This is a genomic window from Sphingomonas sp. EU05-FHT14C10, from assembly GCF_058790595.1.
In genome coordinates, this window is sequence record NZ_JBYTEN010000025.1 from 1 (window position 1) to 53,797 (window position 53,797).

The 53,797-nt window shown below is 64.9% G+C and carries 50 protein-coding genes and 3 pseudogenes; 15 read left to right on the top strand and 38 right to left on the bottom strand.

What is annotated here, in order from left to right:
- Nucleotides 1-519 precede the first annotated feature (519 nt).
- Complete coding sequence (locus tag AC3WT0_RS17710; RefSeq protein WP_492754765.1) at nt 520-1,575, bottom strand: ribonucleotide-diphosphate reductase subunit beta; 1,056 nt, start codon at nt 1,573-1,575, stop codon at nt 520-522.
- A gap of 295 nt (nt 1,576-1,870) precedes the next feature.
- Entirely contained in the window at nt 1,871-2,518 is a 648-nt protein-coding gene (locus AC3WT0_RS17715) for a class I SAM-dependent methyltransferase (RefSeq protein WP_492754766.1), read from the bottom strand.
- 372 nt (nt 2,519-2,890) lie between these two features.
- On the opposite strand from AC3WT0_RS17715, the pseudogene AC3WT0_RS17720 reads away from it, so the two are divergent.
- Nucleotides 2,891-3,772, top strand: a pseudogene (locus AC3WT0_RS17720) (NF038122 family metalloprotease); the annotation flags it as partial.
- Between the two features lie 81 nt (nt 3,773-3,853).
- A pseudogene (locus AC3WT0_RS17725) lies at nt 3,854-3,955 on the top strand (PEPxxWA-CTERM sorting domain-containing protein); the annotation flags it as partial.
- Nucleotides 3,956-4,020: 65 nt separating this feature from the next.
- On the opposite strand, the gene katG reads toward AC3WT0_RS17725, so the two are convergent.
- Nucleotides 4,021-6,210 carry a catalase/peroxidase HPI gene (katG, locus tag AC3WT0_RS17730; protein WP_492754767.1) on the bottom strand — a complete coding sequence of 730 codons (2,190 nt, stop codon included), beginning with the start codon at nt 6,208-6,210 and terminating at the stop codon, nt 4,021-4,023.
- A 277-nt stretch (nt 6,211-6,487) separates the two neighbouring features.
- Between katG and AC3WT0_RS17735 the strand changes: the two genes are divergently transcribed.
- From AC3WT0_RS17735 to arsC, 4 genes are read left to right on the top strand one after another with little or no spacing between them, the layout of a single operon-like run.
- A complete protein-coding gene (locus AC3WT0_RS17735) occupies nt 6,488-6,925 on the top strand; it encodes an ArsI/CadI family heavy metal resistance metalloenzyme (protein WP_492754768.1) in 438 nt (145 codons plus the stop codon).
- Entirely contained in the window at nt 6,925-7,272 is a 348-nt protein-coding gene (locus AC3WT0_RS17740; RefSeq protein WP_492754800.1) for an ArsR/SmtB family transcription factor, read from the top strand. Before AC3WT0_RS17735 ends, AC3WT0_RS17740 begins: the two co-directional genes overlap by 1 nt.
- Nucleotides 7,269-8,327, top strand: a complete 1,059-nt coding sequence (gene arsB / locus AC3WT0_RS17745; protein ID WP_492754769.1) for an ACR3 family arsenite efflux transporter — start codon at nt 7,269-7,271, stop codon at nt 8,325-8,327. Before AC3WT0_RS17740 ends, arsB begins: the two co-directional genes overlap by 4 nt.
- Nucleotides 8,324-8,734 carry an arsenate reductase (glutaredoxin) gene (gene arsC / locus AC3WT0_RS17750; RefSeq protein WP_492754770.1) on the top strand — a complete coding sequence of 137 codons (411 nt, stop codon included), beginning with the start codon at nt 8,324-8,326 and terminating at the stop codon, nt 8,732-8,734. Before arsB ends, arsC begins: the two co-directional genes overlap by 4 nt.
- 48 nt (nt 8,735-8,782) lie before the next feature.
- On the opposite strand, the gene AC3WT0_RS17755 is transcribed toward arsC, so the two are convergent.
- Nucleotides 8,783-9,193, bottom strand: a complete 411-nt coding sequence (locus AC3WT0_RS17755; RefSeq protein ID WP_492754771.1) for a Ros/MucR family transcriptional regulator — start codon at nt 9,191-9,193, stop codon at nt 8,783-8,785.
- Nucleotides 9,194-9,648: 455 nt separating this feature from the next.
- Between AC3WT0_RS17755 and AC3WT0_RS17760 the strand changes: the two genes are divergently transcribed.
- Nucleotides 9,649-11,013, top strand: a complete 1,365-nt coding sequence (locus AC3WT0_RS17760; protein WP_492754772.1) for a tyrosine-type recombinase/integrase — start codon at nt 9,649-9,651, stop codon at nt 11,011-11,013.
- 56 nt (nt 11,014-11,069) lie between these two features.
- Here AC3WT0_RS17760 and AC3WT0_RS17765 read toward each other — a convergent pair whose 3' ends face one another.
- The 6 genes from AC3WT0_RS17765 to AC3WT0_RS17790 all read right to left on the bottom strand — a co-directional run bounded on the left by AC3WT0_RS17765 (nt 11,070) and on the right by AC3WT0_RS17790 (nt 18,875).
- Nucleotides 11,070-14,312 (bottom strand): error-prone DNA polymerase, encoded by a 3,243-nt coding sequence (locus AC3WT0_RS17765; RefSeq protein WP_492754773.1) that lies wholly within the window; start codon nt 14,310-14,312, stop codon nt 11,070-11,072.
- On the bottom strand, nt 14,309-15,832 hold the full coding sequence (locus tag AC3WT0_RS17770) for a Y-family DNA polymerase (protein ID WP_492754774.1): 1,524 nt from the start codon (nt 15,830-15,832) through the stop codon (nt 14,309-14,311). The genes AC3WT0_RS17765 and AC3WT0_RS17770 overlap by 4 nt, the downstream gene beginning before the upstream one ends.
- Nucleotides 15,747-16,505: an ImuA family protein gene (locus tag AC3WT0_RS17775; protein WP_492754775.1), complete on the bottom strand. Its 759-nt coding sequence runs from the start codon at nt 16,503-16,505 to the stop codon at nt 15,747-15,749. The genes AC3WT0_RS17770 and AC3WT0_RS17775 overlap by 86 nt, the downstream gene beginning before the upstream one ends.
- Before the next feature lie 281 nt (nt 16,506-16,786).
- Complete coding sequence (locus tag AC3WT0_RS17780) at nt 16,787-17,323, bottom strand: chromate transporter (RefSeq protein ID WP_492754776.1); 537 nt, start codon at nt 17,321-17,323, stop codon at nt 16,787-16,789.
- The gene (locus AC3WT0_RS17785) at nt 17,310-17,891 is read right to left on the bottom strand and encodes a chromate transporter (protein WP_492754777.1); all 582 of its coding nucleotides are present in this window, start codon (nt 17,889-17,891) and stop codon (nt 17,310-17,312) included. The genes AC3WT0_RS17780 and AC3WT0_RS17785 overlap by 14 nt, the downstream gene beginning before the upstream one ends.
- 18 nt (nt 17,892-17,909) lie before the next feature.
- Nucleotides 17,910-18,875 (bottom strand): LysR substrate-binding domain-containing protein, encoded by a 966-nt coding sequence (locus AC3WT0_RS17790; protein ID WP_492754778.1) that lies wholly within the window; start codon nt 18,873-18,875, stop codon nt 17,910-17,912.
- A 446-nt stretch (nt 18,876-19,321) separates the two neighbouring features.
- Here AC3WT0_RS17790 and AC3WT0_RS17795 point away from each other — a divergent pair, with 446 nt between their 5' ends.
- The 6 genes from AC3WT0_RS17795 to AC3WT0_RS17820 all read left to right on the top strand — a co-directional run bounded on the left by AC3WT0_RS17795 (nt 19,322) and on the right by AC3WT0_RS17820 (nt 27,131).
- Nucleotides 19,322-19,753, top strand: a complete 432-nt coding sequence (locus AC3WT0_RS17795; protein WP_492754779.1) for a cupin domain-containing protein — start codon at nt 19,322-19,324, stop codon at nt 19,751-19,753.
- 29 nt (nt 19,754-19,782) lie between these two features.
- Nucleotides 19,783-21,201, top strand: a complete 1,419-nt coding sequence (locus tag AC3WT0_RS17800; protein ID WP_327754138.1) for an efflux transporter outer membrane subunit — start codon at nt 19,783-19,785, stop codon at nt 21,199-21,201.
- A gap of 472 nt (nt 21,202-21,673) precedes the next feature.
- Nucleotides 21,674-22,708, top strand: coding sequence for an efflux RND transporter periplasmic adaptor subunit (locus AC3WT0_RS17805; RefSeq protein ID WP_352000018.1), 1,035 nt, complete (start codon nt 21,674-21,676; stop codon nt 22,706-22,708).
- Nucleotides 22,705-25,794, top strand: a complete 3,090-nt coding sequence (locus tag AC3WT0_RS17810; RefSeq protein WP_327754136.1) for an efflux RND transporter permease subunit — start codon at nt 22,705-22,707, stop codon at nt 25,792-25,794. The genes AC3WT0_RS17805 and AC3WT0_RS17810 overlap by 4 nt, the downstream gene beginning before the upstream one ends.
- 84 nt (nt 25,795-25,878) lie before the next feature.
- Entirely contained in the window at nt 25,879-26,826 is a 948-nt protein-coding gene (locus tag AC3WT0_RS17815) for a LysR family transcriptional regulator (RefSeq protein ID WP_327754135.1), read from the top strand.
- On the top strand, nt 26,823-27,131 hold the full coding sequence (locus AC3WT0_RS17820; RefSeq protein ID WP_327754134.1) for a hypothetical protein: 309 nt from the start codon (nt 26,823-26,825) through the stop codon (nt 27,129-27,131). Before AC3WT0_RS17815 ends, AC3WT0_RS17820 begins: the two co-directional genes overlap by 4 nt.
- A 13-nt stretch (nt 27,132-27,144) precedes the next feature.
- Here AC3WT0_RS17820 and AC3WT0_RS17825 read toward each other — a convergent pair whose 3' ends face one another.
- The 24 genes from AC3WT0_RS17825 to AC3WT0_RS17940 form a co-directional block, all read right to left on the bottom strand.
- On the bottom strand, nt 27,145-27,366 hold the full coding sequence (locus tag AC3WT0_RS17825) for a DUF2274 domain-containing protein (RefSeq protein WP_327754133.1): 222 nt from the start codon (nt 27,364-27,366) through the stop codon (nt 27,145-27,147).
- A complete protein-coding gene (locus AC3WT0_RS17830; protein ID WP_327754132.1) occupies nt 27,363-28,583 on the bottom strand; it encodes a TraB/TrbI/VirB10 family type IV secretion system protein in 1,221 nt (406 codons plus the stop codon). The genes AC3WT0_RS17825 and AC3WT0_RS17830 overlap by 4 nt, the downstream gene beginning before the upstream one ends.
- Nucleotides 28,580-29,596, bottom strand: a complete 1,017-nt coding sequence (gene trbG / locus AC3WT0_RS17835) for a P-type conjugative transfer protein TrbG (RefSeq protein WP_327754131.1) — start codon at nt 29,594-29,596, stop codon at nt 28,580-28,582. The genes AC3WT0_RS17830 and trbG overlap by 4 nt, the downstream gene beginning before the upstream one ends.
- Nucleotides 29,593-30,276 carry a conjugal transfer protein TrbF gene (gene trbF, locus AC3WT0_RS17840; RefSeq protein WP_208633296.1) on the bottom strand — a complete coding sequence of 228 codons (684 nt, stop codon included), beginning with the start codon at nt 30,274-30,276 and terminating at the stop codon, nt 29,593-29,595. Before trbF ends, trbG begins: the two co-directional genes overlap by 4 nt.
- A 4-nt stretch (nt 30,277-30,280) precedes the next feature.
- Complete coding sequence (gene trbL, locus AC3WT0_RS17845; protein WP_327754129.1) at nt 30,281-31,663, bottom strand: P-type conjugative transfer protein TrbL; 1,383 nt, start codon at nt 31,661-31,663, stop codon at nt 30,281-30,283.
- Entirely contained in the window at nt 31,660-31,965 is a 306-nt protein-coding gene (trbK-alt, locus tag AC3WT0_RS17850) for a putative entry exclusion protein TrbK-alt (protein WP_327754128.1), read from the bottom strand. Before trbK-alt ends, trbL begins: the two co-directional genes overlap by 4 nt.
- 9 nt (nt 31,966-31,974) lie before the next feature.
- Nucleotides 31,975-32,697: a P-type conjugative transfer protein TrbJ gene (gene trbJ / locus AC3WT0_RS17855; RefSeq protein WP_327754127.1), complete on the bottom strand. Its 723-nt coding sequence runs from the start codon at nt 32,695-32,697 to the stop codon at nt 31,975-31,977.
- Nucleotides 32,694-35,165, bottom strand: a complete 2,472-nt coding sequence (gene trbE / locus AC3WT0_RS17860; RefSeq protein ID WP_492754780.1) for a conjugal transfer protein TrbE — start codon at nt 35,163-35,165, stop codon at nt 32,694-32,696. The genes trbJ and trbE overlap by 4 nt, the downstream gene beginning before the upstream one ends.
- Complete coding sequence (locus tag AC3WT0_RS17865) at nt 35,162-35,431, bottom strand: VirB3 family type IV secretion system protein (RefSeq protein ID WP_492754781.1); 270 nt, start codon at nt 35,429-35,431, stop codon at nt 35,162-35,164. The genes trbE and AC3WT0_RS17865 overlap by 4 nt, the downstream gene beginning before the upstream one ends.
- Complete coding sequence (locus tag AC3WT0_RS17870; protein WP_492754782.1) at nt 35,431-35,763, bottom strand: TrbC/VirB2 family type IV secretion system protein; 333 nt, start codon at nt 35,761-35,763, stop codon at nt 35,431-35,433. Before AC3WT0_RS17870 ends, AC3WT0_RS17865 begins: the two co-directional genes overlap by 1 nt.
- Nucleotides 35,760-36,746, bottom strand: coding sequence for a P-type conjugative transfer ATPase TrbB (gene trbB / locus AC3WT0_RS17875; protein WP_492754783.1), 987 nt, complete (start codon nt 36,744-36,746; stop codon nt 35,760-35,762). Before trbB ends, AC3WT0_RS17870 begins: the two co-directional genes overlap by 4 nt.
- A 140-nt stretch (nt 36,747-36,886) precedes the next feature.
- Entirely contained in the window at nt 36,887-37,306 is a 420-nt protein-coding gene (locus AC3WT0_RS17880) for a CopG family ribbon-helix-helix protein (protein WP_492754784.1), read from the bottom strand.
- Nucleotides 37,303-39,330, bottom strand: a complete 2,028-nt coding sequence (locus AC3WT0_RS17885; protein ID WP_492754785.1) for a conjugal transfer protein TraG — start codon at nt 39,328-39,330, stop codon at nt 37,303-37,305. Before AC3WT0_RS17885 ends, AC3WT0_RS17880 begins: the two co-directional genes overlap by 4 nt.
- 14 nt (nt 39,331-39,344) lie before the next feature.
- Nucleotides 39,345-41,075 (bottom strand): relaxase/mobilization nuclease domain-containing protein, encoded by a 1,731-nt coding sequence (locus tag AC3WT0_RS17890; RefSeq protein ID WP_492754786.1) that lies wholly within the window; start codon nt 41,073-41,075, stop codon nt 39,345-39,347.
- 259 nt (nt 41,076-41,334) lie between these two features.
- Nucleotides 41,335-42,093 (bottom strand): lytic transglycosylase domain-containing protein, encoded by a 759-nt coding sequence (locus tag AC3WT0_RS17895; protein ID WP_492754787.1) that lies wholly within the window; start codon nt 42,091-42,093, stop codon nt 41,335-41,337.
- A complete protein-coding gene (locus AC3WT0_RS17900; RefSeq protein ID WP_492754788.1) occupies nt 42,093-42,425 on the bottom strand; it encodes a DUF736 domain-containing protein in 333 nt (110 codons plus the stop codon). Before AC3WT0_RS17900 ends, AC3WT0_RS17895 begins: the two co-directional genes overlap by 1 nt.
- 11 nt (nt 42,426-42,436) lie before the next feature.
- Nucleotides 42,437-42,985, bottom strand: coding sequence for a S26 family signal peptidase (locus AC3WT0_RS17905; protein ID WP_492754789.1), 549 nt, complete (start codon nt 42,983-42,985; stop codon nt 42,437-42,439).
- Nucleotides 42,982-43,503: a DUF2840 domain-containing protein gene (locus AC3WT0_RS17910; RefSeq protein WP_492754790.1), complete on the bottom strand. Its 522-nt coding sequence runs from the start codon at nt 43,501-43,503 to the stop codon at nt 42,982-42,984. Before AC3WT0_RS17910 ends, AC3WT0_RS17905 begins: the two co-directional genes overlap by 4 nt.
- Before the next feature lie 261 nt (nt 43,504-43,764).
- The gene (locus AC3WT0_RS17915) at nt 43,765-44,658 is read right to left on the bottom strand and encodes a replication initiator protein A (RefSeq protein WP_492754791.1); all 894 of its coding nucleotides are present in this window, start codon (nt 44,656-44,658) and stop codon (nt 43,765-43,767) included.
- A 7-nt stretch (nt 44,659-44,665) separates the two neighbouring features.
- A complete protein-coding gene (locus tag AC3WT0_RS17920; RefSeq protein WP_119036603.1) occupies nt 44,666-44,932 on the bottom strand; it encodes a helix-turn-helix transcriptional regulator in 267 nt (88 codons plus the stop codon).
- A gap of 120 nt (nt 44,933-45,052) precedes the next feature.
- Nucleotides 45,053-45,832, bottom strand: coding sequence for a DUF2285 domain-containing protein (locus AC3WT0_RS17925; protein ID WP_492754792.1), 780 nt, complete (start codon nt 45,830-45,832; stop codon nt 45,053-45,055).
- Between the two features lie 161 nt (nt 45,833-45,993).
- On the bottom strand, nt 45,994-46,257 hold the full coding sequence (locus AC3WT0_RS17930; RefSeq protein WP_492754793.1) for a DUF2285 domain-containing protein: 264 nt from the start codon (nt 46,255-46,257) through the stop codon (nt 45,994-45,996).
- Nucleotides 46,258-46,380: 123 nt separating this feature from the next.
- The gene (locus tag AC3WT0_RS17935) at nt 46,381-46,647 is read right to left on the bottom strand and encodes a helix-turn-helix domain-containing protein (RefSeq protein ID WP_492754794.1); all 267 of its coding nucleotides are present in this window, start codon (nt 46,645-46,647) and stop codon (nt 46,381-46,383) included.
- A gap of 140 nt (nt 46,648-46,787) precedes the next feature.
- Nucleotides 46,788-47,195, bottom strand: a complete 408-nt coding sequence (locus AC3WT0_RS17940; RefSeq protein ID WP_208633311.1) for a single-stranded DNA-binding protein — start codon at nt 47,193-47,195, stop codon at nt 46,788-46,790.
- 672 nt (nt 47,196-47,867) lie between these two features.
- Between AC3WT0_RS17940 and AC3WT0_RS17945 the strand changes: the two genes are divergently transcribed.
- Nucleotides 47,868-48,206 (top strand): hypothetical protein, encoded by a 339-nt coding sequence (locus AC3WT0_RS17945; protein ID WP_492754795.1) that lies wholly within the window; start codon nt 47,868-47,870, stop codon nt 48,204-48,206.
- Nucleotides 48,196-48,756 carry a type II toxin-antitoxin system VapC family toxin gene (locus AC3WT0_RS17950; RefSeq protein ID WP_492754796.1) on the top strand — a complete coding sequence of 187 codons (561 nt, stop codon included), beginning with the start codon at nt 48,196-48,198 and terminating at the stop codon, nt 48,754-48,756. Before AC3WT0_RS17945 ends, AC3WT0_RS17950 begins: the two co-directional genes overlap by 11 nt.
- Before the next feature lie 67 nt (nt 48,757-48,823).
- On the opposite strand, the gene AC3WT0_RS17955 is transcribed toward AC3WT0_RS17950, so the two are convergent.
- From AC3WT0_RS17955 to AC3WT0_RS17970, 4 genes and pseudogenes are all read right to left on the bottom strand, one after another.
- Nucleotides 48,824-48,988, bottom strand: coding sequence for a hypothetical protein (locus tag AC3WT0_RS17955; RefSeq protein ID WP_492754797.1), 165 nt, complete (start codon nt 48,986-48,988; stop codon nt 48,824-48,826).
- Nucleotides 48,989-49,284: 296 nt separating this feature from the next.
- Complete coding sequence (locus AC3WT0_RS17960) at nt 49,285-50,226, bottom strand: DUF2493 domain-containing protein (RefSeq protein ID WP_492754798.1); 942 nt, start codon at nt 50,224-50,226, stop codon at nt 49,285-49,287.
- Nucleotides 50,227-50,583: 357 nt separating this feature from the next.
- Entirely contained in the window at nt 50,584-51,660 is a 1,077-nt protein-coding gene (locus AC3WT0_RS17965) for a DUF7146 domain-containing protein (protein ID WP_492754799.1), read from the bottom strand.
- Nucleotides 51,660-53,768, bottom strand: a pseudogene (locus AC3WT0_RS17970) (strawberry notch C-terminal domain-containing protein); the annotation flags it as partial. The pseudogene AC3WT0_RS17970 and the gene AC3WT0_RS17965, both read right to left, overlap by 1 nt.
- Nucleotides 53,769-53,797: the final 29 nt, after the last annotated feature.

Genomic DNA, 53,797 nt, shown 5'->3' on the forward strand with positions numbered 1-53,797 from the left:
TGCTTCACCTGCGCTGATGCGCGACAACAATGATCGGTCTCTGGTTGCCGCTGGATGAAAGCCGGGGGTCACGTCACTGAAAAATCAGAGGCGGTCTTGGAAGCGGCTATGGCGCCGGATGTGTTTCAAGCTATTTATGGGCGCTTCGAGGGGAAATTTCCGACTGCAGACGAGCCGATCCGGGCTTTTTTGATTCGAGAAATGGGCTTTTCAAAAAGTGGCGCGGACGAGTGCATAGATTCTTTACGTAGAACTGCTGCTTATGTGGCTGAGTATCGAGAGACATTGGAGCCTTCGGAGACTCACAACGAGATACTTTCTAGCGGTAATCCGATGGAGCGAAATACTCCAATGCAGAGTCTGACTCCCGTCGCGCCTCTAGAAACCGAAACCATGAGGATAAGGCTTTCTAGAGACTGTCTTGTCGAATTAAGATTTGAGGGGCGCCCCGATTCCAAGGCCCTCTCAAATCTCATTCGCCACGTGGAACTTATACAAGAGGTTTGGTCGGAAGATTAATCACTCCGCCGCCACGCCCGCGCGCGTGAACATGTCGCCGCCTTCGCCATTATCCTCGTTGGCGGCGGCCTTTTCCTTGGCGGACTTGCGGCGGTCGAAGCTGTCCCACACTTCGCTCCAGTTGCCCTTGGTCGCGGCCTTCGAATATTCGGTGGCGCGCGTCTCGAAGAAGTTGGCGTGCTCGACGCCGTTGAGCAGCGGCGCCAGCCAGGGCAGGGGGTGCTCCTCGATCATGTAGATCGGCTTCAGGCCCAGCTGCCCCAGCCGCCAGTCGGCGATGTAGCGGACATATTTCTTGATGTCCTTGGGCGCCATGCCGTTCACCGGCCCCATCTCGAACACCAGATCGATGAAGGCGTCCTCGATGCGCACCGTCTTCTGGCACATGTCGAGAATGTCGTCGCGCACCGACGCGGTCATGCAGTCGCGTTCCTTGCAGAAGGCATGGAACAGGCGGATGATGCCTTCGCAGTGCAGGCTCTCGTCGCGCACCGACCAGCTCACGATCTGCCCCATGCCCTTCATCTTGTTGAAGCGCGGGAAGTTCATCAGCATCGCGAAGCTGGCGAAGAGCTGCAGCCCCTCGGTGAAGCCGCCGAACATGGCGAGCGTCTTGGCGATATCCTCATCGGTATCGACGCCGAAGGTGGCGAGATAGTCGTGCTTGTCCTTCATCTCCTTATACTGGAGGAAGGCCGAATATTCGCTCTCGGGCATGCCGATCGTGTCGAGCAGGTGCGAATAGGCCGCGATGTGCACCGTCTCCATGTTGCTGAACGCGGTCAGCATCATCTTGATCTCGGTCGGCTTGAACACGCGGCCATATTTCTCGTGGTAGCAATCCTGCACCTCGACGTCGGCCTGCGTGAAGAAGCGGAAGATCTGGGTCAGCAGGTTGCGCTCATGATCGGTCAGCTTCTGCGCCCAGTCGCGGCAATCCTCACCCAGCGGCACTTCCTCCGGCAGCCAGTGGAGCTGCTGCTGACGCTTCCAGAACTCGAAGGCCCACGGATATTCGAAGGGCTTGTAGGTCTTGGAGGCTTGGAGAAGCGGCATCGGGCTATCCTTGGACGCGGTTGACACTATCGGGCGCAGTGGTGGCCCCGCGACAAGCGCGGGCAGGAATCTCGATTGGCGATGACCGCGACAATCCGGTTCCCGATCCCCCGTTCGGCCCAGACGTTAACGATATGCCTTTTCGGAATCCGACGCCATCCAAAAGCGCAGCCCCGCGCTCAAAAATTTGGATGCACCCACAATATCTTGTGGATGGTTATGTGCACTCATCGCAACATGGCGGAAAAGCGCCATTTGCGGGCGGGATCGACCGGCGCCGCCCGCAAAGCGCTTCTCAGCGCTTGGCGATCAGCGATTTGGTGAATACGCCCGCGAAGCGTTCGCGCTCCAACTCGGCGTCGGGGAACAGTTCGGCCATCTGGCGCATGGTCAGCAGGTTGATGTCCTGCACCTGCCGGATCGCCTCGTCGAAATTCGCGGCACTGCGGAAGCCGCGCTTCCGGCCCGTCAGCATTGCGGCGCGCGTCTGCTCCGGCAGCCAGTGGATCAGCGCGGTGCGGAAATGCGGCTCGATCGGGAACCAGAAATTGGGCGTCTGCAGATAATAATGCGGTGCGATGCGGCGGACCTCGCCGGCCATCGCCACCATCTCGGGCCAGCGGCCGACATGTTCGATCACGCTGTTGGAATGGACGATGTCGAAGCTGCCGTCGGCATGTTCGGGCATGGCGCAGGCATTGCCCGGGCGCAGATGATAGATGCCGTCGTCGCTCGGCTCGACGCCGAGGTTGACGATGGTGATGTCGAAGGCGCGGCCCTCCCACAAAGGCTCGAACGCCTTCCAGTAGCTGGCGGTGCCGCCGATATCGAGGATGCGGACCGGGCGCCCCGTGACGCCCGCGCGATCGACCACCGAAAGGAAGGTGCCGAATCGCTTCCGCCTGAACCTGTTGCCGTCGACTTTCATGGGCTTGAGGATCAAGCAGGGATCGCTGCGGGGATCAAGCCGCTTTCCCGTCGTTAAGCCTCAATCGGGGCATGGAGAGCGAATGGCGCGGCAGGCGTGCCGTTGCCGGCCCCCTGCGTCCGGGCAGCGGTGATTCGCTCTGCTCGCAAGCATTGTGCTGGCTGTCGGGACAGGTTTGCGCCGGCGCAGGAGGTCGATCGTACCAATTTAAGTCCAGATTGAACGCAAATCTGACGTCAGGGCGGCGCGCAGCAACATTTTGTTACAAATTGTGCAATTCTCGAATCGAGACGGGTTATCCTGTTGATATAAGTAAATTTTTCCATAACCATCCGGGGTCGAGGGCGGCGCCAGGGAAGGCGCCGGACTCGCAATGGGGAGACACACATGAAACTGCTCAAACTCACGACCCTGGGGTCGGCGGCTCTACTCGGCCTGTGCTCGGCCAGCAGCGCCAACGCGCTGACGATCAACCTGATCAACACCGGCGGCGTCGAAGTGGGAACCGACGCCTATTTCGCTTTCTCGGTCGCTGCGAAATATTGGGAATCGGTGATCACCAACGACGTGACGCTCAACTTCCGCGTCGGCTTCACCTCGGCCGGCTTCGCGCCGACCACGCTGGGCCAGACGTCGAGCGCTTCCGGCACCAAGACGCAGGTTGCCTGGCGCAATGCCCTCACGGCTGATGCCACCAGCGCGCTCGATGCCAGCGTCGTCGCCAACCTGCCGACGATGAATGCCACCAACGTGCGCCTCAACAACACCCTGCAGAAGGCACTCGGCCTTTATACGGGTTCGGCAAGCGCCATCGATGCGACGATCACCTTCAACTCGGCGCGCGCCTTCGACTTCGACACGCGTGACGGCTTCGACGCCAGCAACCCGGCATCGGACTTTGTCAGCGTCGCGGTGCACGAAATGGGCCATGCGCTCGGCTTTACCAGCGCCGTCGCGCAGAACACGACGGCCAATTCGACGCCGTCGAACACCGACATGTTCCGCTACAAGAACGGCGTATGGGACCAGACCTGGGGCGGCTACGCCTATTTCTCGATCGACGGCGGCGCGACCGAGTTCCTCAACAATTCGGGCTTCTCGTCGGGTCCGGACGGCTTCCAGACCTCACACTGGCGCGAAGGCGGCCGTATCCATGATGGCGTGAGCTGCACCCAGCTCACCGAAGCGCAGGTCGGCATCATGGATCCGACCGGCGGTCTCTGCCAGGAAGGCATCGTCACCGCGCAGGATCTCGCGATGTTCGACGCCCTCGGCTGGAACCTCAACGTCGATGTGTTGAGCAATCTCGACTATCAGATGTCGACGTCGGAAATGATGGAGCGTTTCCGCTCGTCGGTTCCCGAGCCGACGACCTGGGCGATGCTCATCGCGGGCTTCGGCATGGTCGGCGGCGCGATGCGCCGCCGCCGCACCACCGTTTCCTTCGCCTGATCTGAGGAAAAAGTGCGCCGCCGGCATTGCTGCCGGCGGCGCATTTCATTTCCGTCGCCGGCCGGTCAGGCGATATCGATCCGGTCGGCGTTCATCACCTTGGTCCACGCCGCCACGAAGTCCTTCGCGAACTTCTCCTTCGAATCCGACGCGGCATAGACTTCCGCCCAGGCGCGCAGCTCCGAATGCGATCCGAAGATCAGGTCGACACGCGTCGCCGACCATTTGGGTTGCCTGCTGTGGCGGTCGAGCCCGTCGAAGCGGTTCTTGTTGTCGGTCGCGACCCATTCGGTCCCGCTGTCGAGCAGGTTGACGAAGAAGTCGTTGGACAGCGTGCCGACCCGGTCGGTGAACGCGCCTTCCTTCGCGCCGCCGCTATTGGCGCCCAGTACGCGCAGTCCGCCGACCAGCACCGTCATCTCGGGGCCGCTGAGGCGCAGCAGCTGCGCCTTGTCGACCAGCGCTTCTTCCGGCGCCATGAAGTTGAGCGGATGATAATAGTTGCGGAAGCCGTCGGCAACGGGCCGCAGCGCTTCGAACGAATGCGCGTCGGTCTGCGCTTCCAGCGCGTCGGCACGTCCCGGCGTGAAGGGCGCTTTCACCTCGACCCCGCCGTCCTTCGCGGCCTTCTCGATCGCCGCGACACCGGCCAGCACGATCAGGTCGGCGATCGACACCTTCTTGCCGCCGCCGGCGGCCGCATTGAAGTCCGCCTGAATCCCGCCAAGCGCGTCGAGCACCTGGGCGAGATCGGAGGGGTTGTTGGCGTCCCAGTCCTTCTGCGGGGCAAAGCGGATGCGTGCGCCGTTCGCGCCGCCGCGCTTGTCCGATCCACGATAGGTCGAAGCCGACGCCCACGCCGCCGAGACGAGCCGCGGCACCGAAAGCCCGGTCGCCAGGATCTTCTGCTTGAGCGCGGCGATATCCGCTTCGTCGATCAGCGCATGGTCGACCGCCGGGATCGGATCCTGCCAGATCAGCTCTTCGGCGGGCACCAGCTTGCCGAGATAGCGGCCTTTCGGGCCCATGTCGCGGTGGGTGAGCTTGAACCAGGCCCGGGCGAACGCATCGGCGAATTCGTCGGGATTCTGGTGGAAGCGCCGCGAAATCTTCTCATAGGCCGGGTCGAAACGCAGCGCGAGGTCCGACGTCAGCATCATCGGCTTGCGCGTCTTCGCCGGATCGAAGGGGTCGGGGATGTCAGCGGGCGCATCCTTCGCCACCCACTGTTTCGCGCCGGCCGGGCTCGCCGTCAGCTCCCACTCATAGTTGAACAGGTTGTCGAAGAAATAGTTGGACCATTTGGTCGGCGTCTGGCTCCAGATCACTTCGGGGCCGCCGGTGATCGCGTCGGCGCCGATGCCGGTGCCGTGCTTGCTGCGCCAGCCCAGACCCTGATCCTCGATCACCGCGCCTTCGGGGTCGACACCCACGAACGAGGGGTCGCCCGCGCCGTGCGTCTTGCCGAACGTATGGCCGCCAGCGATCAGCGCCACCGTTTCCTCGTCATCCATCGCCATGCGTGCGAAGGTCTCGCGGATGTCGCGCGCCGATGCGATCGGATCGGGATTGCCGTTGGGGCCTTCGGGATTGACGTAGATGAGGCCCATCTGCACCGCGCCGAGCCCGGGGTGGAGCTGGCGCTCGCCGCTATAGCGCTCGTCGCCCAGCCAGGTGCCCTCGGGGCCCCAGTAAAGCTCCTCGGGCTCCCATGTGTCCGCGCGCCCGCCGCCGAAGCCGAAGGTCTTGAAGCCCATCGATTCGAGCGCGACGTTGCCCGCAAGGACGAGCAGGTCGGCCCATGACAGCTTGCGGCCGTACTTCTGCTTGATCGGCCACAGCAGGCGGCGCGCCTTGTCGAGGTTGGCGTTGTCCGGCCAGCTGTTGAGCGGGGCGAAGCGCTGCTGCCCGCCACCCGCGCCGCCGCGCCCGTCGGTGATGCGATAGGTGCCGGCGCTGTGCCAGGCGAGACGGATCATCAGCCCGCCATAATGGCCGAAGTCGGCCGGCCACCAATCCTGCGAATCCGTCATCAGGCAGGTCAGGTCCGCGATGACGGCATCGAGGTCGAGCGTCTTGAATTCCGCCGCATAATCGAAATCCGCGCCCATCGGGTCGGATCGGGGCGAATGCTGGTTCAGGCCCGAAAGGTCGAGCCGCTCGGGCCACCATTCGCGATTGGTGTGGCGTCCGCCACGGCCCGCGCTGTGCCCGAACGGGCAGCCGCCAGCTACATCTCCGACTTTGGCATCCATGTTCTGCTCCATCCTCTGCCTCGCCGGCTGGCGGCCACGCCGCAGTCCGACAGGGAAACAGTAGATTCAAACTCCGGCGACCGAGAAATTGAATATCTGGATCAGACTTATCGACTCCGACCCTCGTCGCCCGAAGCCTACGCGCCTTCTCGCATCGATATAAGACATATGAAGGTCGGCCGGGGGGCAAGGCTCCTGTCGCCCGCAGCCGCTAATCCGCTTGTCGAATCGATAATTCGGAGATAATCGAATTATCGAAATAATGAAGGTCGCCGCTATGAAGCGTTTGCACATGCACGTCAGCGTGCCCGACCTCGAACAGGCGATCGCTTTCTACGGTACGCTGTTCGATACGCCGCCCATCGTCGTGAAGGACGATTATGCGAAGTGGATGCTCGATGATCCGCGCGTCAATTTCGCCATATCATCGCGCGCCCGCGCGACGGGGATCGATCATGTCGGCATCCAGGTCGATGCGCCTGATGAGCTTGCCGAGCTTGCGGCGCGCCTGAAGGCGGCCGGCAGCCAGACCTTCGATCAGGACGCGACGACCTGTTGCTATGCCAATTCGGACAAGAGCTGGGTGACGGACACGGCAGGCGTGCGCTGGGAAACCTTCTTCACGCGTGGCGAAGCGACATCTTACGGCGAGGATGAGGCTCATCCCGAGCCGGCGTCGATCGCCTCCTGCGCGCCCAGGGCGGCGTGCTGCTGATGCTGCTGCCCGAAGCCGTCGAGGCCTTGTCCGCACTGGCCCATGGGCATCGGTTGGCCGTTTTCCGGTTGCTGGTGCGGGCCGGCGAGGATGGCGTGCCGGCGGGTGAGATCGCCCGCGAAGTGGGGGTACGACCCAGCACATTGTCCACGCATCTGACCATCCTCGGCCATGCAGGGCTGATCCGGTCGCGTCGCGAGGGCAGATCCGTCATCTACTCCGCCGATTATGAGGGGATGCGCGGCCTTCTGGGTTTCCTCATATCCGATTGCTGCGGCGGCCAGCCGGAGATTTGCGCGCCGTTGACCTATCAGGCCGCCTGTTGCCCGGGGAGCGCCAAGGCATGACCGTCTTCGAGCGCTATCTGTCGCTCTGGGTCGCGCTGTGCATCGTCGTCGGGATCGCCGCCGGCCATTTCATGCCGGGCGTCTTTGCGGCGATCGGCTCGGCCGAGATCGTCAGCGTCAACATGCCTGTCGCCATGCTGGTATGGCTGATGATCGTCCCGATGCTGCTGAAGATCGACTTCGGCGCGCTTGGCAAGGTGCGTCGATACTGGCGCGGCGTCGGCGTCACGCTTTTCGTCAACTGGGCGGTGAAGCCTTTTTCGATGGCGTTGCTCGGCGCGCTTTTCATCGGTTGGCTGTTCGCCCCCCTGCTGCCGACAGGGCAATCCTCCTCCTATGTGGCGGGCCTGATCCTGCTGGCCGCGGCACCGTGCACCGCGATGGTCTTCGTCTGGTCGAATCTCTGCGACGGGGAGCCGGCCTATACTCTCAGCCAGGTCGCGCTCAACGATGCGCTGATGGTCGTCCTGTTCGCGCCCTTGGTCGGCCTGCTGCTCGGCGTCGCGTCGATCACCGTGCCATGGGATACACTGCTGCTCTCGGTCGTGCTCTACATCGTCGTGCCTGTGGTCATCGCGCAGCTTGCGCGGCGCTTTCTCCTGGCAAAGGGCGGTCAGCCCGCGCTGGATCGGCTGCTGGCCCGGCTCGGCCCGGTGTCGCTGATCGCGCTGCTGGCGACGCTGGTGCTGCTGTTCGGTTTCCAGGGCAGACAGATCGTCGCGCAGCCGCTGGTCATCGCGCTGCTCGCCATTCCCATCCTGATCCAGGTCTATCTGAATGCCGGCCTGGCCTATATGCTCAATCGCGCGGCGGGTGAGGCGCACTGCGTGGCGGGGCCGTCGGCGCTGATCGGGGCAAGCAATTTCTTCGAGCTCGCGGTCGCGACGGCGATCGGGCTGTTTGGGCTTCAGTCGGGCGCCGCGCTCGCCACCGTTGTGGGCGTGCTGATCGAGGTGCCGGTCATGCTGTCGGTTGTCGCCATCGTGAACCGCTCGCGCGGCTGGTATGAACGCGGGGCGGCCGTCGCCCGCGCCAAGAAGGCGGCGCAGGCATGACCGGTCCTTTTCCTGTCACCATCTATCACAACCCGGACTGCGGCACCTCGCGCAACGCGCTGGCGATGATCGAGGCGGCCGGATACGCGCCGACGATTGTCGACTATCGCGTCGCGGGCTGGACGCGCCCGCTCCTCGAGCAGCTTTTTGCGGCGATGAGCGCCGCCGCCCGCGATCTGCTGCGCGAAAAGGGGACGCCCGCCGCCGCGCTCGGATTGCTGGGGCCGGACGTTGCCGACGAGGCGATCCTCGCGGCAATGCTGGATCACCCGATCCTCGTGAACCGCCCGATCGTCGTGACGCCCCGGGGCACGCAGCTCTGCCGCCCTTCGGAATCGGTTCTGGACCTGCTCGAAAACCGGTCGGACAGCTTCACCAAGGAAGACGGCGAAATCATCCGCTCCTGACGCGCGCCGGCTTGAACCGTCACGCCGGAGGCGGCTGCCGGACCCGGCCTATTTCTTGACGCGCGTACCGGGCTTGCGGCCAAGGCCGATCTTCTTGGCGAGGGTGCGGCGACGCTCCGCATAGTTGGGCGCAACCATCGGATAATCGGCCGGTAGGTTCCACTTGGCGCGATATTGGTCGGGCGTCATCTTATAGTTGGTCATCAGATAGCGCTTGAGCATTTTCAGCTTCTTGCCGTCTTCGAGGCAGACGAGATAATCGGGCTTGATCGAAGCACGCACCGATACTGCGGGCTCCTGCTTCACATCCTCGATCTTGGGTTCTTCGCCAAGCGTCGCCAGCGTTGCATGAACGCTCTGGATCAAGGTCGGCACATCCGACACCGCGACATTGTTGTTGCTCACATGCGCCGCAACGATGTCGGCGGTCAGGGTCATCAGGACTTCGGTGTCGGCCATGATCTACTCCATTTTGGATCGATCTCTTGGCAGAGATATTGAAGGAGGACAATCGTGGAGTGTTGGCTTCGACGTCGATGACGGAAATGAGGATCGAGGCCGTTCATTATTATGCGATGAAGGATCCAGGTCAGGCTCCGCGCAGGCCCGATTTTCCGATGAGCCCGGTTCGGAGACAATGACAGCTCCCTCGCACCAGACTGGTCGACGATCGCAAAAATGGCGGAGGAAATGGCGCACCCGACAGGATTCGAACCTGTGGCCTCTGCCTTCGGAGCTAGAACTACACCACTACGAAGGTCTTACCAACCCAACGCTAGAGCACGCTAACATACTGTTTTAACAGTAGTTTCTTGACTTTCAGGGTTCTCTGCGCTACGCCAATGACACCCACAGTTTTCGATTCAGTGGTGAGTTTTTGGTGAGTTTTTTGAACCCGCGCTAGCGAGGTGCTTATGTCGAAACTTACGAAAACCGTCGTGGACAAGTCCGAGCCACGCGACAAGCAATATACCGTCTGGTGCGGCGAACTGAAGGGCTTCGGCATTTTCGTCCTACCGTCCGGCACCCGGACCTACTTCGTCGATTACCGAAACGCCAACAATGTGCGACGCCGGATGAAGCTGGGCCGGCACGGCCAGATCACCGCCGAGCAGGCGCGCACGTTGGCAATTCAAGCCCTGGCCGAAGTCTCAAAGGGCAACGATCCGCTCGAAAATCGAAATAGCGCGCGCAAGGCGATTTCGGTGAAGGAGCTTTGCGAGCTTTATATCGCGGAACTCGAAGCCGGCCGCATCCTCGGGAAGGGCGGTCGGCCGAAGAAGGCCAGCACCAAGATCACCGACCTTGGCCGGATCAACCGCCACATCATCCCGCTTCTGGGCAAGAAGCGCGTCACGCACGTCACCAAGGCGGACGTGACGGCCATGATGAAGGACATCATGGCGGGCAAGACGCGCGGGGTTCACAAGACAGAGAAGCTGCGTGGCAAGTCGATCGTTCGCGGCGGCATCGGCGTCGCCAGCCGCACTGTTGGCCTCCTGGGCGGCATCTTCACCTATGCGCGGGACGAGCTGGGCATAATTGACGTGAACCCGGCGCATGGCGTCCGCAAGCCGAAGGATGCCGTGCGCTCGCGCCGCTTGAACGAGGACGAGTATCGCACGCTCGGTCTCATCCTCACCAAGGCTGCCGAAGACGAACGCTACACTCGCACGGTTGAGATGATCCGACAGATCGCCATGTCGGGTTGCCGTCGCAGCGAGATCATCAAGCTGCGCAAGGACGAACTCGATACTGCGGGAAGCTGCTTCAGGTTCGAGGATACGAAGGAGGGCCAATCCGTCCGGCCGATGGGTTTGCCTGTGCTGGAGTATTTCGACGAACGGGATATGGGCGGCGACAGCCCCTATGTGTTTCCCGGCACGCGAAACGGCGACAAGCCGTTCGGCAGCTTTCCCCGGCATTGGGCGAAGATCTTCGAGGGATCGGAACTGGCGGACCTTACCGCCCATGTGCTGCGTCACAGCTTCGCCAGCATGGCGAATGATCTGGGCTTCACCGAGATCACCATCGCGGCGCTGCTCGGCCATGCGTCGGGGTCGATTACAAGCAGGTATGTCCATACGCTCGATGCGGCGCTCGTCATGGCGGCCGATACGGTCTCAGGATATATCGACGCGCTGCTCAGCGGAGCGCAGCTATCACACACGCATTACGCGCTCGATCGCAGCTCCAGGAAGGCCGCACTGGTTCGTTTCCTGACACCTCGGCCCGTTGCGGAGTCACAGGGCGAGGAGGTGGAACGTCTTGCGGCATAACGCACACGCGGAGGGTTGAGCGGGTATCCGGTCGTCTCTCCACGTCCGCTGCGGGATCAATGGAAGTTCCTGGACTTCAGCTTGAGTCCGCTTTCATGCCGTTCTGCTTCGCCTGCGCTGACCATCAATGGTCGGCGCTCGCGCGGGTCATCGGTGATGCCGAACCGTGCGCCGTCGCCGCGATCATCCGGTTTCGGAAACTCGCGTTCGCCGAGGCTCGACAATAGCGGCGTCAGATCGAATAGCCGCGCGCAGATCAGGTGAATGACATCGCCCTCACGCTGGACCCGGCCCTGGATGCCGAGCAATGAGGCGGTCAGCACGATGCGGCGTTGCTTCTCGTAGAGGTCCGGCCAGACGACGAGATTGGCGATGCCGCTTTCATCCTCGATGGTGATGAAGGTGACGTTCTTCGCGCTCCCCGGCCGCTGGCGGACCAGCACCAGGCCGGCGGTGCGAACGGAGCGGCCGTCACGCAAGCCATTGGCGGCGGCGCAGGTAACGAAGCGGTCGCGCTCCAACTCATCGCGCAGGAAGGCGACCGGATGGCGGCGCAGGGTCAGGCCGGTATGGCGATAGTCCTCGGCCACTTCGCGGCCCGCCGTCATGGCCTTCAGCCGCACGGCTTCCTCGGCGATTTCCGGTGCGGGCCTGCCGTCGTCACGAGCCGCCGCCGCGAACAGCGGAAGCGGCTCGTCGCGCAAGGCCTTGATCGCCCAGAGCGCCTCGCGCCGCGCCAGGCCGAAGGCGGGCTGGAAGGCATCGGCTTCGGCGAGCCGCACCAACGCGGCCGCAGGCACTCCAGCACGTCGCCATACATCGTCGACATCAGCGAAGGGGCGCTCGGCCCGTGCTGCGACGATCGCGGCGGCCTGGTCGTTGGCGAGCCCCGACACGCGGTTGAACCCGAGCCGGACGGCGAGCCGATCGTCCGCCGGCTCCAACGTGCAGTCCCAGCGCGAGGCGTTGACGCAAACCGGCCGGACCTCGACGCCATGCTCGCGGGCATCGCGGACGATCTGCGCCGGCGCGTAGAAGCCCATCGGCTGACTGTTCAGCAGCGCGGCGCAGAATATCTCGGGGTGCCAGCATTTGAGCCAGCTTGAGGCGTAGGCGATCAGCGCGAAGCTGGCGGCGTGCGACTCTGGAAAGCCGTAGGAGCCGAAGCCTTCGAGTTGGCTCACCGTCCTGTCGGCGAACTCCTCGGTATAGCCGCGTTCGATCATGCCGCCCATCAGCCGCTCGCGGAAATTGACCACGCCGCCGGTATGTTTGAACGTTGCCATTGCGCGGCGGAGCTGGTCGGCCTCGCTCGCCGAAAAGCCGGCGCAGACCATCGCAACCTGCATCGCCTGCTCCTGAAATAGCGGCACGCCGAGCGTCTTGCCCAACACGCGCTCCAGTTCGGGGGTCGGGTAATCGACCTGCTCCAGCCCTTCGCGGCGACGCAGATAGGGATGCACCATGTCCCCTTGGATCGGCCCCGGTCGGACAATCGCCACCTGGATGACGAGATCGTAATAGGTGCGCGGTTTCATGCGCGGGAGCATCGCCATCTGCGCCCGGCTCTCGATCTGGAACGTCCCCAACGTGTCCGCCTTGCGGATCATCGCGTAGGTGCGGGGGTCTTCTGCTGGGACCGACGCGAGATCGAGATCCACGCCCTTATGCTCGCGCAGCAGGTCGAAGCCGCGGCGCATACAGGACAGCATCCCCAGCGCCAGCACATCGACCTTCATCATCGCCAGGGCATCGACATCATCCTTGTCCCACTCGATGACCTGGCGATCTTCCATCGCTGCCGGCTCGATCGGGACAAGTTCGTCCAGGCGATCCTCGGTCAGCACGAAGCCGCCCGGATGCTGCGAGAGATGACGCGGTGTGCCGATGAGCTGGCGGGCGAGATCAAGCGTGAGGCGTAGCCGGCGGTCGTCGAGATTGAGGTTCAGTTCCTCGGCGTGCTTCGGCTCCGCGCCTTCCGTCGACCAGCCCCATATCTGCGAGGACAAGAGGCCGATCACATCTTCGGGCAGCCCCATCGCCTTGCCGACATCGCGCAGCGCGCCCTTGGCGCGATAGCGGATGACGGTCGAACACAACGCGGCGCGGTGCCGGCCGTAGGTTTCATAGACCCATTGGATCACTTCTTCCCGGCGCTGGTGCTCGAAATCGACGTCGATGTCCGGGGGCTCGCGCCGCTCCTGGCTGACGAAACGCTCGAACAGCAGGCTATTCCGGCTCGGGTCGATCGAGGTAACGCCGAGCACGTAGCAGACCGCCGAGTTTGCGGCCGAGCCGCGTCCCTGACAGAGGATGTCCTGCGAGCGGGCGAACCGCACGATGGCGTCGACCGTCAGAAAATAGGGCGCGTAGTCCAGGCTTTCGATCAGCCCCAGCTCGTGGCGCAGCGTGGCGGCCACTTCGTCGGGAACGCCTTCGGGATAGCGCGCCGATGCGCCTTCCCATGTGCGTTTTTCGAGCGTCGCCTGCGCGGTCAGCCCGTCGTCGACCACTTCATGCGGATATTGGTAGGCCAGCTCATCGAGGCGGAAGCGGCAACGCTCGGCCAGGTCGGCGGAGCGCGCCACCGCCTCGGGCCAGAGGCGGAACAGCCGCGCCATCTCGTCGGGAGGTTTGAGATAGCGGTCGGCATGGCGGTTCTTGGCGAAGCCGGCATCGTCGATGGTGACGCCTTCCCGGATGCAGGTCATCACGTCCTGAAGCATCCTGCGCTCGGGTGCATGGAAAAGAACGTCATTGGTGGCGACGGTCGGCACGCCCGCCTGCGCCGCCATGTTGACCAGTTCATGCAGGCGCAGGAAATCGCGCGGCCGCCGCCGCAGGGTCAGCGCCATATAGGCCCGGCTGGGAAATCCATCGGCGAGCCGCCGCAGGCGCAGCGCGGTGATGTCGTCGGCCGCATCGGGCGCGAGCGTGGCGATCAGCCCTTCGCCCCATTCAGCGAGATCGCCCCAATGCAGTTCGCACTTGCCCTTTCCGGCCCGGCCCTTGCCGATCGACAGCATCCGGCAGAGCCGCGCATAGGCCGAGCGGTCGGTCGGATAGACGGTCACGTCCGTTCCGTCGGCAAGGACCAGTCGGCATCCGACGATCAGGCGCACGCCGGTCGCCTTGGCGGCTTCGTGGGCGCGGACAATGCCGGCGAGACTGTTGCGGTCGGTGATCGCCAGCGCCTCGATCCCGAGCATCGCGGCGCTGGCGAACAATTCCTCGGCGCTGCTGGCCCCGCGCAGGAACGAGAAATGCGACGCGCATTGCAGCTCGGCGTAGCGGGTCATGCGAAGATCCCGTGCAGATACCAGCGATGATCGCCGGTGTTTGGGTCTTCGCCATCGCCTCGCCGGAACAGCCAGAAGCGTTCGCCGGCTTCGTCCTCGACCTGGAAATAGTCGCGCACCGCCTCCAGTTCGCCGTCGCGCACCCACCATTCGCCGAAGATGCGTTCCGGCCCATCGGCCCGCTTCACCCGATGGCGAATCCCGCCCCAGGTGAAGCTGACTGGCGGATGGTCGGGCAACAGCGCCATCGCCTCGACTGGCGCAGGCGGGCAGATCAGGCGCGATGGCCGCGGCCAGTCGGCGGGCCAGGTGACGCCCGCGGGTTCCGCCAGAGGCTCGATCCTTCGCACATTGCGTTCGGGAACTTCGCTCTGCGTCGGGGCGCAGCGATAGAGCGTCCCATGCGCCATACGGTTGGCGAGCGTGTCGACCAGATCGGACAAGTCCGGCGTGGCCGGCTCGATCAGGCTTGAGGCGTTGGCGCGATAATGGAGCGGTTCGGCGATCGTCGCCGTCAGCGTCATCAGCTCGATTCCGAAGCCCGGCGCCACGGTCTCGATCTTGTCGCCGAGCAGGCGGGTCATGCGTTTGGCGTCGCGCAAAGGTTTGGCGGTGCCGGCGCGGATCGCCTCGATGCGGTTATCGACGCGGTGGAACAGCAGATCGAGCCGCCGCGCCCCCAGGCCCTGCCGCTCCAGCGCCTCGCAAAGCTGTAGAGCGAGCTTGGCCGTGTAACGCGCCAGTGTTTCCGGGGCCGCGATCGGTTCGGCGAAGGCGCGGCGCACCCGGATGAGTTCGGGCGCTTCGACCAGCTCGAAGGGTTCGGACGCGCGGCCCATTGCCTGGTCGAGCCTGCGCGAGACTTCAGGGCCGAAGCGCAAGGCCAGCGGCGCGCGCGGCAGCGCCGCCAGTTCGCCAACCGTATCGACGCCCAGCCGGCGCAGACTCTCGATTGCCGCCGCATCAAGCCTCAGCGCGGCGATCGGCAGGGGCGCAAGGCTGATTTCGAGATCACGCGGCGGAACGATCAAGGCTGGCGCTGGGCCGAACCGCGCGAGAGCGTGGGCCGCGCCGTAGGTTGGCGCGATGGCGATCCGCGCGGCAACGCCGCTATCGGCCAGGCGCCGCGACAAGTCCGCGATGAATGCCGCTTCGCCGCCCAGCAGATGCGAGGCGCCCGCCATGTCGAGATGCAGGCCGTCAGGCGGGTCGGCGGCGACGACAGGCGAATACCGCCGCAGCGCCCACACGGCGAGACGTTCGAGCGCGGCCCCATCCCCGGCAGGATCGGCGTCGCGGACTTCCAGACCGGCGATGAGGGCCTGCGCCTTGGCGACGGCCATGCCGGGATGGACTCCCAGCGCCAGAGCGGCCGGGCTCGCAGCCGTCACCGCCCGCCGTCTTCCTTCACGGCCAACCAGGACGAGCGGGGTTTCAGGCGGTGGCGCCGACGCGCCGAGGCTCCGCCGGAGCCTGTCCGTGGGCCAGGTCGGCAGGTAGAGCGAGACGGCCCTGGTCATCGCAGGCGTCCAACTCGAAATCGGCGCATTCCCCGGCACGCGCGCGGATCAGCTCGATCAGCCAGCGAGCCCGGCCGACGCCGGGGACCGGCAAGGGCGCGGACGGGAGCGCGGTGACGCGCCAGCGCGTGGCGCTCGCCGTCGGTTGCCCAAAATCCGCCGCCTCCGTCATGCGCCGCCAACGCCTTATCGCAAGCGCGATGGTGCCGGTCTCTTCGGCACAGAGCTGAAGGCGGCGCGAGGCGACCATCGGCAGGCGTGCGAGTTCGCCGACGACGGCCGCGAGGTCGCCATGTCGCAAGCCCTCCTCCATGCAGGCCAGCACCGCCTTTTCGTCGCCCACCTCGGCGTAGATCACCCGATCCGGATGCAGGCCGGCCTGGGCCAGCGCCGGGGCAAACAGATCTCGGCGCGTCACGCACCACAACACCTGGCCGGATGTGCGCGCGGCGATCCCGGCGGCAAACAGGGCCGCCGCCGCCCCATGCACCGCGCCGTTGCCGCCACCGGCGACCTCGTGCAGCGCACCCAGCGCCAAGCCGCCGCCCGGAATCTTCCGATCGACCGACTCCAGGCCGAATGGCAGCACGCCGCGATGGCGCCAGCCGGCCGATTCGAGCCGGGCGATCTGCTCGCGAAGCGCGGAAATCTGCGGGTTTACGGACGAGGACATGCACTCCAGAACACTCGTGAACGGCTAAATGTTCTTAGAATGTTCTCATCATGCCAGAGAGTCAACGAGACTCATCAGCGGCGTTCCGCGCATCTCGGAACTTCCTCGACCAGGTAACCCGGCTCGCCTGTCAGGCAGGCCCAGCGGACCGCTGAATTGTACCGCTAACGCCCAATTGCGAATTACGGTCGTATTCTGATGGCGCAGCAGTCGTCATCTTCGGGCTATAATCAATGCTTCCTGAACCCAGATATGATTTTACTAAGACATATCGCGCGGGCTTAGGTGAGACTCTGCAAAACGCCGAGGGCGGGGACAGTAGTTGAGATAACGCCCGCAGCAAGAATAACCCAAAGTGTGTCAACGTTCGTCCGTAGGAGGAATGCAAAGCTAGCCAATGCGATTATTATATCGACAGGATTCGTGAGCGCATCTTTAGCGAGAGGGATGGCCGAAGCGACCAGAAGGCCCGCGCTTGCGGTTATGACAGCATCTAAGACTGAGCGTACACGCGGGTTTTTCATCTTTCGTCCAACAAAGTGGGTCATTGGAATGATGAGAAATGCAGGTGTAATCGTTGCCAGCCAGCCAGTGATCGCGCCCGGAATACCAGCGACGAAGTAACCGACGCTGACAAAATATAATCCCACGGGTCCTGGCATGCTCCGCGTAATCATGAGCGCTTCGTTCAACTGCGCGGTAGTGAGGACGTGGCTATGAGTGACTAGGCTATCTTGGATTACTGGCAATGACGCCAGTCCAGAAAAAGCTGTCAAGGACCCGCGCAGGAACACAATATAGAGTTCAAATAAGTTCATCGGCGTCCCGTGGAGCGGCTGCGCCTGCCAGTGCGGCTAGCAATAGAACATCGAAAGCGGGTACGCTAAAAAAGGTGTAAAGCACGAAGGCTGTAATCGCGACGATGACAACGCGAGGCTTAGCCCGACCATGTAATTGGGAATGGGCGATCTCCCAACCGGCTTTGACGGTGATTGAAACTGCGGCGGCGATAGCGCCGTGGATGGCGGGTTGCGCCCAAGGGTTGTGCTGCAAATCACGGAACAATGCCGTCGCGGCGAAGATTATTAGGCTGCAGGGAATGGAGCCCGCCAACAATGCGGTTACGGCACCGAGAATGCCGCGCAATGTCCAGCCCACGCCCGTTCCGAAAGCAAAGAGGTTTGTACCGGGCGCGAGCCGAGCCAGGATGAAAATAAGATTAAACTCGTCATTGGTGAGCCAATGACGCTTATGGAATATCTCCCGGTACATGACCGCCACGCCGGCGCTTCCGCCACCTAACGCGAAATTGCCGTACCGAACAGAAACGTAAGCGATCTCCGCTAAGGAAGGTGGCTTAGAAGATGGGGATTCGAGATTTTCCATTCGTACCCCTTCTGGAGATCACCATGTAACCGCCGACGTGGGCTTTTTAGGGTGCGATGCAGCCGTAAGCGGTTGTGCCGAACTTAGCTCCTTATATGCCTGGCGTTGCAACTCTGCTTCACTGTGCAGCCACTCGCGGAACGCCAATAATGCTGGATCCTTCTTACGCACCGGCCGATAGGCCAAATACCAGTCTTCATATTTGCGCTCGGTGATGGGAAAGGGAGAAACTAGGCGGCCTGCCGCCAGCGCGTCACTGACGTAGGGGAGTTGTGCGACGGCGATTCCTACTCCATCAAGAACGGCTTGAATTGCCATTGCGGAACTCTCGAACAACACCTCATTGGCAGGCTGGATCGACGCATGCAGGCCTGCCGCTTCGAACCACCAGGTCCATTGTTCACGCAAATGAGCAACGACGATTAAGGTGGCACTGCTGAGATCGCGAGGGTGCCGCAAGTCTGCCGCTAATGCTGGCGTGCAGACTGGTATCAGTGTTGACGCGAAGATTTCCTCGGCAGCATAGCCAGGCCAGTCGCCAGTGCCGCGCCGCACGGTGCATGTCCAATCGTCGCGCATCGGATGCATTGCACCGCCGGTAGAGACTCGCACCTCGACATCGGGATGGTTGCGATTGAAGTTCGTCAACCGCGGAATAAGCCAGTGCAAAGCAAGGGCCGGGGAAACTCCTACGGTGAGCACCGGCCCTGCCTGCATCATGGTCACCTGCTCGGTGAGTCGCGAGATTGCATCGAAGGCGTCTGTAAGGCCTGGCTGGAAAGCCCGACCTCGTTCGGTAAATTCGAGCTTGTTGGGACGACGATGGAAGAGCCCGAACCCGAGATGATCTTCCAGAAGTCGCACCATATGGCTCACGGCCGTTGACGTGACATTCAATTCCTCTGCTGCCGCCTTGAAGCTGCCATGCCGTCCAGCCGCTTCGAAGGCGCGCAAACCGTTCAAAGAGGGTAGTTGGCGACGCATGACAACCCCTAATATATGTTGGGCTAACCGTGAGAAATTTGCGTTTGCTGCCCACGTTCATCGGAGTAATCTTAGGCCCAGAGGCGGAGGATTTCTATGCGTAAATTCGCTCCCGGTATCAAAATCGCGATCGGCTTGTTTGCAGCCGCAATCATAGTGGTGGCCATTGCAAGCCTGGTCCCACGAGGGCCTATGCACCACGGGTGGGACTGGCCTTGGCACGATTGGTGGCATTCTCAGACCGGCAGCGCAGTTGGCCTCAGCGGTTCGGTTGGACGATGAGCCAAATCCAAATGCTGGGATGGTCGGATGGTCAGATAGTTATGGACACCGCGAGGATACGATCCGCGTGACTACTCGCAGTTCGGCCAACCATCAGTGCAACGATCAACGATAAGCCTGCTCAATACAGTGCTTCACCAAGACAGCGTCCGGGAAACCGTCAGATGATGAAGATATCGAATCCCATAAGGATCGGCGCCGCGGCGATCGGAGTCCTGTGCCTGCTTCAGGCAGGTCCGGCTGTGAGCCAAGAAAAGCATGGCGTGATACCGCATGCTCCGCTGCTGAAGACCGTATTACCCGGCACAAAAAATTTGGAGGTCGCAGTCTACGAGACGGAATACGCTCCTGGTGGGATCAACCCCCGACATCTCCATCCGGCCGCGATCACATTCTATGTCGTGTCAGGGACGGGTGTTTGGCAGGAGGAGGGGAGGCCCGCGGTAACGCTGCGCGCGGGCGACAGCTTGTATGTTCCTGCCGGCACGATCCATTCTCACTGGAATCCCAGCGCAACGAAGCCTCTACGGTTCCTGGAGTTCATCGTAGCCGAGAAAGGGAAAGGGCGCTCTATTCCGGATCCCATAAAAAAGTGAGATTCCATGGGCTCCAAGGGAGCGACTGCATGACCGCAGGCCTCCCCGCACTTCTCGCTCTCGCCGGGTGCAGCCTGGCGCCGGCCTATCACCGGCCTGATCCGGCCATCCCGCCATCGTGGTCGGCTGGCGCACCAGACCTGCGAGCCGACGAAGCAGCGCTGCCGGCGGTCAGCTACCGCGAAATATTCCGCGATCCGCATCTGCTAGCGATCATCGGCCAGGCACTGGCCAACAATCAGGACCTGCGCGTGGCACTCGCAAATGTTGCGGCGGCGCGCGCGCAATCGCGAGTGGCGCAAGCGCAGATACTGCCGCAGCTGGACGTCACCGCCGGTGCCGACGTCCGGCATGGCGAAGCGGGCGGCGCCAGCAACAACCTTCCCGGCAAGAGCTACGCGCTCGACGGCGGTCTCAGCGGCTTCGAAGTGGACCTGTTCGGACGGTTGAGCAACCTGAGCACGGCCGCCTTCAATGAATATCTGGGGACCGAAGCAGCGCTGCGGTCGGCACGGCTGACCTTGGTGGCGCAGGTTGCCGTCACCTACTTGACCCTTGCCGCCGATCGCAGCCTGCTGGCCATCGCGGTTGATACGGAGGACAGTGCGACACGCAGCGTTGAACTCACCCGAGTGCGGTTGGCGGGTGGGCTCGCCCCGCGCACCGATCTGCGTCAGGCCGAGACCATTCTGTCGCAGGCGCAGTCGGACAAGGCGCAACTGACTACGCAGGTCGCGCAGGATCGTGCCGAGCTCGACCTGCTGGTCGGCGCGCCGGTCGCCGACGCGGACCTGCCGGCGGCGATCGAAACGGTCGAGGGGCTGCGGGCAGCGATACCGGCTGGGCTCGATTCGCGAATTCTGCTACGACGGCCCGACGTCGTCCAGGCGGAATATGCGCTGCGCGCCGCCAACGCCCGCATCGGTGCCGCCCGTGCCGCCTTTTTCCCAACCATCTCGCTGACCGCCGTCGCCGGACTAGCAAGCACCGCCTTGTCGGCGCTGTTCACCGGTGGCGCGTTCAATTGGCAGGTCGCCCCGCAAGCAACGCTGCCGATCTTCGACGGCGGTGCCAATCGCGGCAATCTGGCCTTTGCGAAGGCCGAGCGCGACGCGGCGACAGCCAAGTATCAGAAGGCGATCCAGACCGCGTTCAGCGATGTCGCCACCGCCCTCGCACGGCGCGCGACGATCGATGATCAATTGGCCGCCGATACCAGGCTTGAGGCCGCCGCCGCCGACACGCTGACCCTGGTCACCGCGCGTTACCAGCGCGGAATCGACACATACCTTGACCTTCTGGATGCTCAGCGGACGCTGTATCAGGCACGCCGCACCGTCGCCAACACGCGGCTGGTGCGCGCCACCAACCTAGTTGCCGTCTACCGTGCGCTCGGCGGCGACCAGCTTGTCGACACCCTGCCTCCGCCGACCGGCAATGGCGGCTAAGCCGCCTCTCTTTTGGCTGCCCGACTGGCTTCGACACCGATGTCGGGGCGCCGGGCTGAGGCACAGCGGCAATGTCGCAGCCTATGCCGCGTAGCCGCTTCAAAGGCGCGTCATCCTCTCAAAGAGAATAGATGGCAAGTCATTATGACCATAAACTTAGATTGGGCTAACGGTGAGAAATTCGCATTTGTTGCCCAAGATTATTGGGGGCATCTTGTACGGCATAGCGGAGAATTACTATGCGTAAATTTGCTCATGACGTCAAAACGATCATCGGTTTGTTCGTTGCCATAAGCATAGTGGTGGACTCTGGCAACACGGTGGGGCAATAGTGAATCCGCCTGCTAGGCGCCGCCCTATCCGACAACGTCGTATCGTTCTCATTTGCGCGATTACCGCTCTCCTTGCAATTGGGGCGGTCACTTACTGGCATTTGGCGAGTCCCAAGAGCAAGCTCCCCACACACACGCCAGTGCCGGTAAGCACCGCTGTTGCTAGTCGACAGGATGTACCTGTCTATCAAACCGGGCTTGGCATCGTTCAGGCATCTTTGACCGTCGGCATTCGGCCCCAGGTCGATGGGACAATGCAGGACGTGGTATTCGTCGAAGGACAGAATGTAAGAAAAGGCGATGTGCTCGCGAGGATAGACCCACGCCTGTTCAAGGCTGCGCTCGACCAGGCTCTGGCAAAAAAAGCTCAGGATACCGCGCTGCTCGTTTCCGCCAGGAAAGATCTCGAGCGGTATAAGGCATTGGTCCTGTTGGAGGCGATAGCGCGGCAAACCGTCGACCATCAACAGGCGACAGTCGATCAACTGGAAGCATCCATTGCCGCAGACGAAGCCGCGATCGAGACGGCGCGAACGCAACTCTCCTACACGACAATCCGCGCGCCAAACGACGGACGGATTGGTATTCGCTCGGTCGATCCTGGCAACCTGGTGCATGTATCCGACGCACAGCCGATCGCCGTGCTGACGCGGATCAGGCCGTCGGCAGTTCTGTTCAGTTTGCCAGCGCGCTTCCTCGACGACGTTCGTGGCGCTTTGGCCGTCGGTGCGGTTGAAGTGACGGCATTGGACCAGGACAATTTGCGTCCCCTCGGCACCGGAAGGCTCCTCCTCGTGGACGGTACGGTCGATCAGGCCACCGATACCATTCGTCTGAAAGCCATCTTCCCCAATGATGATGAACGGCTCTGGCCTGGTGAGTTCGTCAACGCGCGTTTGTTGCTCAAGACACTCGACAATGTCGTCGTGGTTCCATCGGCTGCGGTCCAACGAGGGCCGAAGGGCTTATTTCTATGGCTCGTGACAGGGCATAACACGGCTGAAACCCGACAGATCAAGACCGGGCCGTCGAGTGGCGATCTGACGGTGATCACGTCGGGTCTTCGCGAGGGTGAGCGTGTTGTGACGGCGGGACAGTTCAAGCTGAAGCGCAATGCGCAGGTACAGATCAGGGCCACGTTATCGATGTCGCCAAGGCCCGAGGGCGTTAGGTGAATCTCTCCGCACCATTCATCGCGCGGCCAGTCGCAACGACATTGCTGATGGCGGCCTTGGCGTTCCTCGGCATTGCCGCATTTCCGCTCCTGCCCGTGGCTCCGCTGCCGCAGGTGGATTTCCCGACCGTTCAAGTCACCGCGACGCTTAGCGGAGCGAGCGCTGAGACGATGGCTTCATCAGTTGCGACGCCGCTGGAGCGCCAACTCGGGCAAATCGCGGGCGTTACCCAGATGACATCGGTTAGCGCTCTGGGCGCGACATCCATCACGGTTCAATTTGATCTCGATCGCAACATCGATTCCGCTGCGCAGGATGTGCAGGCGGCGATCAACGCCGCATCCAAGACCTTGCCGCAATCGATGACGACGCCGCCGACCTATAAGAAGCTGAATCCGGCCGACGCACCCATCCTCGTCCTTTCGGCAAGTTCAGACACCATCCCGCTGACCGGCGTCAATGAATATGCCGACAATTATCTCGCCCAGAAAATCTCCCAAGTCCCCGGCGTGGCCCAGGTTTCGCTCGGCGGCGAGCAGAAGCAGGCGATCCGTATCCAAGTTGATCCAGCCAAGCTCGCCTCGCGCGGATTGACACTCGAGGAAATACGGCCCGTCCTTGCCAGCGCCACGACAGAGAGTGCCAAGGGAGCACTCGACACTGGCAAGCTGAGCTTCACAATTCGCGCAAACGACCAGATCACCGAAGCAAAAAAATTCGATGATGTCGTACTCGCTTACCGTGACGGCGCCCCTGTCAGAGTCAACGACGTCGGTCAGGCAGTTTTCGCCGCATCCGATCGAACCGCGGCGGCCTATGACAATAATAAGCCCGCGATCCTTCTCACGATCTATAAGCAGCCAGGCGCCAACGTCATCGACACCGTTGACCGGATTAAGGCGCAACTGCCCAGCCTCACAGTCGACATCCCACCGGCCATCACGATCCACACCGTTCTGGACCGAACGACCACCATCCGCGCCTCGGTGCACGACGTCGAGTTTACGCTCCTCTTGACCATCGGTCTCGTCGTGATGGTGGTCCTGCTTTTCCTGCGCAATATCTGGGCGACGGTGATCCCGAGCGTCACGATCGTGCTCGCGCTGCTGGGATCGTTCGCAGCCATGTATATGCTTGGCTTCAGTCTCGACAATCTGTCTCTGATGGCCTTGACGATAGCTGTCGGCTTCGTCGTCGATGACGCGATTGTCGTCGTCGAAAATATCTACCGTCATCTCGAAAATGGAGTGCAACCCTTTGAAGCTGCGCTGAAAGGCTCGCGCGAGATCGCATTTACAGTGCTATCCATCAGCTTCTCGTTGGTCGCCGTTTTCATCCCGCTTTTGCTGATGGGTGGAATTGTCGGCCGTTTGTTTCGAGAGTTTGCTCTAACCGTGACGGCGGCGATCGCAGTCTCAGCGCTGGTGTCGCTCACGCTCGCGCCGATGCTCTGCTCGCGCTTCATGCGCCGGGAGGAGCCCGCGGGTCACGGCCGCGTCTACCGCGCTCTCGAAGCGTTCTTCAACACGATGCTGTCCGGCTATCAACGCACGCTTGACATTGTGCTGCGCCATCAGGCGGCCACCCTGGGCGTGTTCTTCCTGACGGTGATGCTGGCCGTGGTCATGGCCATCCAGATACCCAAAGGCTTTTTTCCAATTCAGGACACCGGCCTGATCGGCGGCTTGGCGGAGGCCGCTCAGGAGGTGTCGCCCGAGGAGATGAAGCGTCTCCAACGCCTGCTCGGCGATGTCATTCTCAAGGACCCTGGTGTCGAGGGAGTTGCCTCATGGACAGGGAGCACCGGTGGCAACGGCAATGCGCAGACTGCGAATACCGCTCGCTTTTATATCGTTCTCAAGCCGCGCGATGAGCGCACGAAAACAGCATCCCAGATTATCGATCGTTTGAGACCGCAAATTGCAAAAGTCCAGGGCGTCAAGCTCTCCATGTCAGCGACACAGGACATCACCGTAGGCGGCCGCTCTTCGCGCGGCAGTTTTCAATATACCTTGCGGAGCGCCGATAACATCGAGTTGACTACGTGGACGCAGAAGATGCTCGAGAAAATGCGCGAACTGCCGGAACTCGCGGACGTTGCCACTGACCTTCTCGCTGAAGCGCCACTGCTCACCGTGGACATCAATCGGGACCAGGCCTCGCGCTTTGGGATTTCGGCACAAATGATCGACGATACGCTCAACGATGCCTACGGACAGCGACAGGTCACGCAATATTTCACTCAACTCAGTACATATCCGATCATTCTCGAGGCGACGCCGTCACTGCAGCGCACGCTTGCATCGCTTGATCGGCTCTATGTGCGGTCTCCGCTGACGGGCACTCCGGTAGCGCTTTCCGCGCTTGTGAAAGTGGATACCTCCCACATTGGCTCATTATCGGTAACGCATCAGGGCCAATTTCCGGCTGTTACCCTGTCGTTCAATCTTCGGCCTGGTGTTGCGTTAGGGGAGGCTGTCACCGCCATCAACCGTGCCGCAGATGAGATTAACATGCCGGGGACAGTGACCGGCGCGTTCCAGGGTAATGCGGAGGCGTTCCAGGCATCTCTGTCGACGATGCCCGTGCTTATTATCGCCGCGCTCGTCGTAATCTATATCATTCTCGGCATCTTATATGAGAGCTTCATTCATCCGTTGACCATCCTGTCCACATTGCCGTCGGCCGGCGTCGGGGCGCTGCTTGCGCTGTGGATGGGAAATATGGATCTTTCGGTGATCGGCATCATCGCGATCATCCTATTGATCGGCATCGTCAAGAAAAATGGCATTATGCTGGTCGATTTTGCCATCGTCGCCGAGCGAGACCGGCATCTTACGCCAGCCCAAGCCATTCGCGAGGCGTGTCTCTTGCGTTTCCGCCCTATCCTGATGACGACGGGGGCGGCATTGATGGCTGGCATTCCGCTCGCGCTCGGCACCGGCACTGGTTCGGAGCTGCGTCAACCGCTCGGCTATGCGATAATCGGCGGACTTGTGTTTAGTCAGTTGCTCACGCTCTACACGACGCCGGTAATCTATCTTTATCTCGGCCGGTTCCAAATATGGATAAAGAAAAGTGACTAAATTTACTTATTCCGCTCAACATAAGGCAACTTTAAAAATAAGCCATAGTTCCGCGATTTATTACGTATAATTATAGGAAAATATTTGACTGAACTTCGTCAACTTCGCTATTTGATCGCAGCGGATGAGGCAGGTAGCTTCAGCCGAGCGGCCCGCAATCTGAACATCAAGCAAGCCACACTCAGCCGACACATCCTGCAAATCGAGAAGCGCCTAGGCATGGTGCTCTTCAACCGCATGACGCGCGGCGCTACGCTGACGCCGAACGGTATGATCTATCTGCGCACGGCACAGCGCATCGTAAGGGAGTTCGAGGAACTAAACGCTTGGGTCCGCGCCACGAACGACGGTCATGTCGGCAATCTCGGTATCGGCTTCTACACCTCTTTCTCCGCTGGCAATTTGCGCGCGACCGTGACCGAGTTCGGCGAACGCTATCCCGATGTCAGGGTGCGCGGGTTCGAACGAGACCGCGATATGCTGCTGGCCGGCATAGAGAACGGCCTGCTCGACATCGCGATCATGATTGGCGAAGCGCCTTACCGGGGACTGATGAGCCGCCCATTCTGGAGCGAGCGTATATTGGTGGCGATGCCGGAAGGCCATCCGCTGGCCGAACGCGAACGCATCCACTGGACCGACCTGACCCGCGAACGCTTCCTGTTGACCGAACGAGATCCCGGCCCAGAGACGCGCAACATGCTTTTGGGCAAGCTCGGGATGCCCGGCTACACGCCCGAGATCGACATGAACGACGTTAGCCGTGAAACGGTGCTGAGCGCCATCGCGCCGGGCGGGCACATGTCGATCGTTGCGGAATCAGCGCTCGGCATCCAGGTGCCGGGTGTTGTGTTTCGCGAAGTTCACGAGACCAACGGCCACATACGAGTCGGTTTCTCGGGCTACTGGCGCGACGACAATGAGAATGCGGTGTTGCGTCGGTTCCTCGATTTTGTGGCCGTCCGCTATTCGCTACCGCCCTTGTCGGGGTCGCATCCTCCGCCTCAGCAATCAGAATTGGGACCGCCATGACGCAGGGCAAGACACTCATCATCGTGCTGATAGCACTAATCGTCGGATTCGGGGCGGGCATCGTCCTACGGCCGGTGATTATTCCTGTCGGTCAGACAAGGGCCGTCGCCGGCCCACCTCTTGCCGCCCCGGCGCCCCCCGGGGCACGCAGCACGCAATATTTCGCGGCGCATCTAGATGAAGGGCGCCGGATCGTGGCAGGCTGCGCGCAGGGAACGGTGCGCGGCGACGAGTGCGCCAATGCCGAACAGGCCGTCACCGAGGCCGATGGCCGGGATCGCTTCAAGCGTTTCCTGGGCAAGTAGGGCGGACGCTCCCTCACTTCGCCTGGGCGCGATGCCGGCGAAAGGCGCGATCGGTCTCCATGAACCGGGTCAGCATCGGCGCGACCAGCTTGTCGGGTTTGGCCGGCGGTTCCCCGGTCTCGGCGGCGAGTGCGGCGGCATAGGCAACGAGATCGCGATGGACGGCGGCGGGCAGTTCCACCGTGAACTTGACCGGCCGGTCATCGGCCAGCGGCCCCAGCTTCAATTTCGTCATTGTGTGCCTCCAACGGGTTCGAGCACCAGGTCGCGCGTGATGACCACGCGCAACGGATAGCCCGGCCGGATGGTGAGCGTCGGCTGCACGTCCAGTTGTCGCCGCACGATCTGCTGGCCGCTCTGGTTGATGGTGTCCTGGCTTGCCCGGCGCAGGGCGCGGGTGAGATCGTCGTCGCCATCCGCGCCCAGCTCGGCGCCCACGCCGAGCAGCGTCGAGATGGCGGCGGCTTTGAGCATGTTGCCCCAATGCTGGTCCACGCGGTCCTGTAGCCCGGCGAAGCCCGCTGCATCGGCGCCGGGCTGGCGTTCGAGAACGATCGAGCGGCCGTCGGGCATTATCAGCCGGTCCCAGACAAGCAGCACGCGGGTCTGGCCGGCGGCGATGTCGCTGTCATATTCGCCGATCAGCCGCGCGCCTTGGGGGATGAGCAGGATGCGTCCGGTGATGCTGTCATAGACGTTGGCCGTCACCTGGGCGGTGATCTGACCGGGAAGGTCGGAACGGATGCCGGTGATGAGCGCGGCCGGGATGATGCTGCCCGCCTGGATGATGTTGGGCGATGCGGGCGGTGCAAGCCGTTCGACGCTAACCGTGCGCTGGTTGGACGCCTGCGCCATGAAGGCGCGCTTGGCGGGCTGGTCTCCCTGCGCCGCACCGCCAACTTGCGGCGCCGCCGCCTGATCCGGCGCGATCGTGGCAGGCTGCACGGCCGCGCCGGCATTCTGTGCGCTGTGGCCCAGGAACACCGAACTGGTGCGCGCCGCGTCGCGTTCCTGGATGATACGTTGCCGAGCAGCCTCCGCCGCCTGCGCGCGAGGATCGGTCGGCGTGCCGGAGGAACCGATCGCTGACACGGGCACGTTCTCGCCGCGCTGCTGTGCCGAAACGATGGGCCGGCCAAGATCGCCGGGAAGCGGCAGGCCAAGCCGAGGCGCCTGCGTATAGTCTTTCGGCGCTGACGTGATGGCCTCGGCCGTTGCGCGGCCATTGGTGTTGTAGAGTTCCTTGGCCTCGCGATGGCCTGCCGGTTTAAGCGCATAGATCAGCGACCCGCCGATGCAGAGGCCGGTGGTGATGCCAAGGACAGCCAGGGCTTTACGCGACAGGCGCATGACGCGCGGCGTCGGCCCACGAAGCTGAAAGGCTTGCGGATCGGATGCGGGCGCTTGCGGGCTTCCCGTTTCCGGTGCGGGCGTATCGGCGGGATCGCTCACGGCCGCCCCTTTCGTCCGTCGTCGCGCTCGATGCGCACACGCTGTTCGCTGTGCTTGTCGCCCAGGCGCAGCTCGGCGGCCGCGAACAGGCGGTCCACCACCATGTAGCGGCCCTGGACGCGATAGTTGACCAGCTCGGCACTGCCGGCCGCGCCGATCACGAACAGCGGCGGCATCTCGCCCTGCGAGATCCCGGCTGGAAACTCGATATAGACCTGTCGGCCATCGTCGAAGGCGCGCAGCGGCTTCCACGGCGCGCGGTCGCCGTCGATGCGGTAGCGGAAATTGAGCGCGGCGACGTTCACCCCGGTCGCCACAGGCGCGACAGAGACCGCCGCCGCGTTCCGGCCCGCCAACGCAAGCAGCGTATCGTGCGGATAGATCCAGGAGACCGACGCCATGTAGGTAGCGGGCGTGGCGCGCAGTTCCAGATGGTAGGTGCGCCTGTCGCTGTTGATGACGAGGTTGGTCGTGATGTCGGGCCGGGTGGGCTTGACGAGGATATGCACGCGCGCGGTAGGACCGGCGCCGCTTGTCGTATCGCCGATGATCCAGCGCACGGTATCGCCAGCCGCGACCGGGCCTGGCCCGACGAGTTTCTCGCCTTCCTGCAAGGCGATGTCCGTCACCTGGCCGGGCGCGGCATAGACCTGATAGAGCGCGCCGTCGGTCCACGGATATTGCTGGATGGAATTGAGGAAACCGTCGCGCACGGGCTGCATCCGCGCCGCCGCATTGGCCGCGCTGACGCGCTTGCGGGGATCGGCCGGCTCGGTCGTTGGCGTGCTCTGCGCCACCGGCTTCAACTGGCCAGGCAGTGGCAAAGGCTCGGGGATCGTCACCACCTTGACCGGCTTGGGCGGCTCGGGCGCAAGCGTTGCAGCGACCTCGGCCGGCGGATTGTCATAGGAGATGGCGGGTGGATTCGCCGATGTGGTGGCGCACCCGCCGAGCGCCGCGGCGGACGCGAGCAGGACCGCCGAGGCGGCGCGATGGAAAGGCACATGCGTCATTGCGACAGCTCCTTTGACCAGTTGAGGGCGTTGACGAAGACGCCGAGCGGGTTCTTGCGCAGCGCGTCGGGCGTGCGCGGCGGTTGCACGACGATCGTGAGGATGGCCGACCAACGCTCGGTCGCGGCGAGGCTCCCGTCCTGGTAATGGCGTTCGGTCCAGGCGACGCGGAAACTGTCGGGCGAGGCCCGGATGACGCTCGACACGTCCACCGCGACCTGCGCCTTGCCGATCTGCGCGAACGGGTCGTTGGCGCGGGCGTAATCGTTGAGCGCCGCCGCGCCCTTGTCGGTCGTGAAGTCGTAAGCGCGCAACCAGTTCTGCCGCACCACGATCGGATCGTCGGGGATCGAGCGCACCTCCTCGATGAAGCGGGCGAGGTGAAAAGCGATCTGCGGATCGGTTGGATGGTAGCCGGCCTCGGCGGGCGCGACGGCCTGGGCCTGGCCCAGCCGATCGACCTCGACCACCCAGGGAACGATGGTGCCGCGCGCCGACTGCCAGACGAGACCGCCTGCGAGTCCGCCGGCGAGGGCCAGCGCGCCGAAGAAGGCGAGGCGCCAGTTCTTCGCCTGGACGCGGGCGGAGCCGATCCGATCGTCCCACGCCTGCACGGCGCGTTGATAGGGCGTGACGGGTTCGGGCATCTGGCCGTAGCGGATTGTCGGGCGTCGGAACATGGGCTCAGTCCTTCTCCTTGATGTCGGGGCCACCGCCGCCGCCGTGGCTGTCGCCGGCCTTCATCGTGTGGGTGAGAATGGTGGCGCCGTGCGTGACGGACTGCCGGTGCTTCATTGCAGCAGCCCAGGCGGGGGCGCCGGAGGCGCTGGCAGCAGGGACTGAACCGGCCGCGGCGGTGGTGGCAGCGGGTGCAGGGCCGCCGGTGATGGTGCCGCCGGTGGCGGTGAAGCCGCCACGCGCGCCGGAACGGAAGCTGGTCTTCATCGCCGCGCCGCCCTTGGCGGCCGCGTTGCGCAGCGGCGAGAAGACGGCATTGGCCGCGCTTCCCGCCGCGGCCTGACCGGCTGCGGCCATGCCGCCCGCGACGGCGCCGGCGCCGGTCTTGCCGAGGGAGCCGAGGCTGTAGGCGCTCGTAGCACCTCCCGCCATCTGCGCACCGCCGCGCGCGGCGGCGGCGGTCATCCGGCCGGCCGTGCCCATAGCGGAACCGGCGGCGCCCATGCCGAGGCGCGTGAGCGCAGCGCCGCCAACCAAAGCGCCGCCTGCCGCCAGCGCCGTGCCTGCCGCGGCGCCCGCCCCGAGTTGGGGGCCGCCCGAGACGATGCCGTTGGCGATGCCGGGGCCGAAGATAGCGAGGCCGAGCAGCGACAGTGCTGCGAGCGCGATCGCCATGACTTGATTGATGTCCGGCTCGACACCGAGGTTGGCGCTGGTGAACTGATTGAACAGCGTCGTGCCGATGCCGGTGATGACGGCGAGCACCAACACCTTGATGCCGGTCGAGACGACATGGCCCAGCACGCGCTCGGCCATGAACGCGGTCTTGTTGAAGAAGGCGAAGGGAAGCAGGACGAACCCGGCGAGCGTGACCAATTTGAACTCGATCAGCGTGATGAAGACTTGGACGGAGATGATAAAAAACGCCAGCACCACGATCAGCCAGGCGATCAGCAGCACGAGGATCAGCGCGAGGTTGGCGAAGACGGCCCAGAGGCTGGAATACTGGCCTGCCGCGTCGAGCAGCGGCTTGGCCGCCTGAAGGCCGGTGGCGGCGATCGTGCCCGGCTTCATAAAGTCCGCGATCGACATGCCGCCGCCGCTCGCCTGGAGGCCGAGCCCGGCGAAGCTCTCGAAGACGATGGTGGCGAGGTTCTGGAAGTTACCGATGATGAACGCGAAGGTGCCGATGTAGAGCGTCTTCTTGACGAGCCGCTGAAGCACGTCCTCGTCCGCGCCCCAGGCCCAGAACAGGCCGGCGATGGTCAGGTCGATGGCGATGAGCGTGGTCGAGAGAAACGCGACTTCGTGGCCGAGCAACCCGAATCCGCTGTCGATGTAGGTGCTGAAGACCGACAGGAAGGTGTCGATGACGCCGGTGTCGTTCATGGCGCGACGCCTTCGGCATCGGTCGGCATGTTCCCGTCGCTCGGGTGCCCGGGCGCGGGCATGGCCTGGTGAAAGAAACGGCGCCGGTTTGCGGCCCAGGCTGCTTCGCAGCCGCTATCGGGCATGGTGAGCGTGGCGCAGCGATCCAGTTCGCGCGCGAGCCGGTCGTGACCTTCGTCCGCCACTGCGGCTGCCTGTGGCGCGGCTGACGGCTCGCGGTCGTCGGTGGCCGCAAGGATCGCCACCGCCATCATCATGCCGGCCAGCGCCGCCACCCCCGCGATCTTCGCCGTGCGCGACATCGCCCGGCCTCAGTTGCCCATGAAGCGGCGGAACCGCTCACGGCCTTCGGCTTCCTCGGCGGTTTGCCGGGCGGATTGCAGCGCCTGCGCTCGGCCCTGGGCCGCCACGGCGGCGGTGAGGTCGGCGATCTGCTGCGATTGCAGCGCCAGGAGCTGGTTGCCCGCCTGCGTCGCCTGAAGCGCGCCGGTCGCCGACTGGCTGGCCGAGACCAGGCCGTTCATCGTCGTGCGCTCGCCCTCGATATTGCCGACGACGCCGGCCTGGACGCGCATGGCGTCCTCGAACGCGCCGACGCTATCTTCCCAGCGTGCATTGGCGTTGGCGACCATCTGCGCGTGATCGCCGGTCAGCGCCGCGCCCTTGTAGCGGTCGGTGAACGCCTGCTGGACGTTCTGCACGTCGTAAGCGATGCGCTGTGCCTGCCCGAGAAGTTGCTGCGTGCGTTGCACCTGTTGCTGCAACTGCTGGAGCGAGCTGAACGGCAGCGACTCCAGGTTCCGCGCCTGATTGACGAGGCTCGTCGCGGCTTGCTGGATTTGCTGGATCTGGTTGTTGATCTGCTGGAGCGAGCGGGCCGCCGTCAGCACGTTTTGAGCATAATTCGTCGGGTCATAGACGATCCCGCCGAAGCCCAACTGTGCATGGGCCGGCATCGGCGCGATCGCCGGCAGGGTCGCCATCGTAGCGAGAGCGCCGGCCATGAGGGCGCGGCGAATGGCAGGCAGTTTCATGGTTCGATCTCCATATCTGGCGTGAGCGGGAGTTCGGGCTCGCGGTCGGACACAGGGTCCGGCAACAGCTCGACGACCCAGGCGCAGCCGCGATGGCGCAGCCATTCGGCGGCGAAGGCGGGGGCGCCGTGGGTTTCGATGATCTCGGCGATGGCGAGCTGATCGGTCTTGGCCGAGGCGGCGGCGAAGGCCAGCGCGACCTCGCCCAGCCCCAATTCAAACAGCCGGTTGCCGCGCCGCGACTGGCAGTAATAATCGCGCTTGGGCGTCGCCCGGCTGAGGATTTCGATCTGCCGCGCGTTGAGGCCGAACCGCTCGTAGATGGCCGCGATCTGCGGTTCGGCCGCGCGTTCGTTGGGCAGGAATATCCGCGTCGGGCAGGATTCGATGATGGCCGGCGCGATGGCGCTCGTCTCGATGTCGGCGAGGCTCTGCGTGGCGAAGATGACGGAAGCGTTCTTCTTCCTGAGCGTCTTCAGCCATTCGCGGAGCTGCGCGGCGAAGGCCGGGCTGTCGAGCACCAGCCAGCCCTCGTCGATGATGATGAGCGTCGGCGAACCATCCAGCCGGCCTTCGATCCGGTGGAACAGATAGGACAGCACGGCCGCGGCAGACCCGGCGCCGACCAGGCCCTCGGTCTCGAACGCCTGAACCGACGCCTCGCCAAGCCTCTCGGACTCGGCATCGAGCAGCCGGCCCCACGGCCCGCCGATGCAGTAAGAGGCGAGCGCCTGCTTGAGCGTCTGCGATTGTAGCAGGACGGTCAGTCCGGTCAGCGTGCGTTCCGGCATCGGCGCCGACGCCAGCGAGCCGAGCGCAGACCAGATGTGCTCCTTGGCCTGCGGATCGACCGCGACGCCTTCGGATGCGAAGATCGCTGCCAGCCATTCCGCCGCCCAGGCGCGCTCCGCCGGATCGTCGATGCGGGACAGCGGCTGCAACTGGACGCCGCCATCGTCGTCACCGGAAAGACCGCCGCCCAAGTCCTGCCAGTCGCCGCCCATGCCGAGCGCGGCGGCGCGGATGCTGCCCCCGAAATCGAACGCGAAGACCTGGCCGTTCTCGTAGCGGCGAAACTGCATCGCCATCAGCGCGAGCAGCACCGATTTTCCCGCGCCGGTCGGGCCGACGATCAACGTGTGCCCGACATCGCCGACGTGAAGGGAAAACCGGAACGGGGTCGAGCCTTCGGTCTTGCCGTAGAGCAAGGGGGGAGCGCCGAAATGCTCGTCCCGCTCCGGCCCCGCCCATACCGCTGACAGGGGGATCAGGTGGGCGAGATTGAGCGTGGAGATGGGTGGCTGGCGGACATTCGCGTAAACTTGGCCGGGGAGACTCCCCAGCCATGCCTCGATCGCGTTCATGCCCTCGGGGATGACGGCGAAGTCGCGGCCCTGAATGACCTTCTCGACCAGCCGCAGCTTTTCGGCGGCGATGGCCGGGTCGCGGTCCCACACCGTGACCGTCGCGGTGACGTAGGCCATGCCGGCATAGTCCGCGCCCAGCTCTTGCAGGGCGGTGTCGGCGTCGGCCGCCTTGTTCGAGGCATCGCTGTCGAGCAGCGTCGAAGCCTCGTTGGTCATCACCTCTTTCAGGATCGCCGCGATGCTTTTGCGCTTGGCGAACCATTGGCGACGGATGCGCGTCAGCAGCCTGGTCGCATCGGTCTTGTCGAGCATGATCGCGCGGGTGGACCAGCGATACTCGAAGGCCAGGCGGTTCAGCTCGTCGAGCAGGCCGGGAAACGTGAGGCTTGGGAATCCCACGACCGTCAGAGCGCGCAGATGATGATCGCCCAGCTTGGGTTCGAGACCGCCGGTCAGCGGCTCGTCGACCAATAGCGCGTCGAGGTGCATGGGCGTCTCGGGGACGCGCACGCGCTGGCGCCGGGTCGAGATCGTTGAATGAAGGTAGGTCAGGGTCTCGCCATCGTCGAGCCAACGGACCTCGGGGACGAAACCGTCGACCAGACCCAGCACGCGGTCGCTGCGGTCGGCGAAGTTCTTGAGCAACTCCCACGGATCGACCCCGGACGTCGAGCGGCCCTCGTAGAGCCAGCCTTCGGCCCGCGCGGCTTCCTCGGCGGGCGGCATCCACAACAGGGTCAGATAATAGGCGCTCTCGAAGTGGCTGCCCGCTTCGCGGAACTGTTCGCGCCGCTCCATGTCGACGAGCGCCGAGACCGGATCGGGAAACACCGATCCCGGGTAGTTGAGCGCGGGCGTGCGCTGCGCCTCGACGAAGATTGCCCAGCCCGAGCCGAGGCGGCGCAGCGCATTGTTCAGCCGCGCGGTGGTGGCGACCAGCTCGGCCGGCGTCGCGCTGTCGAGATCGGGACCGCGAAAGCGCGCGGTGCGCTGGAACGAGCCGTCCTTGTTGAGCACCACGCCTTCGCCGACGAACGCCGCCCAGGGCAGGAAGTCGGCCAGATGCGCGGCCTTGTTGCGATATTCGCGCAAGGACATCATGGCCGCATCCACGCCGGATAGCGAAGGTGCCGCCGGGCTACGTCCACGAACTGCGGATCGCGCCGCGCGGCCCAGACCGAAATCGCGTGGCCGATCGCCCAGATCACCAGGCCCGCGATCCAGAGGCGAAGGCCGAGGCCGATGGCGCCCGCCAGAGTGCCGTTGACGATGGCGAGCGCACGGGGGGCACCGCCGAGCAGTATCGGCTCGGTGAGCGCCCGGTGGACGGGGGCGAAGAAGCCCGCGATCGAGTTGTCAGCGTCCATCAGATCAGCGCCCCGCCGCCGAACGAAAAGAAGCTGAGGAAGAAGGAGCTGGCCGCGAACGCGATGCTGAGGCCGAAAACGATCTGGATCATGCGCCGCGCGCCGCCCGAGGTGTCGCCGAACGCCAGCGTCAGGCCGGTGACGATGATGATGATGACCGCGACGATCTTCGCCACCGGCCCCTCGATGCTTTCGAGGATGCTTTGCAGCGGCGCTTCCCACGGCATGGAGGAGCCGGAGGCATAGGCAGGAACGGCAGCGGTCAAGGCGACGAAGCTGGCGGTTACGGCGAGCGCGGCGCGGCGTGCGCGGCCCGACAAGGCGTGGATCATGGTGTGTCTCCTTGGGGTGCGGGTGTGAGAGAGGTCAGCCGGTAGTCGCCGGTCGCGGCGTCGAGCCCTTCGACGCGGGCTAGTTCAGCGAGGCGCCGGCCGTGGCCGTCGCGGACCAGGACCGCGATCAGGTCGATGGTCTCGGCCAGCAGCGCTCGCGGAACCGTGACGACGGCCTCCTGGATGAGCTGCTCCATGCGGCGCAGCGCGCCGAGCGCGGTGCCGGCATGGATCGTGCCGATGCCGCCCGGATGGCCGGTGCCCCAGGCTTTGAGGAGATCGAGCGCCTCGGCCCCGCGCACCTCGCCGATGGGAATGCGGTCGGGCCGCAGGCGCAGTGATGAGCGCACGAGATCGGACAGCGAGACGATCCCGTCCTTGGTCCGCATCGCCACGAGATTGGGCGCGGCGCATTGCAGTTCGCGCGTGTCCTCGATCAGAACGATGCGGTCGGTCGTCTTGGCGACTTCGGCCAGAAGCGCGTTGACCAGCGTGGTCTTGCCGCTGCCGGTGCCGCCCGCAACGAGGATGTTGGCGCGACTGTCAACGCCATGCCGCAGCGCCGCCGCTTCCGCGGCCGACATGATCCCGGTCGCCGCATAATCATCGAGCGTGAACACGGCGACGGCCGGCTTACGGATCGCAAACGCCGGGGCGGCGACGACGGGCGGGAGCAGCCCCTCGAACCGCTCGCCGCCTTCGGGCAATTCAGCCGAGACCCGCGGCGAACGCGCGTGAACCTCGGCACCGACATGGTGGGCGACCAGGCGCACGATCCGTTCGCCGTCTGCGGCGGCGAGCATCATGCCGGTATCGGAAATCCCCTCGCCCAGCCGATCGACCCAAAGGCGGCCGTCCGGGTTCAGCATCACTTCGATGACGGCGGCATCATCGAGCCAGGCAGCGATCGACGGCCCGAGCGCGGTGCGCAGCATTCGCGCGCCGCGTGCATTCGCCTCGGATCGGATCGGGTGGATGGACAAGAGATGGCCCCTGAATTGGGCCGGGCGAACCGCCGCCCGACATCAGGGACACATCAAGAAAGGCAGAAGAAATCGGGATTCAACAAAGAAATGCGGTCATCGTAGTCTGGCGCAGAGATACAAGAACTGGCGTAGTTTGCTTATTCTTCCTGGGGCGCAAAGTCCTCGCCGATTTCCTGTCTGACCTTCGGACCCTTGGCGAGTCGGCGGCCCAGCGCCTCGATGAAGGCGTCGTAGCGATCACCGCCCTGACGGCGCAGGACGGCCCGTTCCGCTTCGGGCGGCGGCGGGGTGTTTGACAGCCAGAAGCGGACGAACAGCGCGATCATCTCGACGCCGATCCCGACATCACGCTCAAGCCGGGTCTGGCGGCGGTCGAGCCGGTCAAGCCGCTTGGCAATGGCGGCCTCGCGCTGTTCGTCGGCGTCGGGCGAGAGGAAGGATGCGATGGCGGCCTCGGCGACCAGAGAGCGCGACTTGCCGCGGCGATCCGCGTAGGCGGCGAGCGCCTGCATCACCTCCGGGTCAAGATAGACCGAGAACGGCGTCTTGGTGGTCATAGCTCGATGCCGTCGTCGGGATCGAGCGACGCCTGCTGCGCCATATCCTGCATGTGGCGTCGCACGGTGGCTTGGCGCGCCGTATCGGTATCGGGTTCGTCCAGCTCGAACTCATTGGCGGGCGCCGGGCTTGGGGGCGGCGCGATGTCGACATGGCGCTCGATCTCCGGCTCGCGGCGCAAGTCCGCGTTCGCCGCGTCGTCATCGGCATCGGTCTTTTTCTTGCCGGCCTTCTTCTTCTTCGGCTTCTTCGGCGCTTCGGCGTCAGGCGGATCGGGCATGGGCTGCGCAGCGACCGGCGGCAAGGCGCTCCAGTCGTCGGGTCGCGGTTGCCCAACGCCAACCTTGGGGTCCGGCGGCGACAGCACCCGCTCGGTGAAGCGGCGATCCTTGAAATAGCGAATCTTCTTGGCGCGGATCGGATGCACGCCCGCGACCATGACGATCTCGTCGTCGGGCGGGAGCTGCATCACCTCGCCGGGCGTGAGGAGCTGCCGCGCGGTCTCCGACCGCGAGACCATCAAATGCCCGAGCCAGGGCGACAATCTATGACCGGCATAATTCTTCATCGCCCGCATCTCGGTGGCGGTGCCGAGCGCGTCACTGACCCTTTTCGCCGTCCTTTCATCGTTGGTGGCGAACGAGACGCGCACATGGCAGTTGTCGAGGATCGCGTTGTTGGGGCCGTAAGCCTTCTCGATCTGATTGAGGCTTTGGGCGATGAGGAAGCATTTGATCTTGTAGCCCGCCATGAAGGCGAGCGAGCTTTCAAAGAAATCCAGCCGGCCTTCGGACGGAAACTCGTCGAACATGATGAGCAGCTCGTGGCGCTCGCTTGCGGGCTTCAGATCTTCCGTCAGGCGCCGCCCGATCTGATTGAGCATGAGCCGGATGAGCGGGCGCGTGCGCGAAATGTCGGACGGCGGCACGACCAGGTAGAGCGTGGTGGACCGCGCATCGTCGACCAGATCGGCAATGCGCCAGTCGCAGCGGCGCGTCACCTCGGCGACGACGGGATCGCGATACAATCCCAGGAACGACATGGCGGTCGAAAGCACGCCCGATCGTTCGTTGGCCGACTTGTTCAACAATTCCCTCGCAGCCGAGGCGACGACAGGATGGACGCCGGCCTCGCCCAGATGCGGGGTGGTCATCATCGCGCGCAGAGTGGATTCGATCGGCTGGCGCGGGTCGGACAGGAAGGCGGCGACGCCGGCCAGCGTCTTGTCCTCGCCGGCATAGAGGACATGGAGGATCGCGCCGACCAGCAGCGCATGGGAGGTCTTTTCCCAATGGTTGCGCTTTTCGAGCGACCCTTCGGGGTCGACCAGCACATCGGCGACATTCTGCACGTCGCGCACTTCCCAGGCGCCTTTGCGGATTTCGAGCAGCGGGTTGTAGGCGGCCGATGCGGCATTGGTCGGATCGAACAGCAACACGCGCGTCTGCCGCGCGCGAAAGCCGGCGGTCAGCGTCCAGTTTTCACCCTTGATGTCGTGGACGATCGCCGAGCCCGGCCAGGTGAGCAGCGTCGGCACGACCAGGCCGACGCCCTTGCCCGACCTTGTTGGGGCGAAGCAGAGCACATGCTCGGGGCCGTCATGGCGAAGATAGTCCCGCCCCAGCCGGCCAAGCATGACGCCGTTCGGCCCGAGCAGGCCCGCCGCCTCCGCCTCCTGGCGTGCCGCCCAGCGGGCCGAGCCATAGGTTTCGGCGTTCTTCAGCTCCCGCGCCCGGCGCACCGACATGGCGATGGCAATGATGAAGCCAAGGAAGCCGCCCGAGGCCGCGATGCACGCGCCGGTCTCGAATATCTTCGGCGCGTAGGCGTCGAAGAAGAACATCCAGATGAAGAAGGCGTAGGGCGGATAGATCGGCCAGTCGCCCAGCATGAACCACGGCGGGCCGAGTTGCGGTTGGTAATCCAGCGCCGCCGCCGTCCATTGCGTCGCGATCCAGACCGTCGCGAGGACGATCGCGAAAACGGTGATGACTTGGCCCCAGAGAATCTTCGTGGCGGGCATCTTCTATCTCCTTGTCACAGCCCCAGGCCCCGCCCGCGACCGAACGACCAGTCCACACCACCATCGCCGCGCATGACGCCGGAGATGTGCTTGCCGATCTGGCGGTCGAGCGAGGGGGACCAGGGCACAAGCTGGAAGCTCAGGCCGTCGTCGATCATGGCGAAGCGGCCCGAGGCGAGCGTCAGGCGCTGGCGCACGGTGCCAGCGACATATTCACCGGGCTTGGACGGCGCGTGCGGCAGGCCGATCTCGGCCGACAGTTCCCTGGCCATCGCGTCCAGATCGCGCCGCTTGAGCGTATCGAGCAGGCCGCGCGCGAAGATGATGCGTTGGCCCTGCCGCCGCGCCAGGCCCATATCCGCAAGATGCTCGGCGCGCGCTTCCATCGCGGCGCGCACTTCGGTTCCGAAGCCGCCGCCGAGATCGCGGCCGTCGCCTGCCAGATTGCGGCGATCGAGCCAGGTGGCGCCCGGCGCGTTGACCTGCGCGTCAAGGTCCATGTCCGAGCGGACGGCGAGCGCGACCCGATCGCGCCCTTTGCGGTCGGTGAAATGGCGTAGCTCGACGATGGCGCCCGGCCGGCAATCACCCGTCGCCTCGATGTTGGGAAGCTGGACATGGTGGGTGCGCCCGTCGACCCCATCGACGATCGCATAGGCCCGGCCGTTCAGTTCGTCATGGAGGCCACGATCGACCAGCCTGCCGACAACGGACTGCGCGGGATCGGGTTCGAGCACATAGCTGGCGGCGCCCCGGTCGATGCCGCGGTCGGTCATCGCCTTGTGCATCCGCTTGATGATGTCGCCGCGTTCGCCAAGCGCGCGCAAAGCCGGCTGCGCGTCGTCCGCAAGCGTCCACTGGCCGGGCGCGATCTCACTGGCGAGGCCGAGCCGTTCCAGCTTGCGCAGCCGTCCCATCCGCAGCGTATGGTCGCCGTCCGGCCGCACGCCCGGCTCGGGCGCCATGTCGATGACGCCATCGCGCTGCTGGGTGCGCGCGAGGTCGCGGTCGATCTCGGTCCAGCGTTCGGCTTCGACCTGGCGTTCCAGCGAAGCATGGATGTCGAGGTCGCTGCGTAGCCCCAGCTCGCGGGTGACGATCCCCCGCGCGACGGCGCGCATCCCTTCGCTGATGTAATCGCGCGAGATGACGAGGTTCTGGCCGTCCTCGGCAACGCCGCGCACGATGACATGGATGTGGGGATCGTCGGTGTTCCAATGCTCGGCGGCCCGCCAGTCGAGCCGGGTGCCGAGATCCTTTTCCATCCGCGTCATCAGCTCGCGGGTGAAGGTCTTGAGGTCGGCCATCTGCGGCGCGTCTTCAGGCGACACGATGAAGCGGAAGTGGTGGCGGTCGTTCTCGCACCGCGCGGCAAAGTCGTTGCGGTCTAGCCCCTCGCCCTCGGCGCCGAACAGCACGCCCTTCTCGCCGTCGCGGGTGACGCCATCGCGTTGCAGATAATTGAGGTGGGCGGCGAGCGAGGCGTGACCGTCGTGGCGGATCACACGCGCCTTGACGACGACCTGGCGCGATCGGTGGCCGAGCCGATGGGTGGCGCGCAGGCTGGCGACGCGGCCTCGGCCGAAGGTCGAGCGGCCAGGCGCAATGATCCGGCCACGGCGCGAGACATGGCCGCCGGCGCGCTGCGCGGCGGCGATCGCCTGGGCGACGATCGGAAGCGCGCGCTGGCCGCCGCGCGAACGGATGCGGCCAGGCCGGATGCGGAAATCGTCGTCGCCGCTCATGGCGCGGCGCTCCGCACAGTGCGGAAATGCCTGCTGGCGGCTGGGTTTCGGCCAGCGCCGCACAGTGCGGGTTTCCCGCACACATTGCGCAGCAATGACCAAAAGCCTTGAGAATCAAGGCTACGACCGGGGCGAAATGGCAACGCACATTGCCGCCCTTTATCTTGCCCTCGCTCCTTCCCCTGCCAAACCCGAAGCCTGCCTCCTTCCGGCATTACGAAAGCCCGCGACGAAGCTCGCCAGAGTGCGCGGCAGCCGCTCATGGCGCGGGCGAGCCGGAAAGAGGGATGAACAGGCCGGTCGAAGGCGGCGTGGTCGCGGCCACCGTAACGCCAGTGCGGTCGGCCGGGCGACGCGCGGTCTGCGCGGCGGCATCATCGCTTGCGGTATCCGGCGGCGTTGTCGCGGTGACGCCCGAGCGCACGGTGAATAGCGCGGCGCGGCGCCAGGCGAGCGGATCGGGAGCAGGCGCGACGGCAATTTGGGCGTCACCCGAGCCGCCGGTGATCGCTGTCAGCTTTGCAAGGTAGGCGCGCGTTTCCGCGGGCAACGGGCGGCCGCGCGCGAGATATTCGTCATAGCGGCCCGGCCCCGCATTGTAGGCGGCCAGCATCGCCGTCGCGTTGCCGTAGCGGTTGTGCATCTCGCGCAGATAGGCCGCGCCCGTCATGATGTTGGCGCGCGGATCGAAGGGATCGGACCCGAGACGATAGCGTGCGCGCAGGGTTGCCCAGGTCGCGGGCATGATCTGCATGAGGCCCATCGCCCCGGCCGGCGAGACGGCGCGGACATCGCCGTTGCTCTCCGCGCGCATCACCGCCCATATCCAGGCTTCCGGGAGGGCGAACTGCCGCGCCGCGTCTGCGACGTAACGGCCGATCGTCGCGGTGGGGGACGATGCGTCCGATTGCGCGTGGGCAGGTGCGGCTCGAATGGCGACCGGCGCGCCCACCGTGACGGCGAGCAGCGCCAGCGCCACCATCCGACGGCGCGGCGAACCGGGACGCCGGAACGCCATCAGGCGCGGTCCTGGCCGGATCGCGGGTGCCGCCACGCCAACCGAAACGTCCGCCCTTCGGCATCCGCGCGGAACAGCTTGGGCTTGAGCCAGCGCGGAAACAGCGGGCTTTCGATCTCCAACGCGATGTAATCGCCGGCCAGTTCGCTGCTGCGCTTGCGCGCAAAGCCGACGATGGGACCGTCCGAGTCGTCGAGATGGATGTGATAGTCGGCGGCATCCTCGACGCGGCTTGGCTCGGCGGGAACGACCACGATCGCCTCGTTGATGGCGAACAGCCGGACGCGGCCGGCATAGCCATTGTCGGTGGGTTCAAAGATGTTCACGGGCATGGTCACTCTCCTCAGGGTTGACGGGTGAAGGCGATGGGCGATGGCGTGCGCAGATAGAGCGGCGTTGCTCGGCCGATGACGGCGGATGCCGGAAGCGGGCCGAAGTAGCGGCTGTCGAGGCTGTCCGGGACGGCCGGGTTGAGCAGCAGCAACTCGCCAGTTCGCAGCGTGCGGCAGCCGTGCCAGATCGGAAGCGGCCGGCCGCGACTATCGCGCGTCTGAGCGATGGCGACGGTGCGCCCATCGACGCTCACCACGTCGCCGGTCCGGCAAATGCGCTGCCCTGCCTTGGCCGCGACATGCTTCAGAAGCGGGACGCCGACAGGCAGATAGCGCCGCTCGGCAAGCCAGCGTGCGAGGCCGGCGGGGGGCAGCGCGGCGACCAGCGTGCCTACGTGCGGATCGCGGTCGAAATGGATGCGGTAGAGGCCGATCGGCGCGCTGGCGCTGGCGTTCCAGATCAGCCACGGCGCCGGATCGGCGAGCGCCACCGCGACGAACGAAACGGCGGCTGCGGACGCCGCAATGACGGTGGCCATGCCATAGAAGCGCGGAGTCATTGCTCGATCTCGCGCCGCTTGAGCCAGGCGCTATGGCGCTCCGCCGTGTAGAGGCGCGGCTGATGACCGGCGGTGATGCGCTGGTGGACATGCCGCCAGTGATCGGGCGCGGCGTCGCAGGGATCGACGCCGGCCGCCTCCACCGCGTCGATGGCGGCGAGCGCCTGTTGGACATTCGGCCAGCCCTGGATCTTGAGCAGGATTTCCCCGCCGGGCCGCACGAACGGGAGCGTGGTGTAGGGCTCGCCCGACGCCACCGCGCGCACCACGTCGATGCGCGAGGCGATGGTGCCGAAGTCGTTCGAGGCCCAGCGGACGAAGGCGAAGACCGCGCCCGGCCGGAAGCTGACGACGCGCGTTCGTCGGCTCAGGATGCGATCCTGCGAGACGCGGCCGAAGCGTATCCAATGCTCCAGCCTCTGCTCGATCCAGGTCACTTCGACATGGGTGAGTCCGTCGCGGGCGAGCGCGCTGAACGCGCCGCCGACGCGGACGCCGCGAGGGCGGTCATCGTTCATCGGTGATCTCCGGGGATGGTGGGAAATCGGTTCCAGGCTCGGACGGGGCGCTGCCCGATCGAGCGCGCGCGGCCGGACGCAGGCTGGCCACAGCCGCGCGCGCGGTTAGCAAGAATCCGAAGGATTCGATTCTATTAGCATGGTTAGAAGGGGCTGGATTCAGCAAGGAATCGCAGGCGCTTGGAAGGTGCGCGCGTTCCCGAAAGTCCGAGTCCGGCGTTCCTGATGGTCCGACTCCGGCTGTTCCTGATCGTCCGAACCTCATGGCCAGTTTTCCACAGGCTTGAGGCCGACGCGGCGCATCGCGGCGTGGAGCGGATCGGGCGGGATCGGCGCGAAGTTCAGCCGGTCACGGCCCAGCGTGTTTTCGAGGGTGAGGACGTAGCCGGGAAGCGACTGGCGGGCGACGATGGCGCGCAGCTCGAAGGCGAAGCGGCGAAGCGGCGACAGCGCGCCGGACTTCAGATGAAGATGCGGAACATCGAAGCTCCAGCCACCGTTCTGCCGCCCGCCATGTTTGCGCGCGATGCGGTAGAGCCAGCGTTCCAGGCCGCCCGTCAGGTCGAAATAGGCGCGGTCGATCGTCAGGACGAGTGCGCGGTCGAGCACCCCATCGTAGAACCAGTCGGGCAGGATCAATTCGATGCCGAGGGCGCGGCCGTTGCCGTCGGCCAGCTCGCGCCATTCATTGATCCAGGAGAAGCGGTGGCGCCGGCGCTGATGCTCCTGCCGGATCGAGGTAGCGACGGTCGTGGATTGCAGGCGGTCGAGCGCGGCTTTCAGCCGCTCGTAGCTCGCCTTGCCGGTGCCGCGCCGCGTGAAGGCCAATATCTCATGCGGCGTCGTCACCATGAGCCGCGATGTCGGATGGCCGGCGTCGCGCGCGGCGACGAGCTGGCTGGCGGCCCAGATCAGCACGTCGGCGTCCCAAATGGTCGCCATGCCGTGCTCGAATACCGCCTCGACGGAGATCCACGTCGCGCCCATGCGAAAGTCGATCGGCGTCGTGCGCCTGGTCTTGGCGAGGCTGAAGAACGGCCACGCCATCAAGTCCTGGGCATCGCGCGGCGCGAGATCGCCGGGCTTGGAGCGAAACAGCTCAAGCTGTGTTCGTTCCCCGCTGACGCGGCCGGAATGAGAGCGGATTGGGTGCATGGATCGCTCAGCGCCGCACGCAATCGGTGGGCAGCGGCTTGGCGGGATGGACGACGCCGTTGCCCGGATCGGACGTCGAGCGCCGGGTGCCCAGCGCCGCCCAGGCGTCAAGATCGTCGATGGCATAGACGATGCGGCCGCCGAGCCTGCGAAAGACCGGCCCGGTGCCGAAGCAGCGATGCTTCTCCAGCGTCCGGGCCGACAGGCCCAGATGGATCGCGGCATCGGGCGTCTTGAGATAGCGTGGCGTCGTGGCGGTGACAGGCTCGGCCATGATGATCCTCCAGATGTTGGCCGGCTCCGAAATGCGGGGTCGGCGGACAGGAGGTGATGGTGGCGAACCGACCCCTATGCGGTGAATGGACAGAACCTAGGCGCTCGGAAATGTCCCCGTTCACGCGCCGCGCAGCAGGCGCAGATAGCCGCCGTCGCGCAGTTCGACGGCCTCGGCGAACCATCGGTTGATGCGTTTGCGCTGGCGACTGTCGGACCATTCGGCGGCGCTGTAGTCGTGGACGCTGGCGTCGATCAGGACGGCGGCCAGCTCGCGGCGACTGGCGCCCGCCTGGTGGCCGTCGAGCACCTGCAACAGGGTGAGAAGATGCTGGCGGCGGAAGGGCGTGGGCCGCAGAGCCGGCGGCCCCGCGGCAACGCCAAGCAAGCGGCGGGACAGGCGCTCGGCGGCCGCGAGGCGTGCGAAGGGATCGCGCCCGAGCGGCAGGATCATCGCCAGCGGAAGATCGAGCGAGCCCGAGATCCAGATACGCTCATCGCCGTCGCTGTCAGCGAGAATGAGATGGAGGAAGTCGCCGATCTTCATGCGCGCCCGCACGGCGCCGAGCATCTTCAGGTCGAGCGGTTGGCCCGCGCCGATTCCGTCGAGCGATGGCGCCAGCACGATGTTGTCCGGCGAAAGATCGGGCCGCGCGACGGCCAGCTTCGGATCGTAGGCGGCGGTCGGCGCGGCGTAGAAGCTGATCCCCCAGCGTCGCACGAGATCGGCCGTTGCCTCGTCGGCGGTTGTCGCGCCGCGCTTCACGCGGCCGAGGGCGCGGCGGTATTCTATGCGATAGCGCGTGTTCCGGCTGACATAGCCGATGGCGATGTCGGAATATTGCAGCGCGTCGTCCCCGGCTTCGTCCAGGGGCGCGCGCCAGTCCCTCTCAGGTGGCATCGAATCCCTCCCAAGCATGGCCCTCTATGGAGCGCGTCGGGAGATGTTCTCAGGCAAGTATCGGCTGTGAAGGCCTGCTGTCCGGACAGCCGCATAGCTGATTCAAGTCAGCGTTTTGGCTCGATATTCCACGCTCTAGCCGAACAGCGTGAATCCCAATTTTACGATTGGTCCGGGGGCAGGTAGTGGCGATAGCCGGCCTCGCACATCCATCGGGCGCGGGCGAGGTGGGAGTCGTAAACCAGGCGCGCGCGCTCCGGCTCGGCTACCGGGTCGATCCCGAACACGATCAGCACGACCTCGCGCCAATCGGCATTTTCCTCCGCGGCGTCGAGCAACCGCCAGTAGGTCCGGTGGTGGCGTTCGTCATAATCGGTGACTTGGAGCACGTCAGGCGCGCGATCCTCGAAAGCGGCTATCGCCATCGCCTCGCTCCGCCTTCAGCCATAGCCTCCTGCGCCTGCTGACTCACAAGATATACACCATAATGGACCGAAGTAATCACACCGGGTTGGCTATGGCCGCGTCATGGACGAAGGATAGTCCGCCTAACGCCGCCGGTTTTTACTTGCGGCTTTGTTCGCCGCCTCACTGACCACCATCACGCCCTGGCCTCGGTCCGAGTCGAGAAAAACGACGCCGGCCGCTTCCAGCGCCTTGACCACCTGGTGCCGGGTTTCCTCGCGCACGGGCAGGCCGCTTACCGACTCTACGCGCTTGAGCGCGGTCAGTGCGACGAGGGCCTTGTCGGCAAGCATCTCCTGTGTCCAACCGAGAAGCGCGCGTGCGGCCCGCACCTGGCGGGAAGTGATCATGTGCGATCACGTTCACCAGGCGAGAACTATACGCCATGAAAACGACTATTATAGTCGTCTTGGTATAACTGCAACGCGGCGCGATGTCTCAAGAAAAAAAGCCCGGCGGCGGGGAGCCGCCGGGCCTCTCGCGCCCCGGATCAGAAAGGGATGTCGTCGTCGTCGAGATCGTCGGTGGCGTTATTGCCCGTCTGGCCGGACTTGCCCCGGCTAAGGAAGTCCACCGTCTCGGCGATGACCTCGCAGCCGTAGCGGTCGACGCCCTGCTGGTCGGTCCACTTGGTGTAGTGGATGCGGCCGCGAACCAGCACCTTCATACCCTTCTCGCAATGATCCTGGATGGTCTTGCCGAGGCCGTTGAAGGCGGTGATGCGGTGCCATTCGGTGTCCTGGACGCGGTAGCCGTTCTCGTCCCGGAGAACCTTGCCCTCCGCGTAGCGGGGACGCGAGGTGGCGAGCGTGAAGTGGGTGATGGTGGTGCCGCCCTGGGTGGTGCGGCTTTCCGGGGCCTGGCCGATGTTGCCGGCGAGGATGACGATGTTCTGCATTTTAAGTCTCCGTTGCTTCAAGTCCGAGGGACCGCCCCTCCGACGAGACCCGGCAAAGACCGGCGGGAGGCGCTGGCATCGACGCGCAGCGGAGACCTCGACCCCCAAGGCCCGAAGTGGTGCGGGCAGGCGCTTCAGCGCCAACACGGTTCGGATGCCGCGGGGGTTGCTGGCGAAAACCGCACGGGCTTAGGGGATCAGTCAGTCGGAAGGGGCTGTTCCTTCGGCGAAGCGACCTGGAGGGATATGCAGGGGCGCAGCGTCGTTCGCGGTGACGCGAGACTGGTCGGCCTGGCCGCCTCCGAGGGTGGTCCAACGCCTTTGTCACCCCACCGCCGCCCTTCGCGGACGGTGGGCATTTCGACGGGAAAGAGGCGCGGTTCAGGATTCCAATGGCGCAATCCCGGCACGGCCCGGCGATCCGCTCAGGAGCCGGGAAGGAAAGACGGCTGGTCGTGCGCATCCGAACTAAGGGAGCGACAGGGGTGCCCGTCTGCGGCATCGGGATGATGGCCAGGCGGACAGGCTGCGGGCGTGCGCCGACGGGTAGAATGCCGCCGTCGGCGATCGCGGCGGTCCCCTAACCGGGGTGCGAGAGGGCCGGCGCAGTTCTGTCGGCCGCCTTGATTTGTGTGACAGATGATACTATCTTGCACACATAAGGAGTCGATCATGGTCGCCAGTGCAGCAACGTCGAAAAGTGGAAAGAGCGCGGAGAAGCGTGGCGCCCCCAAGGGCGCGCGTTCGCGCGCGACCGGGCGCATCACGGGCGCGTCGGTGGTTATGGAGGAAGCGCGCCGCGCCGGCCTGCTGGACGGGGACTCGACCGAGCATGTCAGCTTCCGCGCGCCCAAGGCGCTGATCGAGGCGGCCAAGCGCGAGAGCGGTGCGACCAAACCGACCGAACTTGGTCTGCTGGCGCTGGCGATGCTGGCCCAGCCCGATCCGGTCGCGACCTATCTCAAGAAAAACTACGGTAAGCTCGGCCCGGATCACCAGCTTGACTATTGACCTGCGCGCGCATCTGCGGCGCATCAAGCCGGATAAGTATCTTCGCCAGTTCGTCCCGCGTCGGCCCGACGATTTGGTCGCGGCCGCCGATTTCGTCGGCGGCGGGCGGGCGGCGGTCATGGTCGATACCAATGTCTATATCCATGCTGCCGCCGGCACTCTGCCGGCGGCGGTGAAACTGCTCGTCGTGCAGGGGCTATTGTTCCATTGCTCGGTCTGCGTCGGCGAATTGAGCACCGGCGTCGCCAATGCCGATCCCGCTCATGCCGGCTGGAAGGCGCTGCGCGACTATTATGCGGGGGTCATCGCTAACATCCCGGCCACACGGTTGTTGACGCCCGACCCTGACGTCTGGGCCGAGGCGGGGCTGATCGCAGGCACGCTCGCCCGCGTGCAGAACTGGCAGCGGCATCAGCGCAAGGAGGCCCTGAACGACGCGCTGATCTTCCTGACGGCGGCGAAAGCGGGCCTGCCGGTGCTGACAGCCAACCGGGACGAGTTCGACCTGATCCAGCAGCTCGCCCCGCACGGTCGGTTCATCCATTTCTGAACGCAAATGAAAGTGGGCGGCCATTACGGCCGCCCTTGCGCTCGCTATGTGATCGGTTCGCCGATCGTCATGCGAAAGGATCATATTCGTGAACGATGGTGGCGGTGTCGCCGTCGAACTCGCGGGATTCGACGACGCCGAACATCTGGTCGGCGATCCTGATGACGACGATGCAGGTCATCAGCGTCCGGGCGAGGTTCCAGGCGTGCGTTTGAGCGATTTCCAGGGACATTGATCCGGCTCCTGTCTTTCGGAGCGGGGACCATCCCCGCTCGACAGGCGCCCGAAGCGTCGGGCGGATGGCCGCAATCACCGCACAGGCGAAGCCTGAAGGCCGCACGCTCGCGTAGCGGACCCTTTACGGGTTGATGGTGCCAGGCCATCGGTCAGACCAAGGATCGCGCCTCAAAGAGCCGGGTGGTGCGCGCGGGACAGAAGCCGGAATCCCCTCCTGGAAAATTGCCCAGCCATGCACCAGGCCGGTGGGCGGTTCACTGCGCTGTCGGCCGCAGCACGGGCGGGCGGCGCTCACGCGCCGTCCCGATCTCGGAAGTCCCAGACCTTGAGGCCCATCACCTTGGCCTTGTCGCGCAGATTGTCCTGAATGCCGGTGCCGGGGAATATGACGATGCCCTTCGGCATCACCGACAGCATCTCGTCGTTACGCTTGAACGGCGCTGCCCGCTTGTGCTTGGTCCAATCGGGCTTGAACGGCACGGTGGGGACGCCGCGAATGTCGGCCCACTTCACGGAGATCTTCTCGCCGCCCGTGGGGGTCGCGCCATGCAGCAGCACCATCTCGGGGAACTTCGCCTTGATGCGGTCCAGCGTCGCAAAGATGAAATCGACGTCGTTGAACGCCGGTCCCGAGGAGACCGCGATGCGGGTGCCGGGCGGCACGAGCACCTGCTTGTCGGCCCATTTGCGCGCATTGATGAAGTCGCGGCTGGCGATCACCGCCGAGGTCAGCGCCCTGTGGTTCACCTTCGAGCCGGAGCGCGGCGTCCAGGCTTTCAGGAAATGGGTGCGGAACTGGTCGGCGCAGGTGTCGCGGAAGAACTCCATCGCGTTGCGGCGCTCGATCATGGTCGCGCCTTCGCGCAGAAGCCGCTCCAGCTCGACCGACTTCACCTCCGAGCCGTCCTGTTCCTGCTGGCTGCGCTTCTGGGCGACCTCGTTGCTGTCCAGGTCGCGCTCGATCCGTTCGCCGGCACGGTGGAAGACGTTGGTGATGTTCCAGAGCAGGTCTTCGAGGTCGGGTTCGAGGCGGGTGTCGATCAGGCACGAGATCATCGCATCGAAGATGTCGGTGATTGCGCCTTCGGCCTGGCGGTCGTCGGGAAGCGGTCGGTCGTCGGGCTCGTCGTCGAAGGGCCGGTATCCGTATAGGGCCATCTCCTGAAGCAAGTGGGCGGTGGCGGATGCCTCGTGTTCGGGTTCATGTTCGGGGAGCGGATTGTCGGTTGTCATGGTGACGCCTTTCATCGGCTGACCGCGACCATCGCGGCCTTCGCAGGCGTCGAAAGACGGCGGGCGAACCGGGCTTGCACCGCCATCGCGCGCCTCTGGCGCGGGTGGGGGCCAAGCGAAGCGCCGGACGGCAGGGCGACGACTAATTTGTCTCGCGATGCAAAGCGGCCGCTCGCGGCCGCGGCGGAAATTAGTCGCAGACCGCCGTTGCCGGGCCGGGGCGGCTGTCGTCCCGAACGCCTCTCAAGAAGGCCGCTATGGCGCGGTCCTCTTGCGATGATCGAACCGTCATCACGGGCCGACAGGCCGGGTCTTCCCCGAATCCCGAACCGACGCCCTCCGCCCTCCTTCCGGCCTTCAGCCGGAGATGGCCAGGAAACGGTTGGCATCCTCGGGGACAAGCTGCACGGCGAGCGACGCGCACATCCGCTCAGGCCCGACCAGGCGCAGATCGTCGTTGAAATCGCCGAGTATGGGCGAAAGCGGCACGACTTCGATCCCGGCCGCCGCCGCCCGCTCGGTCAACGTCGCCAACGCCGCATCGCCGGCAGGATCGTCGTCGCGGGCGACATAGAGGCGCCGAAGTGCGGGCGGGAACAGGATGGCGCTGAGGTGGGCCGAGGACAGAGCGGCGATCATGGGCACAGCGGGCACGACCTGACGCAGCGACAAGATGGTCTCGACGCCTTCGCCCGCTGCCATCACCGCATCCGCCCCGCCAAAGCGGACGCCGTTCCCGAGCAGGAAACCCATCGCGCGCCGAGGCGTGGCCACCTGTGCCTTCGTCGGTGCGGCCGGGTCGAGCCCAGAGGCCAGATAGGTGCGGTGAACGCCGGTGATCGTATCGTCCAAATCGGTGACGGCGGCGATCATCGCGGGCCATGCGCGACGTGTCCCCGGCAAATCCTTCCGCGACGGGGTGTAGTAGCAGCGCGGATGGAAGCGCAGCGGATCGTCGGCCCGCAGATCGGTGATCCCCCGCGCGCGCAAATGCGCCTGAACAAGCGATCCCCGGACAGGCCGGGACGCGGCGAACAAGCGCCGCGCCGATTCCGGCGAGCCGGTCGGCGCCTTCGGTTCGCCCCGGCGGCGCGGACCCTCGGGGCAAGGCTCGGGGTCGGGCAGGCTGAGGAAGCGCCGGGCCTCGTCCAGCGTGTCGCCGAGCTGCATATGGCCGCAGACCAGCGCAATGATGTCGAGCAGGTCGCCATGATCGCCGGTCGCCGCATCGGTCCATTTGCCGGCCGCACCGCGGCCGCCCTCCGAGCCGGTAAGCCGCACATAGAGGCTGCGCCCCGGCGTATTGTGCGCGTCGCCAACCATCCAGTAGCGGCCTTCGCGGCATCCTTTCGACAGGTAGCGGCGGCACACCGCCTCGGCCCGATCGCCGAGACGGTGCGCCAACTCGCCTGCCTGGTCCGACAGCCGGCCCATCACGCGGCCGCCCGATCGGCGATGCGTTGGAGCGGCCAACGCTTCATCAGCCGCTCCAGCACCGCGACGCCGCCCGCGTCGACGGGAACGAACATGCGTAGCGACCACGAGATGATCTCGTGGAACAGGCCGTAGGCGGTCAGCCGCTCGCGCATGGCGTCGGTGAAGCCGGTCAGCTCGATGCGGTAGGCGTTCATCACGCGCACCCGGCGAAGCTGGAGACCTTCGGCCAGGTCGAGCACGGTGCGCCCGTCCATCAGCGCGGCGAAGGCCGCCTGCGGATCGAGACGCGGGCCGTCGTCGTTGGCGGTCGCCGTCGCCACCCAGGCCGGCGAGACCCGGCGGCCGATGATCCGCTCACCCCCATCGGTCTGGAGGCGATAGACGCGGGTGGACTCGTTCGGCAGGCGCTTCCAGATCGGCAGCAACAAGCCGGTGACGATGTGCATGGTGCTGGTGGCGAACTCCGGCACCTCGGCCAGCTCGGCTTCCCAGGCGCGGGCGAAGTCGGCGCGGCTGGCCTCGCGCCATTGCGTCTGCGCCATCGCCTCCAACGGCATCGGCGTCGATTCCATCGGCCGGACCAGCCGCACGCGCCGCTCGATGCTGCCATCGTCGAGCAGCAGCCCGCGCGTCGGTATCTGCACCGCCGCGCGGCCCGACTGCGCGTTGACCATCAGGACCGCGCGTGGCTCCGAAAGCCGGTCGAGCGCGTCGTCCAGCGTGATCGGCCGATTGCGGTCCTTGCGTTCGATCGTCAGCAACCTCGTCTCCGCCGTGGTGCCCGGATGAGTATAGATGATGCTGCGGTCGACGATCGTGAAGCTCTCGGCCTGAAGTGTTTCCAGGCCCAGCTCGTAGGTTCCCGAGGCGATGGCCCCCTCGATGCGCGCGGTCAGCAAATCCTCGAACGCGGTGAACAGCGTGTTCTGGAGGGCGATGGTGAGCGCCAGCATACGATTGAGGAAGGTGGTGATCGGCGGCAGCTCGTCCTTGAGGCCGGTGTCGTCGCGTAGGCTGAGACCGGTCGCCTCCTCGAAGGCGAGCAGCGAGCAGCCTTCGACCTTGCCCGCAAAAAGCAGCCGATAGAGCTGGCGCAGGGCGTCGCGCGCATATTGCGATTCCAGATTGTCCTCCGGCCGGAACAGCCCCTGGCCGCCGGCCTGGCGCTGGCCGCGCGTGATCGCGCCCAGCGTGTCGAGCCGGCGCGCGATGGTCGAGATGAACCGCTTCTGCGCCTTCACGTCGGTCGTCACCGGCCGAAACAGCGGCGGCTGCTTCTGATTGGTGCGGTTGGTGCGGCCGAAGCCCTGGATGGCGTTGTCGGCTTTCCAGCCCGCCTCCAGCAGATAATGGACCCGCAGCCGCTGGTTCCGCGCCCCGAGGTCGGCGTGATAGCTGCGGCCGGTCCCGCCCGCGTCGGAGAAGATCAAGATGCGCTTGGCGTCGCTCTGGAACGCGTCGGTCTCGCCGACATTGGCCGAACCCGGCCGGCTCTCGACGACAAAGCGGTCGATACCGTCTGAGCCGCGCCGCTTGACGATCCGGCGTGAGCGTCCCGTCACCTCGGCGACCATATCGGTCCCGAAATGGTGGATGATCTGGTCGAGCGCGGCCGGGACCGGCGTGAGCGACGCCAGCCGCTCGATCAGCCGGGCGCGCCGCTCGGCGGCTTCGCGGGACTCGACGGGGTTGCCGTCGGCGTCCGTGACAGGCCGGGAGGACAGGTTGCCCTCGCTGTCCGTGAACGGCTCGTAGAGCTGCACTGGGAAGCTGTGTTCGAGGTAGGACAGGACGTATTCGCGGGGCGTCACGTCCACGCGCACGTCATCCCATTCCTCGGTCGGGATGTCGGCCAGCCGCCGTTCCTGCAACGCCTCACCGGTCGAGACGATCTGGACGACGGCGCTGTGCCCGGCTTCCAGGTCGCGCGCGATGCTGGCGATCAGCGATGGCGTCTGCATCGCGGTGATGAGGTGATTGAAGAACCGCTGCTTGGCGGACTCGAAGGCGCTGCGCGCAGCCGCCTTCGCCTGGCCGTTGAGCGTGCCGGTCGTGCTGGTGATGTTCGCGGCCTGCATCGCCGCGTCCAGATTGTTGTGAATGATCTGTTATCGCGAGGTCGCGATAATGCGCA

Coding starts and splice junctions, on each gene's coding strand:
- AC3WT0_RS17940 (WP_208633311.1), bottom strand. CDS start 47,195: ATGCAGAACATCGTCATCCTCGCCGGCAACATCGGCCAGGCCCCGGAA.
- AC3WT0_RS17925 (WP_492754792.1), bottom strand. CDS start 45,832: ATGCCACCTGAGAGGGACTGGCGCGCGCCCCTGGACGAAGCCGGGGAC.
- AC3WT0_RS17935 (WP_492754794.1), bottom strand. CDS start 46,647: ATGATCACTTCCCGCCAGGTGCGGGCCGCACGCGCGCTTCTCGGTTGG.
- AC3WT0_RS17775 (WP_492754775.1), bottom strand. CDS start 16,505: ATGTCCTCGTCCGTAAACCCGCAGATTTCCGCGCTTCGCGAGCAGATC.
- AC3WT0_RS17710 (WP_492754765.1), bottom strand. CDS start 1,575: ATGCCGCTTCTCCAAGCCTCCAAGACCTACAAGCCCTTCGAATATCCG.
- AC3WT0_RS17870 (WP_492754782.1), bottom strand. CDS start 35,763: ATGATCCACGCCTTGTCGGGCCGCGCACGCCGCGCCGCGCTCGCCGTA.
- AC3WT0_RS17785 (WP_492754777.1), bottom strand. CDS start 17,891: ATGGAAAATCTCGAATCCCCATCTTCTAAGCCACCTTCCTTAGCGGAG.
- AC3WT0_RS17765 (WP_492754773.1), bottom strand. CDS start 14,312: ATGACCCGCTACGCCGAGCTGCAATGCGCGTCGCATTTCTCGTTCCTG.
- AC3WT0_RS17915 (WP_492754791.1), bottom strand. CDS start 44,658: ATGCACCCAATCCGCTCTCATTCCGGCCGCGTCAGCGGGGAACGAACA.
- AC3WT0_RS17740 (WP_492754800.1), top strand. CDS start 6,925: ATGCTGCTGCCCGAAGCCGTCGAGGCCTTGTCCGCACTGGCCCATGGG.
- AC3WT0_RS17825 (WP_327754133.1), bottom strand. CDS start 27,366: ATGACGAAATTGAAGCTGGGGCCGCTGGCCGATGACCGGCCGGTCAAG.
- AC3WT0_RS17930 (WP_492754793.1), bottom strand. CDS start 46,257: ATGGCGATAGCCGCTTTCGAGGATCGCGCGCCTGACGTGCTCCAAGTC.
- AC3WT0_RS17910 (WP_492754790.1), bottom strand. CDS start 43,503: ATGAACGATGACCGCCCTCGCGGCGTCCGCGTCGGCGGCGCGTTCAGC.
- AC3WT0_RS17920 (WP_119036603.1), bottom strand. CDS start 44,932: ATGGCCGAGCCTGTCACCGCCACGACGCCACGCTATCTCAAGACGCCC.
- AC3WT0_RS17890 (WP_492754786.1), bottom strand. CDS start 41,075: ATGAGCGGCGACGACGATTTCCGCATCCGGCCTGGCCGCATCCGTTCG.
- trbF (WP_208633296.1), bottom strand. CDS start 30,276: ATGTTCCGACGCCCGACAATCCGCTACGGCCAGATGCCCGAACCCGTC.
- AC3WT0_RS17880 (WP_492754784.1), bottom strand. CDS start 37,306: ATGACCACCAAGACGCCGTTCTCGGTCTATCTTGACCCGGAGGTGATG.
- AC3WT0_RS17865 (WP_492754781.1), bottom strand. CDS start 35,431: ATGGACGCTGACAACTCGATCGCGGGCTTCTTCGCCCCCGTCCACCGG.
- AC3WT0_RS17780 (WP_492754776.1), bottom strand. CDS start 17,323: ATGAACTTATTTGAACTCTATATTGTGTTCCTGCGCGGGTCCTTGACA.
- AC3WT0_RS17955 (WP_492754797.1), bottom strand. CDS start 48,988: ATGTCCCTGGAAATCGCTCAAACGCACGCCTGGAACCTCGCCCGGACG.
- arsC (WP_492754770.1), top strand. CDS start 8,324: ATGACCGGTCCTTTTCCTGTCACCATCTATCACAACCCGGACTGCGGC.
- trbG (WP_327754131.1), bottom strand. CDS start 29,596: ATGACGCATGTGCCTTTCCATCGCGCCGCCTCGGCGGTCCTGCTCGCG.
- AC3WT0_RS17760 (WP_492754772.1), top strand. CDS start 9,649: ATGTCGAAACTTACGAAAACCGTCGTGGACAAGTCCGAGCCACGCGAC.
- AC3WT0_RS17795 (WP_492754779.1), top strand. CDS start 19,322: ATGATGAAGATATCGAATCCCATAAGGATCGGCGCCGCGGCGATCGGA.
- trbE (WP_492754780.1), bottom strand. CDS start 35,165: ATGATGTCCTTGCGCGAATATCGCAACAAGGCCGCGCATCTGGCCGAC.
- AC3WT0_RS17905 (WP_492754789.1), bottom strand. CDS start 42,985: ATGACTCCGCGCTTCTATGGCATGGCCACCGTCATTGCGGCGTCCGCA.
- AC3WT0_RS17960 (WP_492754798.1), bottom strand. CDS start 50,226: ATGACAACCGACAATCCGCTCCCCGAACATGAACCCGAACACGAGGCA.
- AC3WT0_RS17735 (WP_492754768.1), top strand. CDS start 6,488: ATGAAGCGTTTGCACATGCACGTCAGCGTGCCCGACCTCGAACAGGCG.
- AC3WT0_RS17820 (WP_327754134.1), top strand. CDS start 26,823: ATGACGCAGGGCAAGACACTCATCATCGTGCTGATAGCACTAATCGTC.
- trbL (WP_327754129.1), bottom strand. CDS start 31,663: ATGAACGACACCGGCGTCATCGACACCTTCCTGTCGGTCTTCAGCACC.
- katG (WP_492754767.1), bottom strand. CDS start 6,210: ATGGATGCCAAAGTCGGAGATGTAGCTGGCGGCTGCCCGTTCGGGCAC.
- AC3WT0_RS17755 (WP_492754771.1), bottom strand. CDS start 9,193: ATGGCCGACACCGAAGTCCTGATGACCCTGACCGCCGACATCGTTGCG.
- AC3WT0_RS17895 (WP_492754787.1), bottom strand. CDS start 42,093: ATGGCGTTCCGGCGTCCCGGTTCGCCGCGCCGTCGGATGGTGGCGCTG.
- AC3WT0_RS17790 (WP_492754778.1), bottom strand. CDS start 18,875: ATGCGTCGCCAACTACCCTCTTTGAACGGTTTGCGCGCCTTCGAAGCG.
- AC3WT0_RS17965 (WP_492754799.1), bottom strand. CDS start 51,660: ATGGGCCGGCTGTCGGACCAGGCAGGCGAGTTGGCGCACCGTCTCGGC.
- AC3WT0_RS17885 (WP_492754785.1), bottom strand. CDS start 39,330: ATGCCCGCCACGAAGATTCTCTGGGGCCAAGTCATCACCGTTTTCGCG.
- AC3WT0_RS17945 (WP_492754795.1), top strand. CDS start 47,868: ATGGTCGCCAGTGCAGCAACGTCGAAAAGTGGAAAGAGCGCGGAGAAG.
- AC3WT0_RS17770 (WP_492754774.1), bottom strand. CDS start 15,832: ATGACCAGGGCCGTCTCGCTCTACCTGCCGACCTGGCCCACGGACAGG.
- AC3WT0_RS17800 (WP_327754138.1), top strand. CDS start 19,783: ATGACCGCAGGCCTCCCCGCACTTCTCGCTCTCGCCGGGTGCAGCCTG.
- trbJ (WP_327754127.1), bottom strand. CDS start 32,697: ATGAAACTGCCTGCCATTCGCCGCGCCCTCATGGCCGGCGCTCTCGCT.
- trbK-alt (WP_327754128.1), bottom strand. CDS start 31,965: ATGTCGCGCACGGCGAAGATCGCGGGGGTGGCGGCGCTGGCCGGCATG.
- AC3WT0_RS17900 (WP_492754788.1), bottom strand. CDS start 42,425: ATGCCCGTGAACATCTTTGAACCCACCGACAATGGCTATGCCGGCCGC.
- arsB (WP_492754769.1), top strand. CDS start 7,269: ATGACCGTCTTCGAGCGCTATCTGTCGCTCTGGGTCGCGCTGTGCATC.